This window comes from Flavobacterium sp. (assembly GCF_039595935.1).
Classification (GTDB): domain Bacteria; phylum Bacteroidota; class Bacteroidia; order Flavobacteriales; family Flavobacteriaceae; genus Flavobacterium.
Genome location: NZ_JBCNKR010000004.1, coordinates 473,358 through 531,028, shown reverse-complemented (window position 1 = coordinate 531,028; position 57,671 = coordinate 473,358). Strand labels below are relative to the sequence as shown.

The window sequence follows — 57,671 nt, the reverse complement described above, 5'->3', positions numbered from 1 at the left end:
GTAAATTTTAATTTAAGACAGAGATGACTAATAGTTCAAATAAATATATTTTACTGGTAATGACGGCCGTACTTTTGAGTGCGTGCTCCGTTACCAAAAAATACGAACGTCCCACAACCTTAAAAACAGATCAGCTGTATCGCGATCAGGCTTCTGCCGATACGACTACGATTGCTGATATGCCCTGGCAGAGTGTTTTTAAAGATGAAAAGCTAAATGCATTAATTCAGAAAGGATTACAAAATAATCTTAATTTGAAAAATGCCATTGAAAATATTATACAAGCGCAAGCTTCACTTCGCCAAAGTAAATTAGCGTATTACCCAACTTTACAGCTGGATGCCAGTGCAACACATACGAAACAATCAGAAGCTGGACTTAACTTTCCTGCGGGAATCAACATCAATACCTTAACGACTACTTATAAATTAGGTTTAAGTACTTCGTGGGAAGCAGATATCTGGGGAAAACTCAGCAGTTCTAAAAGAGCAGCTTTAGCTTCATATTTGGCAACTGATGCTGCTAAACAAGCTATTCAAACACAATTGATTTCGGATATTGCCAATAATTATTTTGCATTGCTGGCTTATGATAAATCGTTACAAATCACTCAAAAAACCTTGGAAAGCCGTATTAAAAATGTTGAAACAATTAAGGCTTTAAAAGAAGGCGCAATTGTAACAGGTGCAGCGGTTGTACAAAGTGAAGCCAATCAGCATGCGGCAGAAGTTTTGATTCCGGATTTAAAACAAAGCATTCGCGAAACAGAAAATGCTTTGAATATTTTATTAGGACAAGGTCCCGGACCAATTGACAGAGGCGAATTAGGAACGCAGGTTATTCCTGAAAATATAGCCATTGGAGTACCTTCGCAGTTATTAGAAAATCGTCCGGATGTTCGCCAGGCTGAATTTAATTTCAGAGTTGCATTTGAATCTACTAATTTGGCTAAAACGTATTTTTATCCAAGTTTAACCCTTACGGCAAGCGGCGGTTTTTCGAATTTAGAATTGAAAGATTTTTTCAGTAATTCTATTTTTTATTCAATTATTGGAGGATTAACGCAGCCAATTTTTAATCAAGGAAGAAACAAATTACGATTAACAACAGCGCAGTCACAGCAATTGCAGGCTTATAATAACTTTCAGCAGAGCCTTTTAACAGCGGGTCAGGAAGTTTCTAATGCTTTGTATTCGTACCAAATGGCTGTTGAAAAAGAAGATTCAAGACAAAAACAAATTGAAGCGCTTGAAAAAGCAGTCGATTTTACACAGCAGCTTTTAGAATATAGTTCGGCAACAAATTATACAGACGTATTAACTTCTGAACAAAACCTTTTAGCAGCACAATTAAGCGGCATTAACGATAATCTGCAAAAATTACAAGCTGTTGTTAATTTATACCGAGCTTTAGGCGGAGGCTGGAAATAAAATGTTTTACGTTCAATAATTTACGCTGGTCGTCTGAAACATGACTTTGGTCTAAAAGATGATTCATTGTAAAAAAAAAGAGTATATTTTTGATTGGTTAAAAATATTAGTACACGCCTTATAATTAAATGTAAACATGACGAAAACGCCTCAGAAATGGGGCGTTTTTTATTTAAGATGTATGTCGTTTAAAAAGTGCTTTTCGTCGATTTTTTCTATGTTTTCGTATAATGAATTCCATAAATAAAGATTTTGGCATTAATTTAGATTTATATCTACTAAAATTAATATTTAAATCTTAAAGACATGAAAAAATTAATATTCGCCTCAGTACTCTTCATGAGTGTATTTTTTGCCAAAGCGCAAGTGTCAATCAATGTAAATATTGGAACACCTCCAAGCTGGGGACCACAGGGTTATGATGACAGCAGATATTATTACCTGCCAGATATCGATGTATATTATGATGTAAACCAAAGCGTGTTTATTTATGACAACAGCGGAAAATGGATTCGCGAAAAAAGACTTCCTTCGAGATATAGAAATTATGATTTATATGGAGGTTATAAAGTGGTTTTAACCGATTATAGAGGAGACGCTCCCTATACGTATCATACAAAACACAGAGCTAATTATCCTAAAGGATATCACGGAAAACCTCAAAAAAACAGAGGAGAAAAACCGGTAAAAAACAAACCTAAAGGACATGATAAGCACGATGACAAACACAAAAATAACTCTAAAAAAGGAAATGGTCATGGCCACGATGATCACCATTAATTAACTAAACATGACTAAAAAACGCCTCATTTCTGAGGCGTTTTTTTAGTTATGAGTTATAAGTTATAAGTTATGAGTTATAACTGAAATCAACCATTAACCATTAACCATTAACAATTCTCCTGTGTCCATACATTCCAAAAGAAAGAATAATCACAAAACAAACTAACGGAATAATATATCCCGACTGAATATCATCATGTTTCATATCAATTAAAGTTCCCATTCCGTATGGAAGAATTGCACCACCTACGATTGACATTACCAGCCATGAAGAACCCGTTTCAGTGTTCGATTTTAAGCCGTTTATTCCCAATGAGAAAATAGTTGGAAACATAATCGACATAAAAAATCCAATTCCTCCAAGAGCATAAATAACCACAATTCCGGTTCCGTAAATAGCTACTAGACAAAGTAAAATACTAGCAATGCAATAGATAGAAAGCAGTACATAATCTTTTACATATTTAAGAAAGAAAGTACCAATAAAACGTCCCGCCATAAATAAGAAACCATAAACACCAAGATAATATGCAGCCGTTTTTTCATCTAAACCTGCGCCTTGCTGTGCAATTCTGATAAAGAAACTCGTAATGCAAACCTGCGCACCTACGTAAAAGAATTGCGCCACAACAGCCCAGCTTAAATGACGAAATTTTAAAACAGAAAAGAATCCGGGTTTTATTTCAGCTTCAGTATGTTTTGGTTTCATCGAAGGCAGATGCATAAAATAGAAAAGTATTGCCACCAAAACCAAAACAGAACCTAAAACGATATAAGGTACTTTTACAGAAGCTGCTTCACCCATTAAGTAAGCAGTTTTTTCAGCTTCGGGCATTGCTGCTAATTGCTCCGGTGTATGATTTGTACCGGAAAGAATAAACAACGATCCTACAATGGGAGCAACCATAGTAGCCAAACCATTAAAAGAAGCAGCTAAATTCAATCTTTTTGTAGACAATTCAGGCGTACCTAAAATCGCTGCATATGGATTTGCACTGGTTTCCAGAATTGTTAAACCACAGCCAATTATAAATAAAGAAAACAGAAATAATTCGTATGTTTTGGAATTTGCTGCCGGTACAAAAAGAAATGCCCCCGCTGCAAAAACCAATAATCCGGTAATGATACTGTTTTTGTAACCAAATCGCTTAATAAGCATTCCGGCTGGAATTGCCATTATAAAATAAGCAAAAAATACAGAAGTATCGATCAATGTCGATTGGCGGTTGTTTAATTCACACGCCTTTTTTAAATGCGGAATTAAAATAGAATCCAGATTGTGTGCCATTCCCCAAAGGAAAAACAAACTGGTAATTAAAATAAATGGCATGGTATAATTGGTGCTTTTTCCAGTATCTAATGATACCTCATGCTGGTCGCCGGTTTGGGATGTTACTTGCATTGGTTATTTTTTTTATTAGGTTGATAGTTTTTTTTAAAGGTTCTAAGATGCTTAGATTCTAAGGTTCTAAGTTTTTTCTAGAGGTAACACTTGATTATCTTCAAAGTATAAAACCTTAGTATCTTAGAACCTTAGCGCCTCAGCATCTTAAATTAAAATCCCTCCATTAGTATTACTAACATAGCAGGCTTCGACTACTTTCATTGTGTCCAAAACATCTTGTACACTCGTCAGAAGTTTCGAATCTGAGCCTTCTTTAAAGCGCATTAAATTTGACATAGTGCCGATGAAAGCTTCTGGAAACCAAGAGCCTTCAAGAGCGATTTTTTTCCATTCGTATTGACCGTTTTCATTTTCAACAGCATATTCAAAAACATCGGGCAGACCGTCGGGATAATTCATTAATAAACCCATTTTGGCTTTAATGGCACCTTTTGTCCCTTCCCATTTAATGTAGCTTTCTTCGTGATTTGGACCAAAATGATGATCGTGATTTGTATTAATTACAACGTGTTTATCTTCGCCATAATCCAAAATAATAGTCGATCGGCTGGAGGATAATTTTTTAAGAGGATGTTTAGCCGTTTTTGCCATCACACTTTTCGGATTTCCTAAAAACGACCTGATGCAATCGATATAGTGAACACTATGAAAAAGAATTTCCAATCGGGGATGTTCCTTAATCAACGGAAATAATTCCCAAGGTGTATTTACAGTAACTTTAAATTCAAAATCATACAAATCACCAATTATTCCCTCATCAATTAAAAATCTCGCTGCACTTACAAAAGGCGAAAAACGAAGCTGAAAATTGATGGCTGCGACCAAGTTTTTTCTTTCACAGACTTCTACGATTTCTTTGGCTTCTGCTAAATCATTTCCCATTGGTTTCTGAATCAAAACAGCCGCACCATTCGGAAGCTGTTCTAAAATCTCGACATATTGTTCAGGCAGAACCGTAATGTCGTAGACAGTATTTGAAGGCGCATTTTTCACAGCATCGGCAACATTTTCAAAAACATTCGGAATGTTAAATTGTTTCGCTAAATCGTGTGCTTTTGCAATAGTTCGGTTGGTAATTCCAAAAACATCAAAACCCGCCATTTTATAAGCGGGTAGATGTGCATCTTTTACAATTCCGCTGGCACCAATTATTATAATAGGTTGTTTTGTTTCAGGAAGTGACGGTTTATATGAAATATTCATTAGTTAGATATTTTAGTTTTATCTTTTTTAAAGTTGAGTCAATTCAAACTTTTATTGAAGTTTAATTCGGTTCTACATTGAATCATATAAGGCAAATTCAAGAGCAGAAATAATAAATGTAATTTTTACAATTACAAAATTAGAAATAAGATTGAATTGAGCAAGAAAATGTAGCTTTTTACATTGATTTTTTTGATAATACTTTTAAAGTTGGTTTGTTTTTTTACAGGTAGAATAAAAAATGTTATAAATAATTAAAAAATAATCATTTTAAGAGATTAGTTTAAAAATAAAATGCAAATATTCATTTAATCGATTACATTTGTAATTGTGGTTTTTACATTTATAAAATAAAATATACTTTTAAGCCTTTAAACTAATTTCTAAAATATCTAAAAACTAATAAAAATGTTTTCACTACAAAATAAAAAAGCGGTTGTAACCGGAGGAGGAAGCGGAATAGGAAGAGCCATTGCAGCACTATTTGCAAAGCAGGGGGCAGAAGTTCATATCATTGATTTATCTATCGAAAGTGCAAAAGATGCTGTCGATGAAATTAAAAATGCAGGCGGAAAAGTTTTTTCGTATGCATGTAATGTTTCCAGTCAGGTTGATGTTAAAGCTACTTTCGAAAAAATTGGAAACATTCATATATTGATTAATAATGCCGGAATTGCGAATGTTGGAAAAGTTGATACAACTTCTGAAGCTGATTTTGACCGTGTAATGGACGTAAACGTAAAAGGGGTTTACAATTGTTTATTTGCCGCAATTCCACAATTCCGACTTTCAAATGGCGGTGTAATTTTAAATATGGCGTCAATTGCAGCTTGGGTTGGAATCTCTGATCGTTTTGCTTATTCAACAGCAAAAGGAGCTGTAATGGCCATGACTTTATCTGTGGCCAGAGATTATTTAAGCGAAAATATCAGATGTAATTCTATTTCTCCTGCAAGAGTTCATACGCCTTTTGTGGACGGATTTATTTCTAAAAATTACGCTGGAAAAGAAGAAGAAATGTTTGATAAACTTTCAAAATCACAACCAATCGGCAGAATGGGAAAACCAGACGAAATCGCTGCTCTTGCTTTATACTTATGCAGCGAAGAAGCCGGATTCATTACGGGATGTGATTACCCAATCGATGGAGGATTTATAAAATTGAATAATTAATTGAAAGGTTCTGAGGGACTAAGGTTCTAAGAAAAAAGCCTTAGAACCTCAGAATCTTAGCACCTTAGTAACTTAAAAAAAATAAAAAAAATGAAATTAATACGTTTTGGAGAAATCGGAAAAGAAAAACCAGGAGTTTTAATTAATGAAAAAAGATATGATGTTTCTTCTATCGTTTCAGACTTTAACGAAAGCTTTTTTGAAGATAACGGTTTAGAAAAATTACAAAAAGCATTAGAAAGTAATCCATCTTTACCAGAAGTCGATGCCAGCGTGCGTTTAGGATCGCCTGTTGCAAGACCTTCAAAAATAATCTGTATTGGATTAAATTATGTAGATCACTGTTTAGAAACGAATGCTCCAATCCCTACAGAACCCATAATCTTCTTTAAATCAACTACGTCTTTATGTGGCCCAGATGACGATTTGATTATCCCAAAAAACAGTGAAAAAACGGACTGGGAAGTTGAATTAGCATTTATAGTAGGTAAAAAAGCAAGTTATGTTGAAGAATCAGAAGCTTTAGATTACGTTGCCGGATACGCTTTGTTGAATGATTACAGTGAAAGAGCATTTCAATTAGAAAGAGGCGGACAATGGGCAAAAGGAAAAGGAAGCGACACTTTTGCGCCTCTTGGGCCATTTTTGGCTACGCAGGATGAAATTGCCGATGTAAATAATTTGAAAATGTGGCTTACTGTAAACGGAAAAAAATATCAGGACAGTAACACTTTAAACTTGGTTTTCAAAATTCCTTATTTGGTACATTATTTAAGCCAGTTTATGACCTTGCTTCCTGGCGATATTATTAGTACAGGAACGCCTCCGGGAGTTGGTTTAGGAATTAAGCCAGATCCAGTTTATATTAAAGCCGGAGACGTTATCGAACTTGGAATTGAAGGTTTGGGAACAAGTAAGCAGACTGCAGTTGCCTATAAAAAGTAATCTAAAACAAAATTAAAGATGAAATTTATTGTATGCGAAAACCCGCAGGAATTTTTACTAAAAGAAACCAGTATTCCTGAACCAAAAGAAGGTGAAGTTTTATTGAAAATTAAAAGAATCGGAATCTGCGGAACTGATATTCATGCTTTTGGCGGAACTCAGCCGTATTTTGAATATCCAAGAATTTTAGGTCACGAATTGGCAGCAGAATATGTAAAAGGAAATGCTGCAGGTTTTAAGCCAGGAGATAAAGTAACTTTTATTCCGTATTTCAACTGCGGAAAATGTGTTGCGTGCCGAAATGGATTGACAAACTGCTGTGTAAATATCAAGGTTTTCGGAGTTCATATTGATGGCGGAATGGCAGAATATGTTTCCATTCCGGAACAATATTTACTTCACGGTCAGGGATTAGATTATGATGAATTGGCTTTGGTTGAACCCTTAGCAATTGCAGCGCACGGAGTAAGAAGAGCAGCTGTTAAGCCAACTGATACGGTTTTGGTAATGGGAGCAGGGCCAATTGGAATCGGGCTTATTCAATTTGCGAAAATTGCCGGAGCAAAAGTTATCGTAATGGATATCAACGATTACCGACTAAATTTTTGTAAAACAGAATTAAATGCAGACGAAACCATTAACCCGTTAAACGATGATGTTGCGCAAAAGTTAGCTGAATTAACAAACGGTGATATGGCGAATGTAGTTATTGATGCGACTGGAAATCAGAAAGTAATGAACAGCGCTTTTAATTATATTTCGCATGGCGGAAGATTTGTTTTGGTTGGACTTCAAAAAGGAGAATTAAGTTTCAGTCATCCTGATTTTCACAAAAGAGAATCAACTTTAATGAGCAGTCGAAATGCTACGATTGAAGATTTTGAATATGTGATGAAATGTTTGAAAGAAGGTAAAATTGATCCTAAAAAGTATATTACGCACAGAACAAGTTTTGATAAAATGATTACTGATTTTGGAAATCTGATTGATCCTAAGAACAATGTGATTAAGGCGTTGATTGAGATAGAATAACAAATATCCATAGTCTAGAAAACCCGACAGGTTTTTAAAACCTGTCGGGTTTAATTAGCTAACCTTTAAATAACCACAGAAATGGATTTAAATTTAAAAAATAAAATTGTCGTTGTTTCCGGTTCAGCCGGCAAAGAAGGCAGTATTGGTGAAACAATTATTAACCGATTGGCGGATGAAGGAGCAATTCCGGTTTTGGTAGATCGAAATGCAAGAGGTTTCGCTTACGCAGAAAATCTTCAAAAAAGAGGAATCGATTCATTGTTTGTTCAGACAGATGTTACTGATCCTGTTGAAATCGAAAATGCAGTTAAAACAATTACAGTTAAATACGGGAGAATCGACGCAGTTATCAACAATGTTGGTGTAAACGACGGTGCAGGTTTAGAGGCGAGTTATGAAGAATTCATGGATTCCTTAAAATTGAATGTAGTAAGTTATTTTTTGCTGGTAAAATATGCGCTTCCATACTTAAAAGAATCAAAAGGGAATATCTTGAATATTGGTTCAAAAGTTGCTCTAACAGGACAGGGCGGAACTTCTGGGTATGCTGCTGCAAAAGGCGGCGTTTTAGGCCTTACGAGAGAATGGGCGGTAGATTTAATTCAATTTGGAATCCGTTCGAATGCTATTATTATTGCAGAAAGTTACACTCCTGCATACGAAGACTGGATTAAAACTCTTGCAGATGGAGAAACTGTTTTGAAGAAAATCAACAAAAGTATTCCGTTTGAAGGCAGAATGACCAAAACAGAAGAAATTGCTGATACGGCTCTTTTCATCATTTCTGAAAAATCATCTCATACGACAGGACAATTTGTTTTTGTTGATGGCGGTTACGTACACTTAGATCGTGCTTTAATAAACGATGTAAACTAATTCAGAATGAATAACCGATTTGATTCTCATCAGCATTTTTGGAAGTTTGATCCCGTTCGAGACAGCTGGATTGATGAAACAATGGCTGTAATTCAAAGAGATTTTCTACCTGAAGATTTAGAGCCAATATTAAAAGAAAATCAATTTGAAGGCTGTGTGGCAGTTCAGGCAAGTCAAACGGAAGAAGAAACTCATTTTTTATTGGATTTAGCTTCTAAAAATGATTTTATAAAAGGCGTTGTCGGCTGGATCGATTTGCGAAATGAGAATATTGAAGAACGTTTACAATTTTTTTCCGATCAAAAAAAACTGAAAGGTTTCAGACATGTTGTTCAAGGAGAAGCGGATGATTTTATGGATGGAGCAGAATTCAGAAGAGGAATTACTGCTTTAAAACCATTTAATTATACTTATGATATATTAATTTTCCACAGACAGCTTTCGGCAGCAGTACGTTTGGTTAAAGATTTTCCAGAACAGCGTTTTGTGATTGATCATATTGCTAAACCAGATATCAAATCAGGAAGTATTGAAAGCTGGAAAAAGGGAATAGAAGAAATTGCAAAACACGAAAATGTTTGGTGTAAAATCTCAGGAATGGTAACAGAAGCGGATTGGAGAAACTGGAAGCCAGAAGATTTGAAACTGTATTTGGATGTAATTTTTGAAAACTTTTCAGCCGATAAATTAATGTATGGATCTGATTGGCCAGTTTTAAATGTAGCTTCAGATTATAGTGAAGTGGTAAAAACTTTAGAAGATTATATTTCGAAGTTGTCTGTTGAAGATCAAAATAAGATTTGGTTTGAGAATGCAATTTCATTCTACAATTTAAATAATTAGTATTTAATTTTGTAAGCTTCGGAGAAGCAAAATATTTATAGAAAGAAATATATAGATTTACAATATAAAGCTCCAGCGGAGCGATATGTTTTTTATAATTATATGTCGCTCCGCTGGAGCTTTTTTTCATTTGTCTTATTGATGATATTCTATAAATATTTTGCTCCACTGGAGCAATAAATAACTTTTCACGTGGTTGAAACCACGGGCTATTTTTTGGAATTGATTCTTAAAATTTAACCGCCTTTTTAGGTACACTTTTATCAATAATCGTCGTCTTAGAAAAATTTACCGAAGAACCGCTCAAATCAATATTTTTACTTGCTCCACCATCAATTGTAATTGTGTTTGATGAACCAGGATTAAATTCTACGCTCTTCAAAGAAAGGTTTTGAACATTGTAAATTTCAAAAGCATTTTTCGCTTCGATGTCCAATTGAGCGTTGCTGATTTTAATTCCGTTTGCATCAATTATAGAAAAGCCTTTTTGTGCTTTGGCAATCAGGTTTGAGATTTCAATATTCTCTAAATTCATTTCAGGAAGTCCTTGTAAAAATACGGCTTGCTGAGCGCCTTTAATCGTAATGTTCTTGATTACAATATTTTTAAACTGAGGTGTTTCTTCGTTTACCGGAACTGCTTTTGTACTTACCGTATTTCCACCTTCCGCTAAAGTTTCAGCAATCGATTTTCCTCCGTAATACAAATCAAAAGAAATCGCCTGAGATGGAATATCAGTCATAAAAACATCTGAGATATAAATGTTTTCTACGACACCGCCGCGTCCGCGCGTACTTTTAAAACGAAGACCAACATCCGTTCCCATAAAAGTACAATTCGAAACATGCAGGTTTTTTACACCACCAGACATTTCACTTCCAACCGTAACGCCACCGTGACCGTGATACACGATATTGTTTTTTACAATAATATTTTCGCAAGGAACACCTCTGTCACGTCCGTCTTTGTCTTTTCCCGATTTAATACAGATTGCATCGTCACCCACATCAAAACTTGAATTTTCGATTACCACATTTTTACAAGATTCCACGTCAAGTCCGTCACCGTTTTGAGAAAACCAAGGATTGCGAACGGTTATATTTCGAACAATTAAATCTTCAATCAATAAAGGGTGGATATTCCATGCTGGCGAGTTTTGGAAAACAGGTCCGTCGAACATTACTCTTTTACTATTTTGAATGCTGACCAAAACCGGACGTAAGAAATCATGAATCGCTTCAAAATCTTCTTTGGTTTTCAAGTCAAGACGAATGTTCTGATCTGCTCCTTTAGCACCTTTTAAATATTGTTCAGAAGGATACCAACTGTCTTTCTTTTCATTTAAAACCCCTCCGGAAGCAACAAATTTCTTCCATTGTTCATCTGTCAGTTTACTTTTTTTGACTTGCCTCCAAGCTTCACCAGAACCGTCCCAAACACCATTTCCTGTAAAAGCTACATTTTCTAGGTTTTTCCCATAAATAGGAGAGATACAGCGCCAAGTGTTTAAGCCTTCAAAACTGGTTTCTATGATTGGATATAAAGATTTATCGGTGCTGAATTTGATTAATGCGCCTCTTTCTGCATGAAGCTCAATGTTACTTTTCAGAATAATTGGTCCCGTCAGCCAGATTCCTGGCGGAATAATTAGTTTTCCACCGCCTTTTTTAGACAATGCATCTATGGCATCTGCAAAAGCTTTTGTATTCAAAACATAACCACCGTTTACCGCTCCAAAGTCTTTTAAATTTACACTGTAATTCGGAATAACAGGATCTTGTACTTCAGCCATTGTAAATTCAATGTTTTTATAAGTACCGGTAGATTTTTGTGCGGAAACAGTATTGAAAATCAAAGCAAAAGAGGTAAGAGCTATACATAAAAGGATTTTTCGGTTAGTTTTCATTCGTATTGTATTATAGTTAAAAGTCTTTTTTTGAGAAACGATTCACTATCAAATCACTTTTTTATTTATCGAATTTTTATTCAATAGATAAAATTACACTTTTTAATTTGAAATATTTAATGTAATCGATTACACAAATCTATTAAAAAAATAATACGAAATGAGAGTTTTAGTGAGTTTATCACAGAATTTTTATGAATTTAACTTTTTTTAATTGGGAAATTAGAAGATAATTAAAAGCCGAATTTTCGAAATGAATGTCTTGAAGCCAATATTACAGGAGGGTACAGGATGCACGTAATTTTATATTCTTTTAAATTGTCCCTGTCATTTGGTAAAAGTGTTAAAAATACAATTATTTGTAAAATTTATAGCGCTTTAAATAAATGCCTCGTAATTTTAGCTGAAGAAAAAAATCAATACTATAAATAATGCGTTTAATTCCTTTCAACAAATTACTGATTGTTTTTTTAATGGTATTCTCGCTTTCGGCAACTGGAGCTGAAATCTGGGTTTCACCATCAGGAAAAGATTCAAACATCGGAACAAAATCTAGTCCGCTGGCAACGGTTCACATGGCAATACGAAAAGCCAGAGAACTTCGCAGATTAAAAGATCCATCCATAAAAGACGGAATCCGAATTATAGTAATGAACGGAACGTATTATCTAAACGAACCTTTATTTGTTAGACCTGAAGATTCAGGAACTGCAGACAGCCCAACAACAATTGAAGCCAATGCAAATGCAAAACCAATCATAAGCGGTGGAATCGAAATCAAAAACTGGAAAAAAATCAGTGTTTTAAACGGTAAAAAAGGGACGTTTTGGGTGGCTGATGCGCCAACTAAAGCAGGAACGTTAATTGATTTCAGACAATTATGGGTAAATGGCAAAAAAGCAGTTAGAGCCAAAAATACTGCCGGAACTACAATGGAGCGTATTTTATCTTGGAATCACGAAGACCAAACCTGTTGGATTCCGTTTAAAGATAAATCGGTTAAGTACGAACCAGGAATGGAAATGTTTATCGTGCAATGGTGGTCGAATGCGAATCTTAGAATTAAAAATATCGAAGTTCAGAAAGACAGCGCAAGACTTTCGTTTGAAGAACCTGAAAGTAGAATCCAAAGCGAACATCCGTGGCCAGCGCCGTGGATTTCTAAAAATAACGGAAATTCAGCTTATTTCTTAAACAATGCTTTTTCGCTTTTAAATGAACCTGGCGAATGGTATTTGGACAAAAAAAATGCTAAAATCTATTATATTCCAAGAGTTGGAGAAGATATTAATTCGGCAATTATAACTGCGCCTGTTTTAGAAAATCTGGTTGAAGTAAAAGGAACAATCGATTCGCCAGTTCATCATTTTCAATTTAAAGGAATTTCATTTCAGTACAGCAATTGGCTTCGTCCTTCACAGCAAGGTCATGTGCCGTTGCAGTCGGGGTTATATTTATTGGATGCTTATAAATTGAAAGTTCCTGGAACGCCAAATCAGGCGAATTTAGAAAATCAGGCTTGGGTAGGAAGACCTCGCTCGGCGGTTGAAGTGAATTATGCGAATAACATTCAGTTTGAATCCTGCCGTTTTGAGCATTTGGCTTCGACTGGTTTAGATTTAAATAAAGGAACAAATCACAATACCGTAAAAGGAAATTTATTTAAAGATATCGGCGGAAGTGCCATCAACGTTGGAATTTTCTCTGAAGAAGCTTTTGAAGCGCATTTGCCTTTAATCATAAAAGATGAAAGAGAAATGTGTTCGGATGAAGTAATCGCTGATAATTTAATTACAAACGTAACCAATGAGGATTGGGGAACTTTGGGAATAAGCGCTGGTTTTGTTCGAAATATTACGATTGAACACAACGAAATTTCGGATGTATCATACTCCGGAATGGCAATGGGCTGGGGTTGGACGCATACGCCTAATGTGATGCAGAACAATAAAATTCTAGGAAATAAGATTCATCATTATGCGAAACATTTACATGATGTTGCTGGAATTTATACGCTTTCGGCTCAGCCAAACAGCCGAATTGAAGAGAATTATATCGACAAAGTTTACAACAGTCCGTATGCGCACGATCCGTTTTTATGGCTGTATTTATACACGGATGAAGGAAGCGAAGGTTTTACGATTAAAAACAACTGGATTGCTGAAAAGAAAATCCTTAAAAATCATAACGGACCAAAAGGAAATATTTGGGAACATAATGATCCTTATGTAAGTTCAAAAATTAAAGATGCAGCCGGAATTAGAGCACCTTACAAAGATTTAGAAAAAGAGGTCGTAATCGATGAAAAATGGGGATTGCAGGAAATGCCAAAACCGTATGCAATCGAATTAATAGGTTCTGATTTTGATATTGAAAAAATCAAATCGACTTTAACTGGATTTAGAATTGTAGGTCAGGAATTGTACCAATGGAAAAATCATTTGGTGATTTATGGAAAAATGAATCAGCCGGAAAGAACGAAGCGAAAATTGGCGGGTGCTTTTCCATCTTTACAAATTAAAATCTATGAAGATTTGGTTTACGATTTCCAAAACTTCGAAAGATGTAAAGATTCAAAACCAACATCGGATTGGGAAAATTTAGTTCTAACAGCGAATCTTCCTGCTGACGAAAAACTACAAAAAGAATATATAGAATATCACAAAACACAATTCGAAAAATGGCCGGAAGTAGCCAAAGGTTTCTGTAATGCCGATTTTCAGCAATTACAGGTTTTCAAAAATGAAAGACAATTAATCTTAGTTATCAGTATTCCGAAAGGAGAAAATCTGGACAAACTAAATCCAAAAACAACAGAAAATAACCCAAGAGTAGATCAATGGAACGCCTTAATGAAAAAATACCAATCGGGAATTGAAGGCACAAAACCAGACGAAACCTGGATTTTTCTAAACAAAGTAGAAGTAGAAGCAAAAAAATAAACGTTACAATAAATCCGACAGGTTTTTAAAACCTGTCGGGTTTAAATGCGGAAAAATATTTTGCCACAGATTAAAAAGATTAAAATGATTTTTCTAATCTGTGAAAATCCTTTTAATCTGTGGCAAGAAAAAAAATCTAAAGTCTAAAATCAACAATCTAAAATAACCACAACCAATGTTAAAAATAGCCATTCTGGGACTTGGAGAAGGACGAAGCACAATGTCGGCTGCTATAGAAAGTTCAAAACTAGAACTCGTTAAAATATGCGACCGAAACGAAGAATTGTGCAAACAGCGCGCAAAAGAATTCGATTTTCATTCGTACACAACCAATTACGATGATTTATTGAATGATGAATCAATTGATATTATAGCGATTTATACGCCAGATCATTTGCATGCGCTACACGTAAAACAAGCTTTGTTAAGTGGAAAACACGTAGTTTGCACAAAGCCTTTTATCGATGATCTTTCGGATGCTAAAGAATTGTTGGAATTAAGCAAATCAACTGGAAAGAAAGTTTTCATTGGGCAAAGTTCACGTTTCTTCGAACCAGCCAAAAGGCAAAGAGCCGATTTTGAAGCAGGTTTAATTGGAGATTTAATTACAATCGAGGCTCAATATCATGCGGATCATAGATGGTTTTTAAAGAAAGAATGGTCGCTTTTGCAATCGTTTAAATGGTTGTACGGAGGTTTGAGTCATCCTGTAGATTTTATCAGATGGTATCTTCCAAATATCCAGGAAGTAATGGGTTATGGAATGATTAGCGCTAACGGACAAAATGCAGGATTAAAAAATGAGGATACGATGCACTTTATCTTCAAAGCAACAGACGGCAGAATTGCACGTGTAAGCGGTGTTTATACATCACCGACTCAGCCAGCGCAACGTGACAGCGGAATGAGTACAATTTTAAGAGCAACAGAAGGAGCAAGTCAGGCCGATTATCATGAATTGCGTTATGCGATTACAGACAAAACTGGCGAAGAAAAAGTAATTACTTGGGGCGACAGCACGATAAAATATTATTTCCGTTTTGAAGGACAAAGTCATCACGGCGGAGAATATCAGAATTATTTAGAATATTTTACAGATAGTATCGAGCAAGGTTTTGAAGCGTATCCAAACATGGAAGAAGGAATCGGAACTGTGGCTTTATTACAAGCAATGGACAAATCTCTGCAAACTGGAATGCCGGTTAAAATTGCCGATATTCTTAACGAATACGGACTATGAACAGTATTTACGATAAATTAACCACGCTCGATTTTATCATTGTTGCGGGTTATTTGGTGGCTTTATTAGTCATTGGATATGTGGTAAGTATGAAGCAGAGAAAGAAAAACGAAACACTTTTTCTTGCCGGAAATTCTTTGAACTGGTACAGCATCGGGTTTAATATGTGGGGAACCAATGTTGGGCCTTCTTCATTATTGGCTTTTGCGAGTATTGGTTATGCAACGGGAATTGTAGCCGGAAATTTCGAATGGTATGCTTTTGTGTTTTTACTGCTTTTGGCTATGGTTTTTGCACCAAGATATATTGCAAGTAAAGTAAGCACGATGCCCGAATATATGGGAAAACGTTACGGTGATAGTACACAGAATATTTTGGCTTGGTATGCTTTGGTAAAAATATTAGTAAGCTGGTTGTCTTTAGGATTATTCAGCGGAGGTGTTTTAGTACGTCAGATTCTCGGAATTCCGATGTGGCAGAGCGTTACCGTTTTAGTGATTTTCTCTGGAATTTTCACTTTTGCAGGAGGATTAAAAGCAATTGCTAAAGTCAATGTTTTTCAGATGATTTTGCTGATTGTAGTTTCGCTAACACTTTCTTTTTTAGGTTTACAAAAACTGGGCGGAATCGAAGCTTTAGTTGCAAAAACGCCATCCAACTTTTGGAATTTAGTTCGTCCTTCTGATGATGCAAGTTATCCGTGGCCAGCTATTATGTTGGGATATCCTGTTGCTGCAGTTGCTTTTTTCTGTACCGATCAATCGATGGTGCAGAGCGTTTTAGGAGCGAAAAATCTAGAACAAGGACAGCTTGGTGTGAACTTTATCGGATGGTTGAAAGTGATGGCGCTTCCATTATTTATTTTACCTGGAATTTTGTGTTATGCCTTATATCCAGAATTAGGAAGTAACTCAGACTTAGCTTATATGACGATGGTTACGAACCTTTTCCCAAGCGGAATGAACGGTTTGGTAATCTGTGTAATGATTGCGGTTTTGGTAGGAACAATAGGTTCTTCGTTAAATGCTTTGAGTACCGTTTTTACGAATGATATTTATGTAAAGAAGATCAACCCGACGGCGACGATTCAGGATCAGATTAAAATTGGTCGTTTAACAATTGCTGCCGGATGTGTATTTGCGATTCTAATTGCCGTTGCTATTGATAATATCAAAGGACAAAATTTATTCAACATTTTTCAGGCGGTTTTAGGTTTCTTGGCGCCTTCGTTATCTGTTGTTTTCCTTTTGAGTGTTTTCTGGAAACGAACTACCAAAAAAGCCGTAAATGCAACACTATCTTGGGGTTCTGCGTTTAGTTTGTTTGTTGGGGTCTTATATTTATGGATTTTCCCTGCCGATAAATATCCAGTTTGGCCTCACTTTTTATTGATTTCGTTTTACATTTTTGCGGTTTTAATGATCAGTGCTGTTATTATCTCTTTAACCGATAAAAATCCTGAAGTTAATGTTTCTGATGAAACTGATATTCCTAAAACTAGTAAAAAGGTGAAGCTTTTGTTTGGTTTGCTGGGATTGACGATTTTGGTTTTGTATTTGGTTTTTAATGGACATTAATAAAATAAAAAAGATTATAAATACACAGATAAAATTTTGCTCGCAATCCCGATAGTTATCGGGAGCTAAGACGCAAAGTTTTTTTATGAGTTGCCTCCAGTTTTAACTGGAGGTCTATGTAAAAGAATAGAAAAAGGCTTTAACCAAATTGTAGATATTTTGGCTAAAGCCTTTTGAGCTTCCTAATTAATTTGTTCATCCAGCTAAAGCTGGACGCAATTAAAACTTATTTTTTATAAAAACTTTGCATCTTAGCGACTTTGTGGCAAAAAAAATTACTCAACCTTCTTTTTCTTCTCCAAATTAGGCAAGAACCCAGTAATAACCCCAATCAAAGGCAGAAACGCACAAATCTTAAATACATATTCAATACTTGTAGCATCGGCAATTTTTCCTAAAATAGCAGAACCTAAACCGCCCATTCCGAAAGCAAATCCGAAGAATAGACCTGCAACAAGTCCGACCTTTCCAGGCATTAATTCAGTTGCATAAACCAAAATTGCAGAGAAAGCCGAAGAAAGAATCAATCCGATAATTACAGATAAAGTTCCAACCCAGAAAAGAGAAACGTAAGGCAACATCAAAGTAAACGGAGCAACACCTAAAATTGAAACCCAGATTACATATTTTCTGCCATATCGATCTCCAATTGGTCCACCAATTAAAGTTCCAGCAGCAACAGCACCCGAGAACAAGAATAAATATACTTGCGATTGCTGAATCGTAATATGGAATTTATCTATCAAGAAGAAAGTATAATAACTCGTAATACTACTCATGTAGAAATACTTAGAGAAAATCAGAACCAATAAAATAATCAGCGAAGCAATTACTCGGTTTTTAGACAAATGATGCGTTTCGATTTGATGAGAAGCTTTATTAGCATTTCTTTCAGATAAATGTGCCGTGTACCAAATTGCAATTTTGTACAAAGCAAAAACACCAACTAACGCAATAATACAAAACCAAGCGATATAAGATTGTCCGTGCGGAATTACAATAAATGCTGCTAATAAAGGTCCGATGGCACTTCCGGCATTTCCTCCCAATTGAAAAATAGACTGCGCCAAACCTCTTTTTCCGCCCGAAGCCAAATGCGCTACACGCGAAGATTCAGGATGGAAAATTGAAGAGCCAATTCCGATTAAGCTTACTGATAATAATAAGTTGATAAAACTCGAAGCGATCGAAACAAAGAAAAGTCCTACCATGGTAAAACACATTCCAACAATTAGCGAGTATGGTTTTGAGTTTTTATCGGTATACATTCCCACAAATGGCTGTAAAATAGACGCTACCATTTGATAAGTCAAAGTAATAATACCAATTTGAGTAAAACTTAAACTAAAATTATCTTTTAAAAGTGGATAAATGGAAGGAACAACAGCCTGTAGAAGATCATTAATTAAATGAGAAAAACTTATGATGAATAAGATCGAATAAGTGGTTTTTTTAACTATGTCAGGATTTGCTTTAATAGTGTCCATGTGGTATTTTTTGATTTTTAAATTAGGTTAAAAAACAACAGCTGTATTATTTTTTGCAAAGATTAAAAGAATACTAATGTCAGAATTGCTATATTTGGACAATGAATAACCAGATTCGGACATATCGAATGGCACAGGAGCATGGATACAGAGTTGATCCATCGATTCCTGTTATTGGCTATACCGAAATGGTAACCAACGAAATGTGTATTTCTCATTCGCATCCAAGAGGTCAGTTGATCTATGCGACGCGTGGCGTAATGAACGTTGTAGTGGGCAATCATATTTGGGTTGTGAATCCGTTGCAGGGTTTGTGGCTTCCTGGTGGAGTAGAACATCAGGTTACTTTTCAGAAAGACGTTAATTACTACAGCGTTTTTATCGATCCGTCTGCAATGGAAGGATTGCCAACAAACAGTTTTTCTTTTGATATTCCGATGTTTTTAAAGCAGTTGGTTTTCAAAATCATTTCTTTTGGAATAGAGGGAAATTTAACGCCTCCGCAACACAGAATTATATCGGTTTTTCTTGACGAATTGGCTTTAATAGTACCAAGCGCCACTTTCCTGCCCACAACCAATCACGAAAGACTTCAAAAAGTAGTCGAACTTTTAATGGAAGATATTGCAAGCAAAAATACGATCGATTATTACGCCGAAATTTCTTTTATGAGTACCAGAACTTTATCCCGTTTATTTATTAAAGAACTGGGAATGAATTTCAGCGATTGGCGTACTCGTTTAAAATTACTTGAAGCCATAAAACGTTTGGGTGAAAAACAATCCATAAAAGAAATCGCTTTCAATTTAGGTTACGAAAACACCAGTGCTTTTATTTATATGTTTAAAAAGCATCTAGGAAAAACGCCTTCTAATTATATTTTAGAAGATGAAAATGAGAACGATAAATTATCTGCTTAATTTCATGTGCTGAAAATTAGAACGCGGATAAAACGGATTTACTTCGTAAAGACGCGGATTTGCACGGATTTTAAATGTATCAACTTAGCAAGCTTTGTCAAAGTTTTAAACTTTGGCAAAGCTCTCGAGAGTAAAAAAAGAAAAAATCCGTTTTCAACCGCGCCCTCGCGATAGCGAATCCGTCTCATCAGCGTCCCCTAAAAATTGTAACATCATTTTTTTTAGTACTAAAAAAGTGATAAGCCGTAATTTTTCCCTTAAAAAATTATCAAAAAGTACTGTTTTTTATGAAATAGCAGGATAGTGCAGGGTGTGAAATGTGATGAGAACACTTAACTTTAGTCCCAAAATACACTAACTATGCTAAACCGCTTTTCACTTCTTAAGATTTTCGTTCTTTTTGTTGCCCTTTTTTCTTGTTCGATGTCATTTGCACAAGAAAAATCAAAAGAAGCGACATGGATCTGGTATCCAGGCGATTTTGAAATTTGGTTAAGCAATAAAATGCAGGTAAGACGTACAGAACGCGAAGCCGTATTTCCTCCGCTTTGGCAATATTACAGCCCTTATGCTTTGGTCACTTTTCAGACAGAAGTAGATATTCCGCAACCAGACGACATAAAAATTTACTCAGAAGGCCCTTTTCAATTACTTTTAGACGGCATTCAGATTTATGGACAGCCAAAATCAATCGCAGTTCCTGCCGGAAAACACAAAATTTCCTTTAAAGTTTATAATCAGGAAGTATTGCCAGCAATTTATATTAGCGGAAAATATGTGAAATCTGATGCCTCTTGGAAAGTGACCAACGAAGATAAACTTTGGATTGATGAAACTGGAAAAGCACAACAATCTGGTACGCCTTGGGTTCCTGTTGGTTCTTGGAATTTTAATTCGCCAGAAAGCAAACCTTCTGGATTCAAATTAACAACGAAACCTTTAAATGCCAAAAAATCAGAAAAAATTGGAACTGGTCAATTAGTAGATTTTGGTAAAGAAACTTTTGGTTATATTAAAATTCATGGTTTAAAAGGAGAAGGGAAACTAGCACTTTATTATGGAGAATCTCGTGAAGAAGCTTTGGATTCTGCCAAATGCGAAACATTAGACCATTTATCTTTTGACGGAAAACAATCTGAAACTTATACGCATGATGGATCGAAAGCATTCCGTTATGTTCAGGTTCAAGCAGATACATCGGTAAAATATGATTCAATTTCGATGCTTTATGAATATCTACCTTTAGACTATCGTGGAGCATTTAAATCATCTGATGAACAATTGAACAAAATTTGGGATGTATCGGCTTATACGATGCATTTAACGTCTCGTGAATTTTTTATCGACGGAATCAAACGCGACCGCTGGGTTTGGTCTGGAGATGCTTATCAAAGTTATTTAATGAATTATTATTTGTTCTTTGATTCGGCTTCTGTAGAAAGAACGCTGTTGGCGCTTCGTGGAAAAGAGCCTGTAACGGCTCACGTTAATATTATAATGGATTATTCGCTGTATTGGTTTGTAGGCGTTTACGATTATTATTTGCACACAGGCGATACAAAATTCATCAAAACTTTTTATCCGAGAATGAAATCACTTATGGATTTCTGTTTAGAAAGAAGAAACAAAAACGGATTCCTTGAACCATTAGAAGGCGATTGGGTTTTCATTGATTGGGCAGACGGATTGCCAAAAACAGGCGAAGTCAGTTTTGAACAAATGCTTTTAGCGAGAAGTTTAGAAGCTATGGCGGTAAGTGCTGAAATTGATGGAAAAACTGAAGACCAAAAACAATATCAAAAATTAGGAACTGATTTAAAAACCAAATTATTTGATGTTTTTTGGGATAAAAAAGAAAACGTGATGAAACACCAGCGTATCGATGGGAAAATACAAAACATCGTAACCAGATACGCTAATATGTTTGGTATTTTCTTCAATTATTTTAATGAAGAACAAAAACAAAGCGTAAAAAATAAAGTACTACTAAATAAAGATGTTCTTCAAATTACAACACCATATATGCGTTTTTATGAGTTGGAAGCTTTATGTGCGATAGGCGAACAGAATTATGTTTTAAAAGAAATGAAAGATTATTGGGGCGGCATGCTCAATGAAGGCGCAACCTCTTTTTGGGAAGAATACAATCCAAACAAAAAAGGAACGGAACATTTAACAATGTACGGTCGTCCTTACGGTAAAAGCCTTTGCCACGCTTGGGGAGCAAGTCCGATTTATTTGTTAGGGAAATATTATTTAGGTGTAAAACCAACTGCTCCAGGTTATTCAGAATACGAAATCAAACCTATTTTAGGCGGTTTAAAATGGATGGAAGGAAAAGTGCCAACACCAAACGGAGAAGTTGCCGTGTATTGCAGTACCAAAGAAATCAAAATAAAAGCAGGCGAAGGAGAAGGAAAATTGATTTTTGAAAGTGCTAGCAAACCAAAAACAAATTCTGGAACGATTACAGAATTAGCAAAAAATAAGTATCAATTGATTGTAAAACCGAATGTGGAATATAAAGTTAGTTATAAAGCTTTGTGAATGATTAGTAATTAGTCCTTAGTGATTAGTTATTAGCCCATAGTGATTAGCCAATAGCTTATAACGTACAGTTTGTCATTCCGACGAAGGAGACCCGAGCGATAGCGAATAGGCGAAGCAAATCACACTCGTAACCACAAAGATTATCACATTAGTTTTGTCATTTCGACGTAAGGAGAAATCTTCGCAAGTAGCTCCGTACCGAATGTATCCAATCTTTGTAGAGTTTCTAACGAAGATTTCTCGTTCCTCGAAATGACAAGATTGGAGAAATTTAGAAGTCAATAAAAAATAAAAAACCAATGTTTTCAAAAAATAAAAAATACAACTTCAAATTAAAAACAGCATTCTTAATGCTATTAACCGTCTGCATCCAAGCCAAAGCACAAAACACCGCATGGAAACCAGCATCATTTGAAATTGTAAAATCAAAATACAAAACGTTCAAAACAACACAATATGCTCATGTATTTTCGGGAAGCAAACACAATATTGTTCGTTTAGCTCCAGAATTAGAAGGTTTGACAGGAATTGAACTTCCTTTAGAAGCATATAAAAACGGAACTAATTCTCCATTAGAATTAAAGTTTAAAGAGCCAGTAACTGTTTTGATTGGAGTTTTTCAGGATAAAAATTCTGAATATCTGCAATCCAATCAAATTGGAAATAATAATGAGATTCTTGAAAATGGAGTTACAATTACAGGTTTACCGCCAGTAAGCGTTTATGCAATTCCTTATGGAAAAGGAACTCATACTATTTTACCAAATCAAAAAGGATTATTTGCTGTTTTAGGAGTTTTGAAAAGCGACCAGAAATTGAATGCCAGAGACGTAAAATTACCAGACGGAAAACTTTGGAATCCAACTTTTATCGTTGAAGGATTTTCAGATGAAAAACCACTTTTCGAAATTATTGGCGGAGAAAATAAACCAGTTATAGATGAAGGAATGTCTGAAACTGAAGGAATACAGGGAGGTTTCGAAGGCGGACGTGTGGTAAAAGTCGGTGATACGTATCATATGTTTCCAACCGAAAGAGCAGGAGAAAAAGGAGTTGATTACTATTATGATCGTGTAAAAACGAAAATCGGACATTGGACAAGTAAAGATGCCATTCATTGGAAAAGAGAATCTACAATCTATCAAGCAAGCGGAACTTATGCCGTTACAGAAGATGATAACCCGATGAATGATCGTCGTGCAGCAATTTGGTCGTATATGCCGGTTTTCAATGAAAAAGCAAACAAATGGTATGGCTATTATTTGGCTTATACAGTTAGTAAAGAAATAGAGCCAAATCATTCTTTCGGAAGAATTTGGCGTTGCGAATCGACTGTAGACGGAATCAACGGAATTGGTGGCCCTTATAAAGATATTGGAATCATTATGGAACCTGGACTAGATTCTCAGCCTTGGGAAGGACGTCAGGGAGTAGCTTCGTTTTTTCCATATCAAGTTGGAGACAAGTATTTCGGATTTTACAGCGGTGCATATCCATTCAATTCATGGGCAGATTATCCAAAGAAATCAGGTAAAGGCTGGTTTGTAGCTTTAGCCGAATCCAAAAGTTTAGAAGGACCTTGGTTAAGAATGAATAAAGGTTTGGAGCCCATTAAAACAATGCATCCGCTTTTTGTTGAAAATCCAATAGTAAGCCAATTACCAAACGGAATGTACATCGCTATTTTCGATGGAGGCCCAGACGGCTGGGGACATCATTTACCAAATATGATTGCTTATTCATTATCTGCAGACGGCGTTAATTGGGCAGAAGCACATTATCTTCCAATCGAAACCAAAGTCGATAAATGGTGGGATATTATGAGAACGCCTTTGTGTTTAATCCCAGAAGGAAATGACGTTTATACCATAGTCTATAACGCCATCGACCTAAAAAGAAGATTTCATCCAACAGGAATGGTAAAGGTAAAATTGAATAAAGATGTGATGGAGTCTAAATTAAAAGAATTGAAAAAATAATTTCACGCAGATTTTGCAGATTTTGGCTGATTAACGCAGATAAAAATCAATTAATAATCTGCTTAAATCTGTAAAATCTGCGTGAAACAAAAAATAAAAAAAAAAAGAGCCTTAGTGCCTTCGTGGCAAAAAAAACATAAAAATGAAAATTAAATACCTAATCTTAACCATTTCGGCACTTACCATAACAAGCTGTGCAACCAAATACAAGAAAAGAGAAATTACCGAAACCGTAATGCAGGAGATTTACGAAGAAATCAAAACGCCTTATAAATACGGTTTGGTGATGGTTCCTACAGACAACTCATACAAAATGGATTGTCCGAGTGTATTTAGAAAAGATGGCAAATGGTACATGACGTATTTAATTTACGATGGAAGAGGTTATGAAACATGGTTAGCAGAAAGCGATAATCTTTTAGACTGGAAACATCTTGGAAAAGTAATGTCTTTCTCAGAAAACGAAAAACATTGGGATGTTAACCAAAAAGCAGGATATATTTCGTTGCAGGATTTAACTTGGGGCGGAAGCTACGAATGGGAAAAATATGATGGCAAATACTGGATGAGTTATTTTGGCGGAGACAGCAAAGGTTACGAAGCAGGTGTTTTATCAATCGGAATGGCGTATACCAAAGAAGCTCCCACAAAACCGCATGAATTTCAAAGATTAGAGAACCCGGTTTTAACGCCAAAAGATAAAGACGCCAGATGGTGGGACAATAGTACGATGTACAAAAACAGTGTAATTCGCGATAAAGATAAATTGACAGGACACAATTTTATCATGTATTACAATGCCCGAGGCGATAGTTTAAATCCTGCTAAAGGTGCGGAGCGTATCGCGATGGCGGTTTCAAACGACATGAAAACATGGAAGCGTTATGGCGATAAACCATTAATCAATCATCATAAAGGAATTTCGGGAGATGCTTATATTCAGCGAATTAATGACACTTGGGTGATGTTTTATTTCGGAGCTTTTTGGACGGGTTGGAATCAAGGCGCATTTAACCGTTTTGCCGTTTCAAATGATTTAGTGAACTGGACGGACTGGAAAGGCGATGACTTAGTAAAATCATCAGAACCTTATGATGATTTGTTTGCGCATAAATCATTTGTAGTAAAACATGATGGCGTCGTGTATCATTTTTATTGTGCCGTTAATAAAGCAGAACAAAGAGGAATTGCAATTGCAACTTCGAAAGATTTAGGGAAAAGCAAATTAAATTTTGTGGCTCCGCCAGAGAAAAAGAAGAAGAATTAAGATAAAGTACGTTTTAAACCTGTCAGGTTTAACGACCAGAAGATAAATAAAGACACAGTTTTGTCATTTCGACGAAGGAGAAATCTCCACAAGTAGCTCCATACAGAAAAACTACCAATCTTTGTAGAATATCGGGCGAAGATTCCTCCTTCGTCGGAATGACAAAAGAACTAAAAATAAAATAATGTTTAAAACCAATCATATTCAGCAATTTTTCAACTTTCGACTTTCGACTTTCGACTTTTTGACTGTAATTTTACTTCTAACATCTTACGCGACTCACGCTCAATCCGTAACAGGAGAACCAGCGGGAGTTCCAGAGTTGCACAAAAAGTACGAATTTGCTCCGTGGGAAGATCCAACAATCACGAGTATCAACAGACAGCCATCAAGAGCGACTGCTTATTCCTATACTTCTGTTCTAGACGCATTAAAAGGCGACAGAACCAAAAGTCGAATGCAAATGCTTACGGGCGATTGGGATTTCAAATATGCGGTAAACTTAAAAGAAGCTTCAAAGGATTTTTACCAAAACAAAGTATCTGGCTGGGATAAAATCGAAGTGCCTTCAAACTGGGAAATGAAAGGGTATGATAATCCAATTTACAAAAGTGCCGTTTATCCATTTCGACCGATAAATCCGCCTTATATTCCGAAAGATTATAATGGAGTAGGTTCTTACCAAAGAAGTTTTACGGTTCCGGAAAATTGGAAAGATATGACTATGACTTTACATTTCGGAGCAGTAAGTTCGGGTTTTGAAGTTTGGCTTAACGGAGAATTTTTAGGTTATGGAGAAGACAGTTTTCTGCCATCAGAATTTGATATTACGCCGTATATAAAAGCAGGAGAAAATGTAGTTTCTGTTCGTGTAATTCGTTGGACAGACGGTTCTTATTTAGAAGATCAGGATCATTGGCGTATGAGCGGAATCCAGCGTGAAGTTTTTATTATGGCTGAGCCAAAACTCCGTATTCAGGATTTCTTTGTCCAAACCAAATTAGACAAAGAATACAAAGATGCAATTTTTAAACTGCGTCCAAAAGTGGAGAATTTGACTGGTGCAAAAATCAAAGATTACACCATGAATGTTCAGTTGTACGATGCCAATAATGTGGCAATGTTCAAAGAACCGCTTCAAAGACCTGTAATTGATTTAATTAACGAAAGTTATCCTCGCTTGGATAATGTTCGCTTTGGATTCTTTCAGGAAACGATCAAAAATCCAAAAAAATGGAGTTCAGAAGTGCCGAATTTGTATACGATGGTCATTTCGATAAAAGATAAAAACGGAAACGTTACCGAAGCCAAAAGTTGTAAAGTTGGTTTCCGTTCGATTGAATTTTCGAAAGAAAATGGCAAAATGCTTATCAACGGAAAAGAAACTTATGTTTATGGCGTAAACCGTCACGATCATCATCCGACAAGAGGAAAAGCCGTTACAAGAGAAGATATCAAACAAGATATAACTACAATTAAAAAGTACAATTTCAATTTTATACGTACGAGCCATTATCCAAACGATCCTTATTTCTATGAATTGTGCGATCAATACGGAATCATGGTTATGGACGAAGCCAATCAGGAAACACACGGAATTGGCGGTAAATTAAGCAACGATCCGCTTTGGACAAACGCTTATATGGAAAGAATGATCCGAATGGTCGAAAGAGATAAAAACCATCCATCGGTCGTAATGTGGAGTTTAGGAAACGAAGGCGGAAAAGGGCCAAACCATTCTGCAATGTCGGGCTGGGTTCATGATTTCGATATTACACGTCCGGTGCATTACGAACCAGCACAAGGAAATGCTAAATTAGACGGATATATTGATCCGCTTGATCCAAGATATCCGAAAACAATCGATCACGCTTACAGATTTGAAAATCCGCAAGATGACTCTTATGTCGATATGGTCAGTCGTTTTTATCCTGGCGTTTTCACACCAAAATTTTTGGTCGATCAAAAGAAAGATACACGTCCGATTATTTTTGTTGAATATTCTCATGCAATGGGAAATTCAGTTGGAAATTTAAAAGAATTATGGGATGAATTTCGTTCGCTTCCAAGAGTTATTGGAGGTTGTATTTGGGAATTTAAAGATCAGGGAATCGTGAAATTTGATTCCAGATCTGGTCAGAATTATTTTGCTCATGGAGGAGATTTTGGCGAAAAATATCATGACGGAAACTTCAATACAAAAGGAATTGTAGATTCTAACGGAAAACCAAAAGGTTCGATTTTTGAAAATAAATGGGTGTATCAGCCAGCGATTTCGACTTTAAAGGGAAATCAGTTAGAAATCAAAAATCGTCAGGCTGTTAAATCTTTAGAAGGTTATATTCCGGTTTTAAAAGTGTTGGAAAATGGAAATGTGATTAAAACTCAGATTTTAAAACCGTTAAAAGTAGAAGCAGGACAATCAACAACTTTAGATATCAGTTCTTATCTTCCAAAAATGAAAGCTGATGCGGAATATATTTTAAATATAGAATTCCAACTTTCAAAAGACGAGCTTTGGGCTTCAAAAGGTTACGCTGTCGCGGAAGATCAATTTATAGTGAAAAAGAAAGAAGTCATTTCGTTAGAATCTAAAAAAGAAACTCTAAATGTTTCTGAATCAGATTCAGATTTCAAAATCAAAGGAAAAACTTTTGATATCACAATTGGAAAAATAAACGGAGCTTTGAGTTCTTATATTTTTAATGGAGAAGAACAAGTTTTTGCACCTCTATTGCCCAACTTTGTAAGACCGCTTACAGATAACGATAAACGTGGATGGAAATCGCAAAAGTTGTTGAAACAATGGTACAAAGCGAAACCAAAACTGGTTAACATTTCAATTGATAAATCAGCTTCTGAAATCAAAATTATAAGTGATTATGAAGTTATAAAAGATAGTGCAAGCGTAAAAGTGATCTATAATATTTTACCAAACGGATTAATAAAAGTAGATTACAGTTTAAAAGCATCGAACAAATTGCCGAACATTCCAAAAATCGGGATGCAGATGGGGGTTAAAAGAAGTTTCGACCAGATTTCATGGTACGGAAAAGGTGAACTAGAAAATTACAGCGACAGAAGTTTTGGTTCGTTTGTTGGAAAATATTCGCTTCCAATAAATGATTTTATCGAACATTATCCAAAACCACAGGAAAACGGAAATAGATGTGATGTAAGATGGATGGCATTAAGCACTCCGCAGAAAAATAACGGATTTTTAGTTGTAAATGAGTCCAAACTTTTAAGTATGAGCGCATGGCCATACACACAAGAAAACCTTAGCGCATCAGGACATACGTACGATTTGAAAGATCCAGGATTTTTAACGCTAAACATCGATTTAATCCAAATGGGAGTAGGAGGAAACGACAGCTGGACGATTGTAGCACAGCCATTGGAACAATATCAGATTAAATCTGGAAATTATGAATACAGTTTTTATTTGACGCCTTTTAGCGGTTCGAAGAATGAATTGGAAGATAGTTTGAAGAAGTTTAAGTATTAGAGTGATTGAGAATTAAAAAAATAAAAAAAATCTGCTAAATCTGCGGGAAAAATTTACTCTCGCAGATTTTGCAGATTAGGCAGATTTTATAAAAAATAAAAATTTAAGATATAGTTTGTCATTTTGAGGGACGAGACCCGAGCGATAGCGAACAGACGAAGCAAATCACATAAGAAATTCGACAAAGATTATCAAACATAGCCCGAGGTTTCAACCTCGGGAAACGCATGGAGAAATCACGTTGCGTCACAATCGTTGAAACCATTGGCTATGTTTTAAATAAGAAATAACACATCAAACCCGACAGGTTTCAAAAACCTGTCGGGTTTACAAACGAAATAAAAACAACAAAAATGTTTCAAAAAAAACACCTCTTTTTTATCCTTCTTCTTGCAAGCCTAGTCTCCGCACAAGAAGTCCATAAAAAAGAAACCACTTTTCAACCAACAATAGAATCCTCAAGGCCTTGGGTGTATTGGTATTGGATGAAATCGGCGTATTCTAAAGTGGGAATTACAGCCGACTTAGAAGCGATGAAATATGCTGGAATTGCGGGCGCTTATCTAATGACGATCAAAGGACCAGCCAATCCGCCATTGATAGAGCCGCCGGTTTTGCAGTTGAGTCCGGAGTTTTGGGATATGATTCATTGGGCTTTTAAAGAAGCCGATCGTTTAGGATTAAAACTAGCTTTTCATGGAGCAGACGGATTTGCAGTTGCAGGTGGGCCGTGGATTACGCCAGAAATGTCGATGCAAAAAGTAGTCTGGTCAACAACTGAAATTTTAGGTGGGAAAAAAATAACTTCAAAGCTGCCAGTTCCAGCGCACTACAAAGACTATTATAAAGACATTGCCACTTTTGCGATTCAGGTAAAAGAATATCAAATCACTTCGCAAATGCAATTGCCAAAAGTAACTACCTCCAATAACACCGATGCATTGTTTTTGGCAGATCCTAAAAAAGACGAGAACTTCAAGTTTGCCGATTCAGGATGGATTCAGTATGAATTTGCACAGCCTTTTACCTGTAAATCTATTGTCATTGAAACCAAAGGAAGAGATTTTCAGGCGCAACGTCTAATTGTAGAAGTGAGTGATGACGGAGTTAATTTTAGATTCCACGAAAGAATGATTGCACCGCGTCACGGCTGGCAAGACATGGATTTCCCCAATACACATACTATTACGCCTTTTACGGCAAAATATTTCAGATTTGTTTATGATCCAAAGGGAACAGAACCCGGCGCTGAAGATTTAGATTTTGCGAAGTGGAAACAGAATTTAAAAGTGAGTAAAATTACACTTTCGAACCAATCACTGATTAATAATTACGAAGGAAAATCGGGAGCAATTTGGCGTTTGACTCTGCAGACTACTGAAAAAGAAATTCCAAATTCTGATGCATTCAAAAAATCAGAAATTATCAATATTTCCAATTTTGTTGATGCTGATGGAAACTTAAATTGGAAAGCACCAAAAGGAAAATGGAAAATTATCCGAATGGGGCATACTTCTACTGGACATGAAAATGCAACTGGCGGAGCAGGAAAAGGGTTGGAAGTAGACAAATTTAATCCCGAGTTAATTCGTTTTCAGTTGGATCATTGGTTTGGAGAAGCTGTTCGTTCTGCTGGCCCAGAACTGGCTTCAAAAGTTTTAGAAATTCTTCATTTTGATAGCTGGGAATGTGGAAGCCAAAACTGGTCTTCGGTTTTTCAGGCTGAATTTAAAAAGAGACGCGGCTACGATCTTCTAGATTATCTTCCAGTTATGGCAGGAATTCCCGTAGAAAGTGCCGATTTTTCAGAGAAAGTTTTATACGATATTAGGAAAACAATTGCCGATTTAGTTGCTGATAATTTCTACGGAACTGTAGCGCAAATCGCAAAAGAAAACAACATAAAATTAAGTGCAGAAAATGTAGCGCCAGTTGTAACCAGCGACGCGTTACTTCATTATAAATATGTTGATTACCCAAGTGGAGAGTTTTGGCTGAAAAGTCCAACGCATGATAAACCTTTTGATATGGTCGATGCCATTTCGGGCGGACATATTTATGGAAAAGATATTATTCAGGCAGAATCTTTTACCGCTCTGCGAATGGATTGGGACGAACATCCCGGAAATTTAAAAACAACGGCAGACCGCAATTATGCTTTAGGAATCAATCGTTTATTCTATCACGTTTTTGTGCATAATCCGTGGACGGATAGAAAGCCAGGAATGACTTTAGACGATATCGGGACTTTTTTCCAAAGAGATCAAACTTGGTGGAAACCTGGGCAAGCATGGTTTGATTATTGTCAAAGAGTACAGTTTCAATTGCAAAAAGGAAAACCTGTAATTGATTTGGCGGTTTTTATTGGAGAAGATTTTCCTTCTCGTTCTTTTGTTCCCGATAGATTAGTACCTTTTATTCCGAATGTTTTCGGAAAGGAAAGATTGGCAAGCGAGAAAATCCGTTTAGAAAATGAAGGTCAGCCAACGGCTAAAATGCCAAAAGAAGTGACCTATTCTAAAAATATCACCGATTTATCACAATGGATTAATCCGCTAAATGGTTATCAATATGATTCTTTTAATGCTGATGTTTTAATTAATAGAGCGAAAGTAGTAAACGGAAAAATCTCATTTGAAGGTGGAATTGAATATGGTGCTTTATTCTTTCCTGGAAGTCATAAAATGGCACCGAATAAGATGCTTTCTTTGGCTTCTGCCGAAAAAATATTGCAGTTGGTAAAAGATGGTGGAACTATTTTTGTAGATGAAAAACCAAATCTTCAACCGGGAATTCAATCAGAAACCGATCAAAAGAAATGGCAAAATGTAATTGATGAAATTTGGAATAACAACAATTCTTCAACATGGAAAATAGGAAAAGGAACAGTTGTTAAATTGCCATATTTAGGCAATGATTTTACTTCTATCGGAGTCACACAAGACGTTTATTTTCCAAATTTAAACCGAGCTGATTCAGAAACATTGGCGTGGGCACATCGTAAATCGTATACTGAAGATATTTATTTCATTTCCAATCAAAAAGCAGAAAAACGTTCTTTTGATGCGTCTTTCAGAATAGCTGGAAAAGTTCCTAAATGGTACAATCCTGTAACAGATCAAACTTCGGCTTTAGCCAATTGGAAAATAGAAAACGGAAGAACAATTGTTTCGATAAGTTTAGATGCGAACGAATCTGGTTTTGTGATTTTTAAGGATGGAACAAAAGAAGTTTTAGCGCAAGGAAAATCATCTGAGTTTGAAAAAGTTCAGACTTTAGATGAAAATTGGGAATTACAATTTGATACAGAATTTAAAGGGCCAAAAGAAGTGGTAAAAACAAACAAACTTTTCGACTGGAGCACTTCTGAAAATGATCAGATTAAGTATTATTCTGGAACTGTAGTTTACAAAAAAGAATTCGTTTGGAAAGGAAAAGAAACCAATAAAATCTGGCTGGATTTAGGTGAAATGGCCAATATTGCCGAAATCAAAATCAACGGAAAAGATTGCGGAACGCTTTGGACTTTTCCTTTCAAAACAGACATTTCAAAAGCTTTACAAAAAGGAAAAAACACGATAGAAATAAAAGTTACAAATACTTGGGCAAATAGATTAATTGGCGATCAAAAATTGCCAAAAGAAGAAAAATTAACGTGGACAACAGCGCCATTTAGATTAGAAGGAGAACCGTTGTTGAAAGCGGGGTTATTTGGGCCGGTTGTGATTTTACAGGAGAAATAAATGTTAGCCACAGATTAAAATGATTATTTGGATTGTCACCCTGAGCGAAGTCGAAGGGCGCTTCAATTGGAATCGGGCTTCGACTTCGCTCAGCCTGACATAACTAAAACTAATAATCCTTTTTAATCCTCTAATCTGTGGCAAAAAATAAATAAAAAATGAAAAAATCAATTATTGCATTATTAACAGTTTTAGCGAGCTTTCAAATCAATGCCAAAATCAAACTGCCAGCATTGTTTACTGATAATATGATGTTACAGCAAAAATCCAACGCACCAATTTGGGGTTGGGCAGAAAAGAACGCTAACATTGTAATCAAAACGTCATGGGATTCTAAAACTTATAAAGTAAAAGCAGACACTTCAGGTAAATGGAAAACAGAATTAAAAACGGTTTCTTTTGGCGGACCTTACACGATTGAAGTTTCAGAAGGAAATGAAAAAGTAACCATCAAAAATGTTTTGTTGGGAGAAGTGTGGCTTTGTTCGGGACAATCGAATATGGAAATGCCTTTAAAAGGTTTTCAGGGACAGCCAGTTAAAAATGGAAACGAAATTATTGTAAGATCAACGAATAAAAACATTCGTTTAATTACGATTCCTAGAGCAACGGTTTTAGAACCTTTACAAGATTTCGAAGGAAAATGGGAAGAAGCTTCTCCAAAATCAACATCCAATTTTAGTGCAACAGCTTGGTATTTTGGATCGCTTTTGCAGGAAGTTTTAGATGTTCCAGTTGGCTTAATTCACGTTTCGTACGGAGGTTCGAGCATGGAAGCGTGGATGAATAAAGAAATGCTGAAAGATTTTTCAAGTGCTAAAATTCCGACCACAAAAGAAGAATTAGGAAAAGATCCAAATCGTGTTCCTACGACTTTGTTTAATGGAATGCTTTCGCCTGTAATTGGTTACGGAATCAAAGGCTGTATTTGGTATCAGGGAGAATCGAATTATGAAAGAGCTTCTGAATATACTGCATTGATGAAAAAAATGGTTTCAAGTTGGAGAACGTTGTGGAATCAGGGAGATTTTCCTTTTTATTTCGCTCAGATTGCGCCGTTTAATTACGCTTCATTTCATCCAAAAGATTATCAGGAAAAATACAATTCGGCTTATTTGAGAGAGGCACAGTTTAAGGCTTCAAAGGAAATTCCGAATTCAGCAATGACAGTTTTAATGGATGTTGGAGAAGAAAATAACATTCATCCAATGGATAAAGAAAAAGGCGGGAATCGTCTGGCTTTTCAGGCTTTGGCAAGAACTTATGGAATTGAAGGTTTCGAATTCGAAAGTCCGAAATACAAATCGATGGAAATAAAAGATGGCGCTGTAACCGTTTCTTTTGATGATGTTACAAACGGAATTACCTCTTATGATAAAGAAGTTTTAGGTTTTGAAATCGCAGGAGAAGACAAAGTTTTTTATCCAGCGAAGACAGTAGTAAGAAGAAAATCAGTAGTTCTGACTTCTGAGAAAGTAAAGAATCCAGTTGCAGTTCGTTATTTATGGAAAGATTTCGCTAAAGCGGAATTGTTTAGTGCAGGAGGTTTGCCAGTTTCATCGTTTAGAACTGACGAATGGTAATTGTGAATTTTGAATGATGAGTTATGAGTTATGAGTTTTGGCATCTAGTTTGTCATTTCGACTGAAAGGAGAAATCACACTAGAAATTCTGCAACAGTAAACGACAATCTTTGTGGTTACGGGTGTGATTTCTCCTTTCAGTCGAAATGACAAAAAAAAACTTTAAAAAAACAATAAAATTGAAATACATAAAATACATACTTCTCTTCACAACGCTTTATCTCAAAGCGCAAATTCCTACGCTTGATAATTACAATCAGGTTTGGACAACACAAAGTCAGAATTCATCAGAATCAATGCCTTTAGGTGGCGGGGATATTGGTATGAATGTCTGGGTGGAGAAAGGCGATTTGTATTTTTATTTTTCACGAAGTGGGACTTTCGATGAGCATAATACCTTATTGAAATTAGGTCGTATAAAAGTGACTTTAATGCCGAATCCGTTTGAAGGGAAAGACGGTTTTCATCAGGAATTGAAACTCAAAGATGGTTATATCTTGGTTGGACAAAATGATACTAAAATCAAACTTTGGGTAGATGTTTTTAAACCGATTATTCATGTCGATTTAGAAAGTAAAAATGCGTTGCAAATGACGGCTTCTTATGAAAGCTGGCGTTATCAGAACCGTTATCCGAAAGGAAAAGAAAACAACGCTAATTCCTATAAATGGGCGCCTCAAGGAGAACTTATTATGTTTAAAGATTCTATTTCGTTTGAAAATAACGGAATCAAATTTTACCACAGAAACAGAGAAAATACAGTTTTTGATGTAGCGGTAAAACAACAAAAAATGGAATCGGTTAAAGACCAAATGCTGAACCCGATTGCAAATCTGACTTTCGGCGGATTTATCTCAGGAAATAATCTAAAACCAAACGGAACGTATTTAGGAAAATACCAATCAACCGATTTTAAAGGTTTTAATTTATCAAGTATAAAACCATCGAAAAAACATTCATTAGAAATATATTTAAATACGAACCAATCTGATTTTTTGACTTGGAATAACGGATTGAAAAGTTTGATTTCTCAAAATAAAAACACAGCCAAACAAGCAGAAAAAAACACGCAAAAATGGTGGAATAATTTCTGGAGCCGCAGTTTTATTTTCACTCAAAAAAATCAATCGATTGAGAAAGATTCAGTTTATCAAATCGGACAGAATTATCAGTTGTTTCGATATATGTTGGGATGCAATGCGTACGGAAAATATCCAACAAAATTCAACGGCGGACTTTTTACGGTTGATCCAGTTTATACCAATAAAGATTTAGATTTTACACCCGATTTTAGAAACTGGGGCGGAGGAACAATGACGGCTCAAAATCAGCGATTGGTTTATTTTCCGATGGTAAAAAGCGGTGATTTTGATATGATGAAATCGCAACTAGATTATTATTTGAACATTCAAAAAAATGCTGAATTAAGAAGCAAAGTTTACTGGAATCACAACGGCGCATCATTCACAGAACAATTAGAAAATTTCGGTTTGCCAAATCCTGCGGAATATGAATGGAAACGTCCCGCAGATTATGATCCGGGAATGGAATATAATGCATGGTTAGAATATGAGTGGGATACGGTTTTAGAATTCTGCCAAATGATGCTACAGCAGAAAGAATATGCAGGAGAAGATATTCAGAAATACAATCAATTCATCATCAGCTGTCTTCGTTTTTTTGATGAGCATTATCAATATTTAGCGAAACAAAGAGGCAGAAAAGCTTTGGACGGAAACGGAAAATTAGTTTTATATCCGGGTTCTGGAGCAGAAACGTATAAAATGGCGAATAATGCCAATAGTACGATTTCGGCTTTACAAGTGATTACAGAAAGTCTTTTAAAGCTTTCTGGGAACCAATTATCAGTTGAAGATGCGGCATATTTAATTGACTTTTCAGGAAGAATTCCGCCTTTGAATTTTGGACAGATTGAAAATCATAAAGTTTTGGTCCCTGCTAAATCCTGGGAAAGAGTCAATAATTCGGAAGTTCCGCAATTGTATCCAGTATATCCGTGGGGCATTTATGGCATTGGAAAACCAGATTTAGAAACGGCTTTAAATACATGGAAATACGACTCTGATGCTATAAAATTTAGAAGTCATATTGGCTGGAAACAAGATAATATTTTCTCGGCTCGTTTGGGTTTAACCGAAGACGCAGCAAAATACAATACAATGAAAATGGCCAATTCAGAAAGACGTTTTCCTGCTTTTTGGGGACCAGGTTTTGACTGGGTTCCAGATCATAATTGGGGCGGTTCGGGAATGATTGGCATGCAGGAAATGCTTTTGCAGGAAGCTGACGGTAAGATTTATCTTTTTCCCGCTTGGCCAAAAGATTGGAACGTTCATTTTAAATTACACGCCAAACAAAATACAACAATTGAAGCCGAGCTTCTAAACGGAGAATTGAAGGTTTTAAAAGTAATTCCTGAAGAAAGAAAAAAAGACATTATAAATCTGCTAGGAAAATCTGAAGCAGAGAAAACGAAATTAAACTAACTATTACTAACAAAAATGATTAAGAAATTAATAAGCGGTGCTGTTTTGTCCCTATTTTTGACCACAAACGGACAAGCACAATCAGTTCAAAATACTGATAAACAAATTGTAAAAGTCGATTTTGACTTTTTTCAAAGAAGATTAGAAGAGGTTCACGATCCGAGTTATGAAGCTTGGGTTATCAATGAAAACAAAGAAGACCAGAAAACGTTTAACGCAGTAAGTTTTAAACTAAAAGGAAACTTCACTTCAAAATGGTATAAAGTGGGTATGAACGCTCCTTTTTACAATAAATTGGGAAGCGACGGATTAATAACAGCTGAAAATTTAGAATTAAAAATCAGTGGTTTAAAAGAAGGTAAACATACGCTTTTGACATTTCATAATGCCTTTGATGTGATTACGGGAAAGACTTTTTCACCCATAAAAATTTATGTGGATGGAAAACTTCAGGAAACCGTAAATGCAAGTCAGAGAGCTAATGCTAAGATTGATGCTTCGATGGCATATATTACTTTTAGTGCCGAAAAAGGAAAAGATGTAATCGTTCGTTTTGAAATCGATCCGACTTCAAATCCAGATATTGTAAAACAGATTGTGATTAATGGTTTTGAATTGGATACGCCAAACTTAATGAATCAGGCTCGTACTCCGGAACCAAAAAACAGAGATGAACATGTTGAAGTAACTAAAAGTTTAATCTTAAAATGGGATGCTCCAAAAAATGTAGTGGCTCATAAAGTGTATTTTGGAACTGATAAAAATGCGGTTGAAACAGCAACCGAATCTTCAAAAGAATTTAAAGGAAAACAAAGCGATAAAAGTTTTACTGTTTCTGACTTATACAGCGGTTCAACGTATTATTGGAGAGTTGACGAAATTGATTCTAACGGAACTGTAACTTTAGGAAATGTATGGTCATTTAAACCTGCACAATTGGCCTTTCCTGGAGCTGAAGGTTACGGAAGATATGCAGTTGGTGGACGTGGAGGAAAAGTAATAGAAGTAACAAACTTGAATGATGACGGACCAGGAAGTCTACGTGATGCCATAAATCAGGAAATTGGACCAAGAACAATTGTTTTTAATGTTTCGGGAAATATCAAATTGGCTTCGAGATTAGTCGCAAATCAGCCATATATTACTATCGCTGGACAAACGGCTCCGGGAGAAGGAATCACAATCAGCAGAGCGCCAATTGGGTTAACTGGAAATGATGGAGTAATTCGCTTTTTGACGGTTCGCATAGGTGGTGGAACTACGTTTGACGGAATGGGATTAACAGGTGCAGATTACAGTATTATTGATCACTGTTCGATAAGCTGGACAATTGACGAATCGTTTAGTTCACGTGGTGCGCATCATATTACGCTACAGCGAACTTTAATTTCAGAAGCTTTAAACGTGGCTGGACATGATAAATATCCTGCTGGAAAAATGCACGGTTTCGCAGCAACAATTGGCGGAGATATTGGAAGTTTCCATCATAATTTATTAGCACATAATCAAGGTCGTAACTGGAGTATTGGCGGAGGTTTAAATGGAGATGGCTATTATACAGGAAGACTGGATATTACAAACAATGTAGTTTACAATTGGGGAGGAAGAACAACTGACGGTGGAGCAAACGAAGTAAATTTTGTAAATAATTACTATAAACCAGGTGTTTCAACAACCATATTTGTGGCTCTAAATGCACAACATGAAGGAGTTGGAAAAGGAATGCAGCGTTACTATTTTGACGGAAACATAATGCCGGGTTATTTTGATGAGAAATCTCAGGATAAAGGAAGAAAATCTACTATAAGTAATAATGAAAAAGTTGAATATGAAACTTTTGTTGATAAACCATTTTTTCCTTCTTACGTAGAAACGCAATCAGCAAAAGCGGCTTACAAAAATGTACTTTCGGATGTTGGTGCTAATCAGCCGTTTTTTGGCAAACATGATAACCGAATTATCGATGAAACTTTAAAAGGAACTTTTACTTATAAAGGAAGCAAAAGCGGTTTAGGCGGAATGATCGATAACGAACAAGATGCTGGAGGATGGCCAAATTTTGTTTCAGAAACTCGTCCAGCTGATTGGGACACCGATCATGATGGTTTGCCAAACTGGTGGGAAAAAGCTTTTGGTTTGAATGAAAACTCCCCTTCAGGAGATTTCTCAGATGCCAATTCAGATACCGATAAAGACGGATTTACGCAGTTGGATAATTATTTAGACTGGTTGGCTCAGCCTCATTTTTTTATCAATTTAAAAGATAAAAAAGTTTTAAACGTGGCAGATTATTTCAAAGGTTTTGAAAATAAACCTGTTTATACTTTCTCTGAAGTAAAAAATGGAAAAGCAAGTTTAAAAGGAAAAGAAATTCAATTCACGGCTTCAGATAAAGGTTTCGCTTCTTTCGTAGTAACTGTAAAAGATGCGGATGGAGATTCAATGAGCAGAACTATAAATTTCTTTGCAAAATAAAAAAAATGGGTTTGCCACGGATTACACGAATTTCCACGAATTAGTTTTTAGCCACTCCCGATAGCTATCGGGATAAAGGATTTGCACAGATTATTAAAAAAAAATCATTTTAATCTTTTTAATCTGTGGCTAAAAAAGAAAGAAAAAATTAGTGCAATTCGTGGCAAACAAAAAAATATTCAAAATGAAAAAGAAGATCATCCTATCATCATTATTTCTTTCAACTGTAATCTTTGGGCAAAATAAAGGTTTGGTTGCCAATTCAGAAAGTCCGTATTCCAAACTACAGAGTGTAGGCTTGCAAGATGTAAAATGGACAAACGGATTCTGGAAAGAACAATTTGATGTAGAAACCAAAAATACCTTGCCGTATATGTGGGATTTGTATCATAATGACGAGATTTCGCATGCCTACAAAAACTTCGAAATTGCGGCTGGATTAAGCAAGGGAGCTTTTAAAGGACCTTCGTTTCATGATGGTGATTTCTACAAGATTTTTGAAGGAATGGCAGCAACGTATGCCGTTACAAAAGATAAAAAACTCGATGCCGAAATGGATAAAGCGATTGCGCTTTTCGCGAAAGTACAGCGTAAAGACGGCTATATCCATACTCCAGTTTTAATTGACGAACGCTGGGGAACTTTAGGGGCAGAAGAAGTTAAGAAACAACTAGGTTTTGAGAAATATAATATGGGACATTTGATGACTGCAGCCTGTATTCATTATCGTGCCACAGGAAAAACAAATTTCCTGAATATTGCCAAAGGCGTTGCTGATTTCTTGTATGATTTCTATAAAAAAGCTTCGCCTGAATTGGCTAGAAATGCGATTTGTCCGTCGCATTATATGGGAATTGTTGAGATGTACAGAACCGTAAAAGATCCAAAATATCTGGAATTGGCGAATAATCTAATTGATATTCGCGGAACGACAAATGACGGAACTGATGATAATCAGGATAGAGTCCCGTTTAGACAGCAGACAACTGCAATGGGACACGCTGTACGCGCAAATTATCTGTACGCAGGAATTGCCGATTTGTATGCCGAAACTGGAGAAAAGAAATTGTTAGATAATTTAGAATCGATTTGGGATGATGTAACGTATCGTAAAATGTACATTACAGGAGGTTGTGGTTCTTTGTATGACGGCGTTTCGCCAGACGGAACTTCTTATGATCCGACTGTGGTACAGAAAATCCATCAGGCGTACGGAAGACCTTTTCAATTGCCAAATGCAACTGCTCACACTGAAACTTGCGCAAATATTGGAAATGTTTTGTGGAACTGGAGAATGCTTCAAATTACAGGAGAAGCTAAATACGCTGATATTGTAGAGCTTGCACTTTATAATAGTGTACTTTCGGGAATGGACTTGGAAGGAGAAAAATTTCTTTATAATAATCCACTGAATGTTTCTAATGATTTACCGTTTCATCAAAGATGGGGAAATATGCGTGAAGGCTATATTGCATTGTCAAACTGTTGTGCACCAAACATGACCAGAACAATTGCCGAAGTTGGAAACTATGCTTACAGTCTTTCAAAAGAAGGTTTGTTTGTCAATTTGTACGGAAGCAATTCTTTGAATACCAAAACAATTAACGGAGAAGCATTAGAAATTGAGCAACAGACCAATTATCCTTGGGACGGAAAAATAACCTTGAAAATTGTAAAAGCTCCAAAAGATTTGCAGGCTTTCTTTTTAAGAATTCCGGGTTGGAGTCAAAACGCTGAAGTTGCTGTAAATAATGCAAAAATTACAGATAAAATTGTTTCTGGAACTTATTTGAAATTAAATCAAAAATGGAAAAAAGGGGATGTTATTGAATTGAATATTCCAATGCCAGTTGAATTAATGGAAGCGAATCCTTTAGTGGAAGAAGTTAAAAATCAGGTTGCTGTAAAAAGAGGTCCTTTAGTATACTGTTTAGAATCGGATCAATTGCCGGCTAAAATTAGTGTGAATGATGTGGCTTTAAAGTTGAATTCGAAATTTAAAACGAACAACTTTACATTAAACAATAGAAATTTAGTGAGTATTGATGCTGAAGCTTTAATAAATTCTAATAATTCATGGGATAAAACATTGTACAAACCGCTTTCTGCAAAAAATGAAAATACTGTACAAGTAAAATTGATTCCGTATTTTGCATGGGGAAACAAAGGAAAAGGAGAAATGACGGTTTGGATGTCGCATTAAAATTATATATAGGTTTCTGTTTTTTCGTAGAGACGCACTGCAGTGCGTCTACGCCATGTATATCAAACATTGTGGTTACGTTGCGTTAGACGCACTGCAGTGCGTCTCTACATATATACATTGTGTAAAAATTTTAAATATTAAAAACATATGAAATATATTATAACCTTATTTTTACTAACAACCCTTTCTCTATCAGCTCAAACGCTCGATAATAAATTGTCATTAACCGTTGCTCAAGACGGTTCAGGAGATTTTAAAACCATTCAGGAAGCGATCAATAATGTTAAAGATAATTCAGAAAAAAGAGTTGTAATTACTATAAAACCAGGAAAGTATGTGGAGAAATTGGAAATTCCTGCTTCGAAACAATTCATTACTTTAAAAGGAACAGATCGAAATAAAACGATTATTTCATTTGATGATTATTCTGGAAAACCGCTTCGTGAACCAGATCCGTCAGGGAAAAAAGAATTTGGAACTTCAACATCTTATTCTTTTTTAATTAAAGGTAATGACTGTACATTAGAAAATCTTACAATTGAAAATACAGCGGGAAGAGTAGGACAGGCGGTAGCTCTTCATATTAAAAGCGATAGAGTTATCGTGAAAAACTGTAATCTTTTAGGCAATCAGGATACACTTTATTTATCAGAAGAAAAAACACGTGTGTACTTTGAAAACTGTTTTATCAATGGTACAACCGATTTTATTTTTGGAGCTGCAACGGCTTATTTTTATAAATGTACGATTGAAAGTTTAACGAATTCCTATATTACGGCGGCTTCGACTCCGCAAGGGCAGGCTTATGGTTTTGTTTTTATAGATTGTAAGCTTACGGCAAAAGATAAATCGGTTGATAAAGTTTTTCTAGGAAGACCTTGGAGACCTTATGCACAAACGGTTTTTATCAATACAGATTTAGGTTCGCATATCATACCAGAAGGTTGGAATGCGTGGATTGATACTAGATTTCCTGATAAAGACAAGACAGCTTATTATGCTGAATATGGAAGTAAAGGCTCAAGTGCCAAAAATATTTCGCAGCGTGTATCATGGTCACATCAATTAAAGAAAGAAGATATTAAAAAATATGATAGAGATTTAGTTTTAAACGGATGGAATCCCAAATAAATAATTCCCGAAATATTCCATGTAGCTCAAAAATACGACAGCAGCTCTTAGTTTTGTTTATATTTTCTTTTCGTTTTAGATTTCAAAACCTCGCTTTTCTTCAAAACAAAAATAATATTGGTCAGATTTTACGTTTAAAAAAATATTTTTTTAGTAAAAAGTTATAGAAATTTTTGTAAAGCGAAAACGTTTTCATGTTGTAAGATTTATTCTTTTAAAAATGGCTTTTCTTATAAAGAAAATGCCATTTTTTTATTTTATATAGCTAAAGTTAACTCATTAAAAAACAGAGTTTCAATGCCGAATTTTGAATAAAAAACAGTTATTTTTTGTTTTTGATGCTAATTCTTTTGTTTTTGTTTTAAAAGCAATTCTTCTATTTTATTATACTCAAACTTATTGCTCAAATTTTCTATTTCGTGCATTTTTTCTTTCTTTTTTTTATTAATATTGTTTTTTTTGAGTTAGTTTTTTTTAGATAATGCCATTAAAGCAGGATAGCACAGGACGGTTCTCATTCGTCATCGTTATATTTTTGGTATGTACAATAAATGTGTTTTTGACATTTAATTTAAGTTCAATTAAAGTTTTCCAAATTTTAATACAATTGAATGAAGCACATTTAACATGACTAACTAACACTAAATAAAACCTAACCAAAAAACAAAACATTTATGAAACAAGCACTTTTAAAGAGATGTAGTTTTCTTTTGTTTACACTGATGACAGTGATGAGTTATGCTCAAAACTCAAATCTGGTAACAGTAACAGGAACTGTGACTGATAATGTATCTGGTCTGCTTCCAGGGGTAAACGTTACAGAGAAATCTACAAAGAATACTGTTACCACAGATTTTAATGGGCAATTTCAAATTAAAGTAAAACCAAATGCAACTTTAGTTTTTTCTTTTATAGGAATGAGAAAACAAGAAGTGCCAATTGGAACCCGTACAACAGTAAATGTTAAACTTACAGAAGATTCAAACGAGTTGCAAAATATAGTAGTAGTAGGATACGGAAGTCAAAAGAAAGAAAAACTTACGGGAGCGATTGCTACAATAAACGCATCAGATATTCAGGAGTTACCGGTTTCAAACTTATCAGAAGCTTTAAGAGGTCAGGTTCCGGGTTTGAGCGTTATTGATGGAGGCGGTCGTCCTGGTGATCAATCATCTTTAGAAATTCGTCAAACTTATGGATTCTCAAAAGATGGTAGCTCAAAAACACCTTTAATTATTATCGATGATATGATTCAGGTAGATCCAGTTAATGGTAGACCATCGTTAGATGCCTTCAACAGATTAGATCCTTCTGAGATTGAAAGTATGACGGTTCTTAAAGATGCTTCTGCTGCTATTTACGGTTCTCGTGCGTCTCAGGGAGCAATCGTTGTTAAAACTAAAAGAGGAAAAAGCGGTGTGCCAACATTCTCATACTTTAGTCAGTTTGCTGTAAATGATGCTGTTAGTCATAGCAAAACTATGTCGGCTTATGATTATGGTGTTTTTTCTAACAGATTTTTTAAAGGTTCAAACAATATTGGTACTAACGGACAATATCTTTTCAACGATGCTGAATTAGAAGAAATGAAAGGACTTGATTATGATTGGTTAAAAGAAGCATGGAAACCAGCTATTCAGCAAAAACATACTTTAAGTGTAAGCGGTGGTACTGAAAAAGCAACTTATTTTGCGGGTATCAACTACTTTACACAAGGAGCAAACCTTGGAAGGCAAGATTATAACAAATGGAATTTCCGTACGGGAATGACAGCAAAAATCAACAACTCTTTAGATTTTTCTGCAGCAGTTTCGGGTAATTCAGGAGATATTGAAAAATCATTTACAAAAGCTTCTGCTAATATTAATGACAGTAGCTACGGTTCTGCTGCAGGTGGTGAGCAGGCAGATTATGGATTTTTACTTCACATGCCTAAGTACATTCCGTGGTCTACAACTGTAAACGGACAAGAATATTATATGTCGCCATTTCCAAGAACAGACCGTACTTTAGGATCGGCGAATGCAAATAATACAATTGCAGGATGGAATTATTTCGCTGCAATAAACAATGGTTCTAAGCAAACGACAAACGACTTTTCATATAATGTAAATATGTCGTTAAACTATAAAGTTCCATTTATCAAAGGTTTATCTCTTAAAGGAACGTATTCAAGAAGCCAGACTTCTGTAAGTACAGAACAAGTTCAGTTACCATATGATTTAGCCCGAATTATGGGATATGAGAAAGTTGACAGCCACTTAGCAAGTGCTGCTCTTCCAACAACAGAAAATAATGGAGTAAATAATTATTATGTAATTGAAACTAACGCTCGTAACTCAAGAGTATATTACGATAGTAATTTCTCTAAATCTATTCAGGCTAACTTCTTCGCAGATTACAACAGAACATTTGATAACCACGAAGTTGGCGCAATGTTCTCTATAGAGCGTTCAGAATCTGAATTTAAAAGCACACGTTTAGCTTTTGAAAACACAGGTAAAGATTACGGTGGATCTTACCAGACGGCCGGAACTTTAAGTACTAACTCAACAGCATTAAAAGGTGAGCAGGGAACTTTATCTTATTTAGGACGTATTAATTACAGCTACAAATCAAGGTATATGCTTCAGTTTCTTTTCAGAAGTGATGCTTCTACAAAATTTGCTCCTGAAAACTATTGGGGATTCTTCCCATCGCTTCAGGCAGGATGGATTGTGTCTAAAGAAAAATGGTTTACTAACAATATTTCTTTCATAGATTTCTTTAAAATCCGTTACTCAATCGGTAAAACAGGAAACGACAACATCAATGCATGGAGATGGATGAAACTTTATGATGTAATTGCAGATAAAGGATTCCAATTCGGATCTAACGGCGGTGTTTTAGGAAGTGGAATCACACCAAGAGTAGAGCCTAACAGAAATGTGGGCTGGGATACAACAATCAAAAATAACTTAGGATTTGATTTAACTTTATTAAAAAACAGATTATCTATAACAACTGATTTTTATTATGATAAATCAAAAGACATGTTAACAGGTATGGCCGGAGCTGTTGGAGTGCCAATCTCTGTAGGTGGTGGTTTTGCCGAAGAAAATTATGCAGCTGTTGACTCTTGGGGAACTGAGGTAAGTGTAACATGGAAAGACAATGTGAATAAAAATTTCAACTATAATGTTGGTGTAAACTTTGGTCTTTCTGATAACGAAGTTAAAAAATACCCGGAACCAGCTTTAATGCATCCATCAAATAATTTAACAGAAGCAGGACGTTCTCTATTCTTCCCACAATGGGGATTCAGAACCTGGAAAGGAACTTCTTCAGGAGACGGTATTTTACGCACAGATGCTGACGTTGCCAATTACTGGTCATATTTAACAGAACGTGCTACTGCAGCTGGTGTTGCTCCAAACTATATGGGGATTTCTAATGTTTCGAATATGAGAAAAGGAATGCTTGCTTATGAGGATGTTGCAGGACAATTTAATAGTACAGATGGTACTCAGGCTGGCCCAAACGGTCAGATTACTAAAAACGAAGATTACGTAAAATTAGTAAACAGAAACAGAACATACGGTTTTACAACTAATTTAGGAGCAAGATATAAATCATTCTTCATAAAATCACAAATTGCAACATCTTGGGGCGGTTACCGTGCTATTGATGTAGTAAAACAAGGAACATCATCTGCACACAACATGTGGGCACGTGAAACTTTCTGGAACGATATGTATGCTGATGATAACGTAAATGGTAAATATCCAAACTTAGCCAATCAGGATTATATTGCAGTACCGTCTGATTTCTGGCAGTTAGATACTTTCAGATGTACAGTAAGAAACCTGACATTAGGATTTGATTTACCAAAAGATCTTTTAGATAAAATTAAAATTGCAAAATGGTCTGTAGGCGTAACAGGTAACAACCTTTGGGATTTATACAATCCTTATCCGGATCATTACCGCAATATGTACGATAGTTCTTCTGAGAATTATCCAACGCTTAGAACATGGGCTGTTACATTAAACATTACATTCTAATTTTAATTCAATAGGAAGATGAAACTAAAAATGAAAAAATATATAACTATAGCACTTTTAGCAGTGCTTGGTACTTCTTGCAGCGATAATTTTTTGGAAGAAAAGAAAAATTACGGAAGTGTTGACGATTCGTTTTACGAAAGTCAGGAACGTGCTACGGCCTATATCAACAACGTTTATTTTGACTATTATTCTGCTTTTAAATCTCCGGGACAAAGTTTGGTAGGTTCTTTTGCAGATACCTATTCAAAAATGACGGAAGAAATAGGAGGAATTCAGCCCCTTATTAATCCAACACTTACATATACCAATGCAGCAGATGCATCTGGATATTATGGAGGTAAACTAGAGGATAAAATTAATAACGTTCCTTACAACAGAATTAGAGATTGTAACGCCTTTATTGCAGACATTGACGTAAAAGGAGCAAGTTTAGATAAAACTTTTCGCGATCAGGCAAAAGGGCAATTATATTACTTACGTGCTGTTCAATATTTTGATTTAATGCGTGTATACGGAGGTGTGCCGATTGTAACAGAAATTCAGACTCCAAGTACAGACGATCAATCTATAAAACTGCCAAGAGCAACAGTTACAGAAGTAGTGGCTCAAATCGTAAAAGATTTAGATATGGCAGCAAGTTTACTGCCAAGAAACTGGAACTCTGCAGACTATGGACGTGTAACAAAAGGTGCAGCATTAGCAGTAAAATCAAGAGTATTATTAACGTATGCAAGTCCATTATTCAACAAAAGCTGGGATAGTTCAAACGAACGTTGGAACGCAGCTTTACAAGCAGGATTAGCAGCAGAAACAGAATTATCTGGTGCTGGATACGGTTTATATGGAAATTCAGCTAAAGACTGGCAGAATATGTTTGCACTTGGTAACAATGCATTTTGTTCAGAGGCCATTACAGTACAGCTTTTAGGAACTAACACAACCAATTTAGGTATGAGTAATTCCTGGGAAAAAGCGATTCGTTTAATCAGCCAGGGAGGAACAGGTGCTATGGAAGCTCCAAAAGAAATGATTGATTTGTTTCCAATGGCAAATGGTTCAAGACCAACATCTGCAAACGGATATGACGCCTTTACTTTCTTCGTTAATCGTGACCCAAGATTCTACAGAACATTTGCTTTTTCTGGTGTAAAATGGGATTATAAAGAAAGTGTAAAACCAGTTGTATGGGCATACCGTTGGTTAGATGCTTCAAAAAAAGCGTATTATAGCGACTCAAACAACGAAACAAGTCCGGCTTTAGTTAGAAAAATGACTGACGTTACGGTTACAAATGCAAGTAGTTTCCAATATTCAGGAAATGATATTATGGAATATCGTTATGCTGAATTATTATTGAATATTGCAGAATGTTATGCCGCATTAGGACAAACAGGTAACGCTGTTGCTTATTTAGGAAGAATTAGAAATCGTGTTGGTATTCCTTCTGCAAATAATTACGGAATTGGAACATTAGCAGATAAATATGCAGCTATCGAAGCTGTATTATATGAGCGTCGTGTGGAATTAGCATACGAAGGAAAACGCTACTGGGATGTACAAAGATGGATGCTTTATGACAATGTTACTCTTCCGGGAACTACTGGCGGAACAGTTAGTAAATTAGGATTAACACCAATTAATGGTACACAAAGAACAGGGAATTATTTACAGTATAAAAATCCAGCAACATCAGCAGATCCATTAGCTTCAGCTCGAGCAAGTATTTCAGCAGATCCGGATGCAGCTAATTTCCAAACACAGTTAGCAGCTTTAGCTACTTTCTATAATGATAATTTTGTATTAGCAGCACCTCCAACACCTATGGACAACGTAAATAATGCAGCGGTTAAAATTAAATTTAATCCAAACTATTACATCATGGGATTACAAACTGCTGTTCTTACACAAAATCCTTGGTTAAAACAAACAATAGGATGGACTGACGCTTCTGGAGGAACAGGAGATTACAACTATCAGGAATAGATAAATCTTGAATTGCCCCAAATTAAGAATCTCTATTAATCAAAGAATAAAAAATATGACAACTTTCACCTGTATTCTACTCAGATACAGGTGATTTGTTTAAAAAGAATTACCAAAAGTTAAAATTAACATGAAAAATTCCGCATTATTTATCGCATCATCTCTGCTTTTTTTGGGAAGCGCAAAATGTTTTGCTCAATATCCGAAGATAAGTCCAGAAGTACAGGCTCAGGAAAAAGCAATTAAAGAAGAAGCTCAAAGACTTTCTGATGAAGCTTGGACAAAAGCTTTAGTAGTTATTGAAGAAGAAGCAAAACATGGAAAACCATATATTCCGTGGGCAGCAAGACCAACCGACTTACCTCAGGCAGATATTCCTGCTTTCCCAGGTGCTGAAGGTGGAGGAATGTACACATTTGGAGGCCGTGGAGGAAAAGTCTACACAGTAACAAGTTTAGAAGACCGTGGACCTGGAACTTTGCGTGAAGCCTGCGAACAAGGAGGAGCGAGAATTGTGGTATTTAATGTTGCTGGAATTATCAGATTAAAAAGTCCGTTGATTATTCGTGCGCCTTACATTACAATTGCAGGTCAAACTGCTCCTGGTGATGGTGTTTGTATTGCAGGAGAATCAACTTGGATTGATACGCATGACGTAATTATCAGACACGTACGTTTCCGTCGTGGAGAAACTTTCGTAGGTCGTCGTGACGATGCTATCGGTGGAAATCCTGTTGGAAATATCATGATCGACCACGTTTCTGCAACTTGGGGATTAGACGAAAACATGTCAATTTACAGACATATGTACAACCCAGGGCCAGGTTATCCAGATATTAAAGTGGGAACGGTAAACATTACAATTCAAAACAGTTTATTCGGAGAAGCTTTAGATACTTATAATCACGCTTTTGGAAGTACTTTAGGTGGAGAAAACTGCTCTTTCATGAGAAATATGTGGGCAAACAATGCAGGAAGAAACCCTTCTATTGGTTGGAACGGAATTTTCAATTTCGTAAATAACGTAGTTTTCAACTGGTACAACAGATCTACAGATGGTGGTGATTACACTGCAAACTACAACATCATCAACAACTTCTATAAACCAGGTCCAGTAACCGATTTGACTCAGCCAATTAGCTACAGAATCTTAAAACCAGAATCGGGAAGAAGTAAATTGCCTTATATGGTTTTTGGTAGAGCTTACGTAAATGGAAATGTTGTAAACGGAAACGAAAAAGTGACTAAAGACAACTGGGACGGCGGAATTCAGTTAGAAAATAAAAAAGGAGAATTAATGACATATGATGAGGCAAAAGAATACTTTGCTAAAATGAAAGCAGCTAAGCCTTTCCCAATGCCATGGTTCAACAAATTTATGACAGCTGAAGAATCTTATGAATTCGTTCTTAAAAACGTTGGAGCGACTCTGCCAATTAGAGATAAAGTAGACGAAAGAATTGTAAGAACGGTTAAAACTGGAGTTCCAGAATATGCTAAAGGATTAGAGAAAAAAGAATTCTACCAATTCGAACACAGACGTTTACCGATGGATTCTTATAAAAAAGGAATCATTACAGATGTTTCTCAAGTTGGAGGATATCCTGAATACAAAGGAAAACCTTATGTTGATACAGACAAAGACGGAATGCCGGATGCATGGGAGAAAAAATACGGTTTAAACCCGAACGATCCTTCTGATGCACAAGGAGATTTAAACGGAGATGGATACACTAATATTGAAGATTACATTAATGGTGTAAATCCTGCGATAAAAGTGGACTGGAAAGATTTAGCTAATAATAAAGAAACATTAGTTAGACCTTTGTTAGATTTAAAATAAGAATCGGCGAGATTTAAAATCATGTGAATAAAAATCTGCAAATCTGCTAAATCTGCGAGAGAAAAATTAGCCCGCAGATTTAGCAGATCAGGCAGATTAAATATTGTAATTCATAAAATTTATCAAGATGAAATCAATAAAAAATATAGGGATTTTAATGATGCTTTTAGTGTTTGGAAGCAATATAGCGCAACAGCATTTAGATCCTGAATATGTAAAAGTTACTAACGAAAGAGCCGCAAAAATCGTTACCAAATTAGATTTGAAAAACGAAGCAAAAGAAAAAGCAGTTTCAAATATCATCGCACAACAGTTCAGAGATCTAACTGAAATCCAGGACGGAAGAGACGCTGAAATCAAAAAAATAAAAGAAGACACTTCTTTAGCTAAAGAAGATCAAAACAAGAAAATTGATAAACTCAAAGCAAAAGCAGACGAATCAATTGCAAAACTGCACAAATCGTACATCAAAAAATTAGGTAAAGAATTATCTGAAGACAAAATCACTGAAGTGAAAGACGGAATGACTTATGGTGTTCTTCCAATCACAGTTGCGGGTTACAATGATATGCTTCCAAATTTAACAGCAGAACAAAAAGACTATATCTACAAAGCTTTAGTAGAAGCCAGAGAGCATGCAATGGACGCAGGTTCTTCTAAAGAAAAACACGGCTGGTTTGGTAAATACAAAGGAAGAATAAACAACTATTTATCAAAACAAGGTTACGATTTAAACAAAGAAAGTGCTGACTGGCACAAACGTATTGAAGAAAGAGAAAAGAATAAAGCAAAAGATTCTACTGCAAAAGAATAATCTCTTACACTTTACACCAAAAACTATTAACTAGACCACACAATACAATGCAAAATATTTTTCCAAACCGTACTTTAAAAAGAACATTTATGGCGTTGTCATTTTGTTCTCTTGTATCATCGGCGTATGCCCAGTATCCCGTAATTCCAAAACCCGTTCAGGAAAAAGCTGATGCTATTTTAGCTGACGAAGAAAAAAGACTGAGCGAAATTTGGAATGCTAATCTTCATATAATCAAAGAAGAAGCAAAACAAGGAAAACCTTATTTACCTTGGGCTTCTTATCCAAAAGATTTTGTTTTTGCTGATATTCCAGCTTTCCCGGGAGCTGAAGGCGGTGGAGCGTACACACAAGGTGGTCGTGGCGGAAAAATATTTGTGGTTACGAGTTTAGAAGACAGTGGAAAAGGAACTTTTCGTGAAGCCTGTGAAGCTGTTGGAGCGAGAACAATTGTTTTCAACGTTTCGGGAATTATTCAATTGAAAAAGAGAATCAGCATGCGTGCGCCTTACGTAACCATTGCTGGACAAACGGCTCCAGGTGACGGAATTTGTATTGCCGGAGAAACTTTAGAAATTGATACGCACGACGTTATCATCAGACACATGCGTTTCCGTCGTGGAGCTACAGAAGTTACAAGAAGAGATGATGCGCTAGGTGGAAATCCAATGGGAAATATCATTGTAGACCACTGCTCTGTAAGTTGGGGATTAGACGAAAATATTTCTTTATACAGACATCAATTTGCAGCTAATGCAAAATCAAAACTGGAAAAATTACCGGCTTGTAATATTACAATTCAAAACACCATTTCATCAGAAGGTTTAGATACATATAACCACGCTTTCGGAAGTACAATCGGCGGATTAAATAGTACTTTTATGCGCAATTTATGGGCAGACAACATTTCTAGAAATGCTTCTATCGGAATGTATGGCGACTTTAATTTTGTGAATAACGTAGTATTCAATTGGTGGAATCGTACGCTGGACGGTGGTGATTATCGTTCGATGTTGAACATTATCAACAATTATTTTAAACCAGGACCAATTACGCCCGTAAATGAACCTATTTCGCATAGAATTGTAAAACCAGAATCTGGTTATATTGAACCAAAACAATACGGAAGAGCTTATGTTTCAGGTAATTTTATTGTAGGTTCACCTGAAGTTACAGCAGATAACTGGAATGGCGGAGTACAATTGGAAAATCTTCCAGAAGCTGAAACAAAGGAATTTTTAGCAGCAATCAAACAGCCAAAACCTTTCTCAATGCCAAAATTTAATATCATGTCGGCTGAGGAAGCTTATGATTTTGTTTTGTCTAATGTTGGAGCGACAATTCCGAAAAGAGATGCGGTTGATGAAAGAATCCTAAAACAAGTTCGTACAGGAAAAATCGAAGTTAAAGACGGTTTAGAAAACTCAATTGGAAAAGAATATATCAAAAGAAGATTACCTGCCGATTCTTATAAAAAAGGAATTATTACACATCCTGACCAAGTGGGCGGATACCCAACTTACAAAGGAAAAGCCTATAAAGATTCTGATAATGACGGAATTCCAGATGCTTGGGAAAAGAAATATGGTTTAAATCCAAACGATGCTTCAGATGCCAATAAAGATGCAAATGGAGATGGTTATACGAATATCGAAAAGTATTTTAACGGAATCGATCCAACTAGTAAAACAGATTGGACGAAAATCGAAAATAATACGGATACTTTGGCTAAGTTAAAATCATTATTGCAATAGTTAAGTATTTTCAACACAAACCTGACAGGTTTTTAAAACCTGTCAGGTTTAATTACACAAAAGAATATCCATTTAGTTTGTCATTTCGACGCAGGAGAAATCTTCACAAGAAGCTCCACAAAGAATATCAATCTTTGCCGATATAGCAACGAAGATTTCTCCTTCGTCGAAATGACAAGATTGGAGAAAATTGGATTTTATAAATTTATTGTTCCTTAAAAGGTTAATTTTAAGAATCTAAATTCTGAAATTTAAAATAAGAAAAAGTGAATTTCAATCAATTACAAAATATAGTTTCTTCTTATAAAAATACATTTTCGTTAATGTGTATTACTCTTTTCATTAGTGGAAACATCACAGCCCAAAACAATTTCCCAGATATCGTTAAAACCAAAGAAGGAAAACTTTCTTTCACAACAGATAATCAAGGAAATAAAATTCCTGATTTTTCTTTTGCAGGATACAGAAATTCTGAAGTTGCACTTCCAAATCTGAACAATAAAATTTTTGTTTCCAAACAAGAAGAAGATGCAACTCAAAAAATCCAAAACGCTATTGATTATGTAAGTTCATTAAAACCAGATAAATCAGGTTTTCGTGGAGCTGTTTTGTTGGATAAAGGAACTTTCAAAATCAGCGGAACATTATACATCAGAAAATCAGGAGTAGTATTAAGAGGAAGCGGAAATACCGAAAACGGAACCGTACTTTTAGGAACCGGATTAGAAAGAGAAGCTTTAATTAGAATTTTGGGAGAAAATGATAAAGTGTATCAAGATTCATTTGAATTCGCCAATGCTTATACGCCACTTGGAACTCAGAAAATTCAATTAAAAAATACAGCAAAATTAAAAGTCGGAGACGAAATCGAAATCAGCAAACCTTTAACCGATAATTTCATTAAAGAAGTTAACATGCAGGATTTCGGCGGAGAAACTTCTTGGATTGGCTGGAAAAAAGGAGATTGGACTACAACCTGGAATAGAGTTGTAGCCAAAATAAACGGAAACGAAGTAACTGTAAACGCTCCAATTACAATGTCTTTGGATGATGCTTTCGGAAATTCAAAAGTAACTGTTTATTCATGGGAGGGAAGAATTGAAAATACTGGAATTGAAAATATTTTAATAGAATCAACTTATAATTCATCAAACTTAAAAGATGAAGAACACAGATGGCAGGCAATCAGTATTGAAAACACTAGAAATGCGTGGGTAAAACAAGTGAATTTCAAACACTTTGCAGGCGGAGCCGTTACGGTTTTAAAAACAAGTCAGCAAGTTACGATTGAAGATTGTATTGCCACAGAACCGATTTCAGAAATCGCTTCATTCAGAAGACATACTTTTTATACCGAAGGCCAGCAAACTTTATTTCAACGCTGTTATTCAGAATTTGGATATCATGATTTCGCTGTGGGCGGATTTGGAACAACAGGCCCAAATGTATTTGTTCAGTGCGAATCACATTTGCCATTCGAAAATAGCGGCGCAATCGGAAGCTGGGCAACAGGAATTTTATTTGACATTACAAACATCGATGGAAAATCTTTAAGTTACAATAATAGAGAACAAGGCGGAAGAGGCGCAGGATGGACATCGGCTAATTCCGTAATCTGGGAATCATCGGCATCAAAAGTTGAATGTTACAGCCCGCCAACAGCACAAAACTGGGCTTTTGGAGTTTGGGGACAATTTGGAGGAAACGGATATTGGAAAAACGTAAACGAACATATCAGTCCAAGAAGTTTATTCTACACACAACTAGAAGCCAGATTAGGAAAACTTCCAGTTGAGCCTTTTATCTATGATTTAGGTTCAGAAGCTTCTTCAAGTCCGAGTGTAGAAGTAGCTGAGGAATTGACTAAAAACGCTGCAACGACAGCAAAAAGTCTACAGGAGTTGATTGCAGAAGCTTCAAAAGCAAATCCGATTAATACAGACAGTAAAGGCTTAAAAAATGCAAACGATTTAAAAATTATTCCAAATAAAACAGAAAAATCAATTTCAAAAGTAACAACAGAAAACGGTTGGTTGACTTTTGAAGGAAAAGTAATTGCAGGAAAAGAAACCAATGTAGCATGGTGGAGAGGAGATTTAACCGATGATTTCGTAAACAAATCGACACCGCATATCACGCGTTTTGTTCCAGGAAGAACAGGAAACGGATTGACAGATAAAGTACAGGAAACGATAGATTATTTGACTAAAAATAACATCGTTGCCTTAGAACATAATTACGGTTTATGGTACGACAGAAGAATGGACGATCACGAACGTGTTCGTAGAGTCGATGACGATGTTTGGCCTCCGTTTTACGAACAGCCTTTCGCCAGAAGCGGAAAAGATTTTGCTTGGGATCATTTGAGTAAATACGATTTAACAAAATTCAACGATTGGTATTGGAGTCGTTTAGCTCAGTTTGCAACGCTTGCTGAACCAAACGGACAATTGTTAATCAATCAGCAATATTTTCAGCATAATATTTTAGAAGCTGGAGCACACTGGGCAAGTTCACCTTGGCGTTCAGCAAATAATATCAATAGTACAGGATTTCCAGAGCCACCGCCTTATGCAGGAGATAAACGTATTTTCATGGCGGAGCAGTTTTATGATATTACGAATCCTCAAAGAAGAAAATTGCACGAAGGTTTCATCAGAAAATCATTCGAAAATTTTCAGGAAAACAGCAACGTAATTCAGTTAACAAGTGCCGAATATACGGGTCCGCAACATTTTATGGAATTTTGGATTGATCAGGCACAAAAATGGAAAGATGAAACTGGTAAAAAAGGTTTAATTGGTTTAAGTGCTACCAAAGACGTTCAGGATGCTATTTTGAATGATGCCAAAAGAGTAAAAACCGTTGACGTAATCGACATTCGTTATTGGTATTACAAAGAAGACGGTTCAGCTTATGCACCACAAGGAGGCGTAAATCTAGCCCCAAGGCAGCACGCCAGAAAACTAAAAACCGGAAAAGAAACCGACAATCAAGTTTATCGTGCAGTTCGTGAATACAGAGAAAAATATCCTGAAAAAGTTATTTTATATTCAACAGATAGTTCGTCAAGATTCGGATGGCCCGCTTTAATGGCAGGAGCTTCGATGCCAAACATTCCGAAAATCGAATTGCCTCAATTTTATTCCGCTTTAAGCGAAATGAAATTAGTTGACGGAAATACGTTTTCAGACAATCTTTGGAAATTGGAAAACAAAGGAAAAAGTTATCTTTTTTACTTGAAAAACGATCAGGATATTACCATCGATTTAGCAAACGAAAAAGGAATATTTGAAATATTTGCAATCAATGTTTCAACAGGAAATATAACGAAAAAAGCCAACATCAGCGGAGGAAAACAAGTCACAATACTTCAAGCTGAAATAAAGGAAAAAGTGCTTTTTGTAGTGAAAAAATAATTAGCCACAGATTGCACAGATTAAAAGAATTAAAAATAAAATCTGCCTAATCTGCGAAATCTGCGTGAAAAAAATTATAGACAAAGCTTGGATAATCCATTAAATCAGTGAAATCTGTGGCAAAAAAATAAATACACAATTTAAAACAACCCAAAATGAATCTGAAAATTAAATATTTATACGCCTTAAGTATAAGCTTTTTGTTGACAGCACAAAGCGGATTTTCGCAATCGACAAAAGCATCTCTGCCTGAAATCAAAGTATCTAAAAATCAGCATTATTTTGTTACCGAAAACGAAAAACCATTTTTCTGGCTAGGCGACACAGGCTGGCTGGCATTCGGAAAACTGGACAGAGCAGGCGTTGATAAATATTTCAAAGACAGAAAAGACAAAGGATTCAATGTTGTTCAGGTAATGGTTTTGCATAATATAAATGCTGTAAACGTGTATGGAGATGCAGCTTTAATTAACGAAGATGTTTCAAAACCCTTGATTACGGCAGGAAATGATTTCAAAGATGCAAAACAATACGATTACTGGGATCACGTAGATTATACTTTAGATGTAGCTCAGAAAAACGGAATTTATGTAGCAATGGTTCCAGTTTGGGGAACTAATGTTTCAAAAGGAAATAAAGTAAGCAAAGAACAAGCAACTGAATATGCTAAGTTCTTAGCTAATCGATATAAAAACAGAACCAACGTAATTTGGTTAAACGGTGGAGATACTCACGGAAATGAATTTCAGGATATTTGGAATGCCATCGGAAATACTTTAAAAACCAACAATCCAAATCAGTTAGTGACTTTTCATCCGTTTGGAAGAACCGATTCTTCAGAAAACTTTCACAACGAAAAATGGTTGGATTTCAATATGTTCCAATCAGGACATAGAAGATACGATCAGGATTCATCAAAAACGAATTTCAAAGAAGATAATTACAAATTCGTTCTAAGAGATTTCGAATTAAAACCAACAAAACCTACACTTGATGGAGAACCGTCTTATGAAGGAATTCCACACGGTTTACACGATACTTTACAGCCAAAATGGACAGCAAGCGATGTTCGCCGTTACGGATATTGGTCGGTTTTAT

At 35.7% G+C, this 57,671-nt stretch carries 33 protein-coding genes (2 of these 33 cut by a window edge); 29 read left to right on the top strand and 4 right to left on the bottom strand.

What is annotated here, in order from left to right:
• The 3 genes from ABDW27_RS02475 to ABDW27_RS02465 form a co-directional block, all read left to right on the top strand.
• Positions 1-4 carry the end of an efflux RND transporter permease subunit gene (locus tag ABDW27_RS02475; RefSeq protein WP_343694474.1) on the top strand. It extends 3,164 nt beyond the left edge of the window, so 4 of the gene's 3,168 nt are visible here — the last part of the coding sequence; its start codon lies beyond the left edge, outside the window; its stop codon occupies positions 2-4.
• 19 nt (positions 5-23) lie between these two features.
• Positions 24-1,430, top strand: coding sequence for an efflux transporter outer membrane subunit (locus tag ABDW27_RS02470; protein ID WP_343694473.1), 1,407 nt, complete (start codon positions 24-26; stop codon positions 1,428-1,430).
• Positions 1,431-1,736: 306 nt separating this feature from the next.
• Positions 1,737-2,210, top strand: a complete 474-nt coding sequence (locus tag ABDW27_RS02465; RefSeq protein ID WP_343694472.1) for a hypothetical protein — start codon at positions 1,737-1,739, stop codon at positions 2,208-2,210.
• A gap of 103 nt (positions 2,211-2,313) precedes the next feature.
• Here ABDW27_RS02465 and fucP read toward each other — a convergent pair whose 3' ends face one another.
• Positions 2,314-3,615, bottom strand: a complete 1,302-nt coding sequence (gene fucP, locus ABDW27_RS02460) for an L-fucose:H+ symporter permease (RefSeq protein WP_343694471.1) — start codon at positions 3,613-3,615, stop codon at positions 2,314-2,316.
• Positions 3,616-3,762: 147 nt separating this feature from the next.
• The gene (locus tag ABDW27_RS02455) at positions 3,763-4,821 is read right to left on the bottom strand and encodes a Gfo/Idh/MocA family oxidoreductase (protein ID WP_343694470.1); all 1,059 of its coding nucleotides are present in this window, start codon (positions 4,819-4,821) and stop codon (positions 3,763-3,765) included.
• A 408-nt stretch (positions 4,822-5,229) separates the two neighbouring features.
• Between ABDW27_RS02455 and ABDW27_RS02450 the strand changes: the two genes are divergently transcribed.
• The 5 genes from ABDW27_RS02450 to ABDW27_RS02430 all read left to right on the top strand — a co-directional run bounded on the left by ABDW27_RS02450 (position 5,230) and on the right by ABDW27_RS02430 (position 9,693).
• Positions 5,230-5,994 (top strand): SDR family oxidoreductase, encoded by a 765-nt coding sequence (locus ABDW27_RS02450; protein ID WP_343694469.1) that lies wholly within the window; start codon positions 5,230-5,232, stop codon positions 5,992-5,994.
• A gap of 90 nt (positions 5,995-6,084) precedes the next feature.
• Positions 6,085-6,939 (top strand): fumarylacetoacetate hydrolase family protein, encoded by an 855-nt coding sequence (locus ABDW27_RS02445; protein ID WP_343694468.1) that lies wholly within the window; start codon positions 6,085-6,087, stop codon positions 6,937-6,939.
• A gap of 18 nt (positions 6,940-6,957) precedes the next feature.
• Positions 6,958-7,971: a zinc-binding alcohol dehydrogenase family protein gene (locus ABDW27_RS02440; protein ID WP_343694467.1), complete on the top strand. Its 1,014-nt coding sequence runs from the start codon at positions 6,958-6,960 to the stop codon at positions 7,969-7,971.
• Between the two features lie 81 nt (positions 7,972-8,052).
• Positions 8,053-8,850 (top strand): SDR family oxidoreductase, encoded by a 798-nt coding sequence (locus ABDW27_RS02435; protein WP_343694466.1) that lies wholly within the window; start codon positions 8,053-8,055, stop codon positions 8,848-8,850.
• Positions 8,851-8,856: 6 nt separating this feature from the next.
• Positions 8,857-9,693, top strand: coding sequence for an amidohydrolase family protein (locus tag ABDW27_RS02430; protein WP_343694465.1), 837 nt, complete (start codon positions 8,857-8,859; stop codon positions 9,691-9,693).
• A gap of 229 nt (positions 9,694-9,922) precedes the next feature.
• On the opposite strand, the gene ABDW27_RS02425 is transcribed toward ABDW27_RS02430, so the two are convergent.
• Positions 9,923-11,599 carry a glycoside hydrolase family 28 protein gene (locus tag ABDW27_RS02425; protein WP_343694464.1) on the bottom strand — a complete coding sequence of 559 codons (1,677 nt, stop codon included), beginning with the start codon at positions 11,597-11,599 and terminating at the stop codon, positions 9,923-9,925.
• 431 nt (positions 11,600-12,030) lie between these two features.
• Between ABDW27_RS02425 and ABDW27_RS02420 the strand changes: the two genes are divergently transcribed.
• The 3 genes from ABDW27_RS02420 to ABDW27_RS02410 all read left to right on the top strand — a co-directional run bounded on the left by ABDW27_RS02420 (position 12,031) and on the right by ABDW27_RS02410 (position 17,358).
• Complete coding sequence (locus ABDW27_RS02420) at positions 12,031-14,541, top strand: right-handed parallel beta-helix repeat-containing protein (protein WP_343694463.1); 2,511 nt, start codon at positions 12,031-12,033, stop codon at positions 14,539-14,541.
• Between the two features lie 175 nt (positions 14,542-14,716).
• Positions 14,717-15,781, top strand: coding sequence for a Gfo/Idh/MocA family oxidoreductase (locus ABDW27_RS02415; RefSeq protein ID WP_343694462.1), 1,065 nt, complete (start codon positions 14,717-14,719; stop codon positions 15,779-15,781).
• A complete protein-coding gene (locus ABDW27_RS02410; RefSeq protein ID WP_343694461.1) occupies positions 15,778-17,358 on the top strand; it encodes a sodium:solute symporter in 1,581 nt (526 codons plus the stop codon). Before ABDW27_RS02415 ends, ABDW27_RS02410 begins: the two co-directional genes overlap by 4 nt.
• Positions 17,359-17,633: 275 nt before the next feature.
• On the opposite strand, the gene ABDW27_RS02405 is transcribed toward ABDW27_RS02410, so the two are convergent.
• Positions 17,634-18,845, bottom strand: a complete 1,212-nt coding sequence (locus ABDW27_RS02405; protein ID WP_121360855.1) for an MFS transporter — start codon at positions 18,843-18,845, stop codon at positions 17,634-17,636.
• 128 nt (positions 18,846-18,973) lie between these two features.
• Here ABDW27_RS02405 and ABDW27_RS02400 point away from each other — a divergent pair, with 128 nt between their 5' ends.
• The 18 genes from ABDW27_RS02400 to ABDW27_RS02315 form a co-directional block, all read left to right on the top strand.
• Positions 18,974-19,765 carry a helix-turn-helix transcriptional regulator gene (locus tag ABDW27_RS02400; protein WP_343694460.1) on the top strand — a complete coding sequence of 264 codons (792 nt, stop codon included), beginning with the start codon at positions 18,974-18,976 and terminating at the stop codon, positions 19,763-19,765.
• Between the two features lie 360 nt (positions 19,766-20,125).
• Entirely contained in the window at positions 20,126-22,312 is a 2,187-nt protein-coding gene (locus ABDW27_RS02395) for an alpha-rhamnosidase (RefSeq protein WP_343694459.1), read from the top strand.
• 302 nt (positions 22,313-22,614) lie between these two features.
• Positions 22,615-24,294, top strand: coding sequence for a hypothetical protein (locus tag ABDW27_RS02390; RefSeq protein WP_343694458.1), 1,680 nt, complete (start codon positions 22,615-22,617; stop codon positions 24,292-24,294).
• Between the two features lie 142 nt (positions 24,295-24,436).
• Complete coding sequence (locus ABDW27_RS02385; RefSeq protein WP_343694457.1) at positions 24,437-25,561, top strand: glycosylase; 1,125 nt, start codon at positions 24,437-24,439, stop codon at positions 25,559-25,561.
• Between the two features lie 184 nt (positions 25,562-25,745).
• A complete protein-coding gene (locus ABDW27_RS02380; protein ID WP_343694456.1) occupies positions 25,746-29,069 on the top strand; it encodes a glycoside hydrolase family 2 TIM barrel-domain containing protein in 3,324 nt (1,107 codons plus the stop codon).
• 353 nt (positions 29,070-29,422) lie between these two features.
• Positions 29,423-32,812 carry a glycosyl hydrolase gene (locus tag ABDW27_RS02375; protein ID WP_343694455.1) on the top strand — a complete coding sequence of 1,130 codons (3,390 nt, stop codon included), beginning with the start codon at positions 29,423-29,425 and terminating at the stop codon, positions 32,810-32,812.
• A gap of 158 nt (positions 32,813-32,970) precedes the next feature.
• A complete protein-coding gene (locus ABDW27_RS02370; RefSeq protein WP_343694454.1) occupies positions 32,971-34,395 on the top strand; it encodes a sialate O-acetylesterase in 1,425 nt (474 codons plus the stop codon).
• Positions 34,396-34,574: 179 nt separating this feature from the next.
• Positions 34,575-36,902 carry a DUF5703 domain-containing protein gene (locus tag ABDW27_RS02365; protein ID WP_343694453.1) on the top strand — a complete coding sequence of 776 codons (2,328 nt, stop codon included), beginning with the start codon at positions 34,575-34,577 and terminating at the stop codon, positions 36,900-36,902.
• A 15-nt stretch (positions 36,903-36,917) separates the two neighbouring features.
• Positions 36,918-39,377 carry a T9SS C-terminal target domain-containing protein gene (locus ABDW27_RS02360; protein WP_343694452.1) on the top strand — a complete coding sequence of 820 codons (2,460 nt, stop codon included), beginning with the start codon at positions 36,918-36,920 and terminating at the stop codon, positions 39,375-39,377.
• A 184-nt stretch (positions 39,378-39,561) separates the two neighbouring features.
• Positions 39,562-41,580, top strand: coding sequence for a glycoside hydrolase family 127 protein (locus ABDW27_RS02355; RefSeq protein ID WP_343694451.1), 2,019 nt, complete (start codon positions 39,562-39,564; stop codon positions 41,578-41,580).
• A gap of 150 nt (positions 41,581-41,730) precedes the next feature.
• Positions 41,731-42,714 carry a pectinesterase family protein gene (locus tag ABDW27_RS02350; protein ID WP_343694450.1) on the top strand — a complete coding sequence of 328 codons (984 nt, stop codon included), beginning with the start codon at positions 41,731-41,733 and terminating at the stop codon, positions 42,712-42,714.
• Positions 42,715-43,388: 674 nt separating this feature from the next.
• Positions 43,389-46,757 (top strand): SusC/RagA family TonB-linked outer membrane protein, encoded by a 3,369-nt coding sequence (locus ABDW27_RS02345; protein ID WP_343694449.1) that lies wholly within the window; start codon positions 43,389-43,391, stop codon positions 46,755-46,757.
• A 30-nt stretch (positions 46,758-46,787) separates the two neighbouring features.
• Positions 46,788-48,743, top strand: coding sequence for a RagB/SusD family nutrient uptake outer membrane protein (locus ABDW27_RS02340; protein ID WP_343694448.1), 1,956 nt, complete (start codon positions 46,788-46,790; stop codon positions 48,741-48,743).
• Positions 48,744-48,873: 130 nt separating this feature from the next.
• A complete protein-coding gene (locus tag ABDW27_RS02335) occupies positions 48,874-50,586 on the top strand; it encodes a polysaccharide lyase (RefSeq protein WP_343694447.1) in 1,713 nt (570 codons plus the stop codon).
• A gap of 127 nt (positions 50,587-50,713) precedes the next feature.
• Complete coding sequence (locus ABDW27_RS02330) at positions 50,714-51,400, top strand: DUF3826 domain-containing protein (protein ID WP_343694446.1); 687 nt, start codon at positions 50,714-50,716, stop codon at positions 51,398-51,400.
• Positions 51,401-51,447: 47 nt separating this feature from the next.
• Positions 51,448-53,154 carry a polysaccharide lyase gene (locus tag ABDW27_RS02325; RefSeq protein WP_343694445.1) on the top strand — a complete coding sequence of 569 codons (1,707 nt, stop codon included), beginning with the start codon at positions 51,448-51,450 and terminating at the stop codon, positions 53,152-53,154.
• Positions 53,155-53,420: 266 nt separating this feature from the next.
• Positions 53,421-56,573, top strand: a complete 3,153-nt coding sequence (locus ABDW27_RS02320; RefSeq protein ID WP_343694444.1) for a DUF6298 domain-containing protein — start codon at positions 53,421-53,423, stop codon at positions 56,571-56,573.
• Positions 56,574-56,728: 155 nt separating this feature from the next.
• Positions 56,729-57,671, top strand: the 5' portion of a protein-coding gene (locus ABDW27_RS02315) for a glycoside hydrolase family 140 protein (RefSeq protein WP_343694443.1). The gene runs 455 nt beyond the window's last position; only the first 943 of its 1,398 coding nucleotides appear in the window; it begins with the start codon at positions 56,729-56,731; its stop codon lies off the right edge, out of view.

Bases quoted from the DNA above. Each gene is read 5' to 3' on its own strand.
- ABDW27_RS02335 (WP_343694447.1), top strand. From the start codon at position 48,874: ATGAAAAATTCCGCATTATTTATCGCATCATCTCTGCTTTTTTTGGGA.
- ABDW27_RS02380 (WP_343694456.1), top strand. From the start codon at position 25,746: ATGTTTAAAACCAATCATATTCAGCAATTTTTCAACTTTCGACTTTCG.
- fucP (WP_343694471.1), bottom strand. From the start codon at position 3,615: ATGCAAGTAACATCCCAAACCGGCGACCAGCATGAGGTATCATTAGAT.
- ABDW27_RS02400 (WP_343694460.1), top strand. From the start codon at position 18,974: ATGGCACAGGAGCATGGATACAGAGTTGATCCATCGATTCCTGTTATT.
- ABDW27_RS02425 (WP_343694464.1), bottom strand. From the start codon at position 11,599: ATGAAAACTAACCGAAAAATCCTTTTATGTATAGCTCTTACCTCTTTT.
- ABDW27_RS02370 (WP_343694454.1), top strand. From the start codon at position 32,971: ATGAAAAAATCAATTATTGCATTATTAACAGTTTTAGCGAGCTTTCAA.
- ABDW27_RS02450 (WP_343694469.1), top strand. From the start codon at position 5,230: ATGTTTTCACTACAAAATAAAAAAGCGGTTGTAACCGGAGGAGGAAGC.
- ABDW27_RS02385 (WP_343694457.1), top strand. From the start codon at position 24,437: ATGAAAATTAAATACCTAATCTTAACCATTTCGGCACTTACCATAACA.
- ABDW27_RS02435 (WP_343694466.1), top strand. From the start codon at position 8,053: ATGGATTTAAATTTAAAAAATAAAATTGTCGTTGTTTCCGGTTCAGCC.
- ABDW27_RS02405 (WP_121360855.1), bottom strand. From the start codon at position 18,845: ATGGACACTATTAAAGCAAATCCTGACATAGTTAAAAAAACCACTTAT.
- ABDW27_RS02420 (WP_343694463.1), top strand. From the start codon at position 12,031: ATGCGTTTAATTCCTTTCAACAAATTACTGATTGTTTTTTTAATGGTA.
- ABDW27_RS02360 (WP_343694452.1), top strand. From the start codon at position 36,918: ATGATTAAGAAATTAATAAGCGGTGCTGTTTTGTCCCTATTTTTGACC.
- ABDW27_RS02465 (WP_343694472.1), top strand. From the start codon at position 1,737: ATGAAAAAATTAATATTCGCCTCAGTACTCTTCATGAGTGTATTTTTT.
- ABDW27_RS02440 (WP_343694467.1), top strand. From the start codon at position 6,958: ATGAAATTTATTGTATGCGAAAACCCGCAGGAATTTTTACTAAAAGAA.
- ABDW27_RS02470 (WP_343694473.1), top strand. From the start codon at position 24: ATGACTAATAGTTCAAATAAATATATTTTACTGGTAATGACGGCCGTA.
- ABDW27_RS02345 (WP_343694449.1), top strand. From the start codon at position 43,389: ATGAAACAAGCACTTTTAAAGAGATGTAGTTTTCTTTTGTTTACACTG.
- ABDW27_RS02350 (WP_343694450.1), top strand. From the start codon at position 41,731: ATGAAATATATTATAACCTTATTTTTACTAACAACCCTTTCTCTATCA.
- ABDW27_RS02340 (WP_343694448.1), top strand. From the start codon at position 46,788: ATGAAAAAATATATAACTATAGCACTTTTAGCAGTGCTTGGTACTTCT.
- ABDW27_RS02390 (WP_343694458.1), top strand. From the start codon at position 22,615: ATGTTTTCAAAAAATAAAAAATACAACTTCAAATTAAAAACAGCATTC.
- ABDW27_RS02415 (WP_343694462.1), top strand. From the start codon at position 14,717: ATGTTAAAAATAGCCATTCTGGGACTTGGAGAAGGACGAAGCACAATG.
- ABDW27_RS02410 (WP_343694461.1), top strand. From the start codon at position 15,778: ATGAACAGTATTTACGATAAATTAACCACGCTCGATTTTATCATTGTT.
- ABDW27_RS02445 (WP_343694468.1), top strand. From the start codon at position 6,085: ATGAAATTAATACGTTTTGGAGAAATCGGAAAAGAAAAACCAGGAGTT.
- ABDW27_RS02325 (WP_343694445.1), top strand. From the start codon at position 51,448: ATGCAAAATATTTTTCCAAACCGTACTTTAAAAAGAACATTTATGGCG.
- ABDW27_RS02455 (WP_343694470.1), bottom strand. From the start codon at position 4,821: ATGAATATTTCATATAAACCGTCACTTCCTGAAACAAAACAACCTATT.
- ABDW27_RS02375 (WP_343694455.1), top strand. From the start codon at position 29,423: ATGTTTCAAAAAAAACACCTCTTTTTTATCCTTCTTCTTGCAAGCCTA.
- ABDW27_RS02355 (WP_343694451.1), top strand. From the start codon at position 39,562: ATGAAAAAGAAGATCATCCTATCATCATTATTTCTTTCAACTGTAATC.
- ABDW27_RS02430 (WP_343694465.1), top strand. From the start codon at position 8,857: ATGAATAACCGATTTGATTCTCATCAGCATTTTTGGAAGTTTGATCCC.
- ABDW27_RS02330 (WP_343694446.1), top strand. From the start codon at position 50,714: ATGAAATCAATAAAAAATATAGGGATTTTAATGATGCTTTTAGTGTTT.
- ABDW27_RS02395 (WP_343694459.1), top strand. From the start codon at position 20,126: ATGCTAAACCGCTTTTCACTTCTTAAGATTTTCGTTCTTTTTGTTGCC.